The organism is Nocardia sp. CC213A, from assembly GCF_030766805.1.
GTDB classification, from domain to species: Bacteria; Actinomycetota; Actinomycetes; order Mycobacteriales; family Mycobacteriaceae; genus Nocardia; species Nocardia otitidiscaviarum.
The window spans coordinates 1-47,561 of record NZ_JASFXA010000035.1; the positions used below are offsets into that span (position 1 = coordinate 1).

The following is a 47,561-nucleotide window of genomic DNA, read 5'->3' on the forward strand; positions in this document are numbered from 1 at the left end:
TACTGCCGAACAATCACTCCCCAACCCGCACCACAACCTTCCCCACATTCTTCCCGCTCAACAACCCCTGAAACGCCCCCACCACACTCCCCAGCCCTTCGACCACATCCTCGAGATAAGCAACGCGCCCCTCCCGAACCCACCCCGAAACCTCGGAATAGAACTCCCCGAACTGCCCCGAGAACTCCGTCTGAATAAACCCCCGCACCGTCAACGACTTCCGCAACACCAGCGACATCAGCAGCCCCATCCGATCCGGCCCCGGCGGCAGCGACGACGCGTTGTACTGAGCGATCAACCCACACACTGGAATTCGGGCGAACCCGTTGAGACGCGGCAGGACTGCATCGAAGACCGCACCACCGACATTCTCGAAGTAGACGTCGATACCGTCCGGGGTAGCGGCGGCCAACTGCTCCACGAAATCGGGTGCCCGATGATCGATCGCGGCGTCGAAACCGAAATGGTCACGCAGTAGCGCAACCTTCCGCGGCCCGCCCGCGATCCCGACCGCCCGCGCCCCCTTGATCTTGGCGATCTGCCCGACCGTGGCCCCGACCGGCCCGGTGGCGGCGGCGACCACCACCGTCTCACCCGGTTGGGGACGGCCGATGGTGAGCAACCCCGAGTAGGCGGTGAATCCGGGCATGCCCAGGACGCCGAGCGCGGTGGTGAGCGGTGCGGCTTCCGGGTCGAGCTTGCGCAGGTGCTTCACCCGCTCCACCGAATGCGTTTGCCAGCCACCGTATCCGAGCACGTAGTCACCGGATCGCACTGCGGGATCGGCGGATTCGAGCACCCGCGACACCGTCGCGCCGACCATGGTCTCGCCGATACCCACCGGTGGCGCGTACGAGGGTGCATCGCTCATGCGCCCCCGCATGTACGGGTCGAGCGAGAGATACAGCGTCTGAAGCAGGGCTTCGCCCGCCCCGGGCGGATCCAACTCCACCGTCTCGGTGCGGAAGTTCTCTTCGGTGGGCATGCCGGTGGGCCGGGAGGCCAGGACGATCCGAGTGCTCTTCATTCCGCGATACACCTTTCGCCGGGGGAACGATCCCACGGTACGACGGAACACCCGCGATACACAGGCGACGGGCCGCCACCGAGACGGCGGCCCGCCAGAGAGGGTCAGCTCACGTGGACCGGGAAGGACGCCAGATCGTTCTGGGTGAGCACGGGCAGATTGCCGATCTCCTCCACCGGCACCGCCAGCCGCAGCTCGGGGAACCGCTCGAACAGCGCGGGTAGTGCGATGGCGGCCTCCATGCGGGCCAAGGCCGCGCCGGGGCAGATGTGCGGACCGTAACCGAAGGAGATATTGCGGTGGGCGGTCGGCCGGGTGATGTCGAATTCGTCGGCGTCCGCACCGTGCACGGCGGTGTCGCGGCCGATGGCCCGATACGACATGACGACGCCCTCGCCCTTCTCGATCACCGTGTCACCGACGGTGATGTCCTCGGTGGCGAAGCGCATCAGCAGGTGGATGACCGGCCCGTCCCAGCGCAGGGTCTCCTCGATGGCGTTGCGCCATTCGTAGTCACCCGAGCGGATCTTGTCGAGCTGTTCCGGCCGGGTGAGCAGTGCGCGCACGGCGGCGAGAATCAGGCTGACGGTGGTTTCGTGGCCCGCGGCGACCAGGGCCTTGAGATTGCCCACCACCTCTTCCTCGGTGAGCGGTTCACCGCCCTCGTCGGCCTGGATGAAGGCGCTGGTGAGATCGTCGGTCGGGTCGGCCGTCTTGGCCCGCACCATCTTCAGGTAGTAGACGTCCAGCTCTTCGAGCAGCCGTAGTCGCTCCTCGTGCGGTGTCAGCATGGAGAAGAACGCCTTGTACGACTCCAGCAGATACCCGTGGTCTGCCTTGTCGACGCCCATGAGCTCGCTGACCACCCGCATGGGCAGCGGATACGCGAAGACCTGCTTGAGATCCACGACCGCGCCGTCCTTGCCCGCCGCCTCCAGATCGTCGAGCAGTTCGGCGACGAACCGTTCGATCATGGGCCGCAGGGCCTCCAGCCGCCGCGGGCTCAGCGCCTGGGTGGTCTTGATGCGCAGGCGGCGGTGCTCCGCGCCGTCGACGGTGAACATGGAGCGTCCCGCGTCGATCATGCCGATCAGCGGCCACTGCCGGGTGACGACACCGGAATTCCACAGTCCCCAGGCATTGATGTCCTTGACCAGGCGGCTGTCGACCAGCAGCTGGCGGGCGACGCTGTGATCGGTGACCGTCCAGGCGGTGGCGCCCAGCAGGTCGATGCGGGCCAGCGGCCCGGCCGCGCGCAACCGGTCGGTCTCCCCGGCCAGATCACCGATCATGGGGTCGATGGCGATGGGGCATTGACTACTCACGAGAAACCTCCGACAGCACGAACAGGAGTGAAAACCACGGGAAGAGAAGTCATCCCGCGCAGAAACGGCGAGGGTCGCCGCATCAGGTTCTGCGGCGGCACCGCCAAGTCGACATCGGGCAACCGATCGAGCAGTACCTCGATTCCGGTGCGCGCGATGACCTCGGCGATCTGCTGCGCCGGATACGGGCACCGGTATTCGCCGTAACTGAACGCGAAGTGCGCGCTGTTGCCGAGATAGGCCGAGCCCGGTCCATCCGAAATGCCCTGTCGCACATGAGGGTCAGTGTTGGCCGCGCCCAGACCGAGCAGCAGCAGATCCCCGGACCGCACCGTCTTGTCCGCCAGCCGGGTGTCCCGGGCCGCCCAGCGTCCCGCGAGGATCTGCGTCGGGGTGTCCTCCCACAGCGCCTCGTTCATGGCCTGGCCGACACTGCTGCGTCCGCCGCCGAACGCCGCCGCGAACCGGTCGTCGGTGAGCATGAGCCGCAGCGAGTTCACCAGCCAGTCGGCGGTGGTCAGATGTCCGGCGGCCAGGATGGCCTGGAGATCGAGGGTGTACTCCTCGGCGGTGAACGGCTCGGGGTGCGCCAGCATCATCGACACCAGATCACCGGCCGGATGCTGCTGCTTGACCGCCACCAGATTCGCCATGGCCTGGTTGAAGCGCCCGTACGCCGCCTGCGCCTCGGCACCGCTGTCGGCGATGTGCTTCATGATGGTCGCGAGTTCCAGCGCCTCGCTGTCCGGGAAGCCCATGATGCGCGCCAAGGCGAGCACCGGCAGCGGTTCGGCGAAGTCGGCGACCATGTCGGCCTCGCCGCGCCCGCAGAACGAGTCGATCAGCCGATCCGCCAATTCCTCACAGGTGGCGCGCAATTCGAACGGATTGACCGACTCCAGCGCGGGTTCCACCATGGCGACGTGCCGCCGGTGCTCGGCACCGGCGGTGAAGTAGATGGACGGCATGGGCGAGCCGACCATGGGCAGCAGCGGCCAGTCCGGCGGGATATTCGGCCACTGGTTCCACAGCGCGACATTGCGTGGAAACAGCTCCGCGTCGCTGGTCACCTGATGCAGTTCGCGGTAGCCGATCACCAGCCAGGCCGGAATGCCGCCCGGCAGTTCGACAGCCACCACCGGCCCGTGCTCGCGCCGCATCTCCGCGTAGAGCCGGAACGGATCGGTGTGGAAGCGCGGGCCGCTCAGCGGCACGGCGGAATCACGGTGCACCGGGCACCCGCCGGAACGCTCCGGCACGAGGTCGGGCGAGGTCATGAGGCGGTCTCCGGGGTGAGGTCGGGACGCCGAGCGGCCTCGGCGTAGAGGTGCTCGACGAGGGTGATCAGCACCCGCTTGCTGGACTCGCGCGAGCGGGCGTCGCAATTCAGCAGCGGCACAGCGGGATCCAGGTCGAGGGCGTCGCGCACGTCGCCGGGCATGTGCGGATGTCCGCCGAAATCGTTGCACGCCACCACGAACGGGGTGCGCTGATGTTCGAGCCGGTCGATGGCGTACCAGCAGTCGGCGATCCGACGCGGATCCACCAGCACGATGGCGCCCAGCGCGCCGGTGAACAGCCGGTCCCACAGGAACCAGAACCGTTCCTGTCCCGGCGCGCCGAACAGGTACAGCACATGTTCCGCGTCGATGGTGATGCGGCCGAAGTCGAAGGCCACGGTGGTGGTCGACTTCCCCGGCACGCCACCGGGATCGTCCACGCCCACACCGGCATCGGTCATGGTGGCCTCGGTGTCCAGGGGACGGATCTCGCTGACGGAACGCACCAGCGTGGTCTTGCCGACCCCGAAACCGCCGACGATGACGATCTTCAGCCCTTGGCGGGCGGTGCTGTGCAAGGGGGCGTCGGCGCGGGCGGGTCGGGGGTCAAAGCTTGCGGAGTCCAACGAGTACCTTCTCGAGGGTGGTGGCATCCGGCACCGCGGTCCACGGCGAGCCGGGGATGACCGTGCCGGTGTGCGGGTGGCGTACGGTGATCCGGCCCGCGTGCAGCAGGTCCGACAGCAGGATGGTGGCGATTCCGACCGGGATGCGCAGCTCCGCCGCGATTTCCACCACGGCGGTCGGCGCCGTGCACATGCGCAGGATGGCCGCGTGCTCGGATTGCATTCCCGGCGTCGGATCGCATTCGCTCACAACGAGAGTCACGAGATCGAAGGCGTCGGAGTCGGGTCTGCTCCGGCCCCCCGTCAGCGTGTAGAGCCGATCGGGGGAGTCGTCGCGGCCGGGTCTGCTCACGGCAGGCTCGTTCCCCCGCGCGGTGCCGCCGCGAGATGCTCGCCGAGTTGTTCGACCAGCTCGCGCATATTGTGGCCGACCAGCCCGGCATCGGCGTCCTCGGCCGCGATCACCGCGATGTGCGCGCCCATACCGGCTTCCACGATGAACAGGATGCCGCCGTAGAACTCGGTCATGGACTGGCGCACGCCGCTGTGCCCCGCCCCGAATTCCACCGACGCCCCGTGCGAGAGGCTCTGGATGCCCGCCGCGATGGCGGCCAGTTGATCGGCCTTGTCGACGCCGAGTTCCGGGGTGTGACAGATTTTCAGCCCGTCGCTGGACAGCAGCAGCGCGTGCCTGGTGCGCGGGGTGCGGCCGAGTAGCTGTTCGAGCAGCCAGCCGAGTTGTGCGGGCGCGGACGTTGTCATCGATCGGCCTCCAGGGCGGGGGAAGTGGTTGCGGTATCTCCGTTCTCGCGCCCGGTCACGGCGCGCTGGAAGGCCCCCAGCGACGACGGTGACGACGGGGCGGGCGGGACCGCGGCGGATGTCGGAGCGGACAGACCCTCGGGGTGCACCGCGGCCAGGGTGCTGCCCCGGCGGCGCTTGGGGAGTGCCGGTTCGGGGACGGCCGGTGCGATCGCGTGATTCTCACCGGTGCTGTCGGATCGACCGGTGAGTTCCCGCGGTGTCTCGGCGATGGCCGCGGCGATGGTGGACAGTGTGCGGGGCGCCGGTTCCACCCGGGTGGTGAGGTCGCGCGGCACCACGACGACCACCGCGGTGCCGCCGATGGCCGACGGCCGGTACGAGACGGTGAGCCCGTGCTTGCGCGCGAGATGGCCCACCACCGCGAGCCCGAGGCGAGTGCCGGTGAGCGAGGACAGATCCGCGCGCGCGTCGCGCCCGTCGGTTCCCGATACCGCCGCCTCGGCGCGGCGCAGTGCGGATTCGCTCATCACGAGTCCGCTGTCCTCGATGGTGATCACCACGCCCGCGGGCACCTCGGCGGCGTAGACGTGCACCTCCGTGGTGGGCGGGGAGAAGTTGCAGGCGTTGTCGAGCAGTTCGGCGAGTGCGTGCATGACGCCCTCGGCCGCGTGCCCGGCGATGGCGATCTCGGCGATGGCGCGCAGCCGGACCCGCTGATACCCCGCGACACGCCCCATGGCCCCGCGCAGAATCGATTCCATGGCAATGGGTTTGGCCCAGCGACGTCCCGAGCGTGCCCCGCTGAGTACCGCGATGCTGTCGGCCAGCCGCCCGGCCTGGGCGGTGCGATGATCCAGGTGCAGCAGGTCGGCCAGCACGGTGGGGTCCGCGTGCCGATGCTCCATCTCGCGCAGTTCCGCCAGCATGCTGGTGGTCATGGCCTGCATGCGCCCCGCCGCCCCGGCGAACGCGGCCAGCGCCGCGGCCCGGCGCGCCTCGGCGCTTCTGGCCTGCTCCAGGAGTCCGGTCGCGGCCTCGGTGGCCGCGTCGGCGCGCCCCGCGGCCTCGGCGGCGGTGGTCGCGGCGTCCCGCCGGACCTCTGCGGCCTCAGCACGCGCCCGGTCGGCCTCCACCCGGTAGTGGAATGCCGCTGTCACACTGGCGCACACCGTGATCGCCGCCACCAGCACACCGATGGTTATCGGTAGTCGGGCGGCGGTGGGTGCGAAGAACACCGCGGCGGCGCCGAGCACGGTGGTCAGGGTCGCGCAGACCAGTAGCGCCAGATAGGGCTGGCGCGTACCGCGAATGCTGAGTGGGGTCGGTTCGCCGTCCGGGGGACTGGATGATTCTGACAAGTTCCGCACTTCCGCACTCGCGTCGACCACGGGAAACGCATACGGTCTCCGGGCTCTGTACCCCCCTGCCGCAACCACTCAAAAAACATGGCCGACAAGCGGTTTCGAAGGTCGCCAGGATTGTAGCCCCGGATTTCAGCAACCGCTACTCGAGTCTTGCTGGACGGTCGTCCGGGGGTGCGGCGTGCGGATCTACCTGGTCGATCGCGGCACGCGGGCTGGTCGCCAGGTCTCGAGATGACAACTACTCATGAGACAGTTACCTTATGGTTACCTAATTCGACTAGAAGTGATCCACAAGAAATCACTGCGAGTATCGGACGATCGAAGACGCATGACAGACGAGGGAGGTTCCAATGGCAATCAAACAGCTAGCCATCGTTCCGCTGGTGGAGGCCGAAGATCCGGCGTGGCGTGAACTGGCACTGTGCTCCCAGACCGATCCGGACGTCTTCTTCCCGGAGAAGGGCGGCTCCACCCGCGAGGCCAAACTGGTCTGCGGCCGTTGCGAAGTGCAAGGGGAGTGCCTCGAGTACGCGCTCGCCCACGACGAGCGCTTCGGCATCTGGGGTGGCCTGTCCGAGCGGGAGCGCCGCAAGCGCAAGGACGAATTCCGCCGTCGCGGCCATCTGCGCGCCGTCAGTTAGGCGCACGCGCGCGTCACTTGTGCGCGTACTCCCAGTCGATGTCCGCGTCGAGGGCCACGCGGATACGCTGCGCGAGTTCCGGTGTCCACTCCGGTGGCCGGGTGATCGCGGCCCAGCCGTCCAGGACCAGGGTGCCGTACTTGTGGCCGTGCCCGGCCGGAACCTTCTGGGCATTGGCCAGATCGGCGCTGATCTGCCAGAAGGTGACGATGGGCCACCAGCGCACCGACCGTGAGACATCCGAACCGCGCGGTTCGGCGAGCCAATCCGGTCGGGAGAACAGCAGATCCGGCGACCACCAGACAATGGGGTCCGAGGCGTGCTGGAGATACACCACGCGCGGATCCAGCCATTGGGCGTCCGGCCGGTCCAAATCCGCAGCGCTTCCGGCGAATCGAACAACCAGTCCATCGGCGTAGACGGGCAGGATCTCGGGGGTGCCGGGATCGCGTCGCGCCTCCAACGCACTCCAGATGCGATTGGAATTCGGCGGACCCACCCACATCACCCCGTCGACGAGGGTGCGGATGTCATCGAGACCGGTGAACGCCCCTTCGGAACCCTGCGAGCCCAGACTCTCGCCGTAGACGAGCAGTTTCGGCCGCGCCTCCGGCGGCAGCGTGGCCCAGCGCGCGTGCACGGCGTGCACCAGCAGCCGTCCGGCCTCCGTGGCCTTGTCGCGGTCGGACAGAAACGACAGCACGCTCGGCAGATACGAGTACTGCGTCGCCGCGATGGCGGTATCGCCGCCGTACATGTACTCGATGGCCGCGGCCGTGGTCGAGTCCACCCACCCGGTGCCGGTGGTAGTGACCACGACCAGCACCCGCCGGTCGAAAGCGCCGGTGCGGTCGAGTTCGCGGACCACCAGATCGGCCACGGCCTCGGGTGTCGGCGCCGACTCCAGCCCGGCGTAGACCCGAATCGGCTCGCGCGCGGGCTTTCCCGTGACGGCCGTGATGCGCTCGGCCGACGGTGCGTAGGAGACGAACCAGCGCCCCTCGGAACCGAGCGTGTCCCACGGCGCCAGCGACGTCGGACTGCCCGACCGTTCCGGCAGCGCGGGCTGCTGGGCGGCCGCGGAGGTGTGGCCGTTGCGCAGGCTGAAGGCCGAGTTCGCCACCGAGAAGAAGGCTTTCACCAGCACGCCCTGCCACAGCAGTACGCAGAACACCGCGACCAGCACCACCGCGCCGGGCAGGGCGATCGGGCGCGGGACGCGCAGATCGATATTGAGCGCCCGGGTGAGGCGGCGCACCGCCCAGCGCAGCAGCCGGAACACCAGGATGATCAGCGCGACGGTGGCGAAGGCCAGCAGCTCGGTGCGCAGATAGCTCGAGGTGGTGGTCGGCTCCATGCCCATCATCGTCTGGAGGTTGCGCTGCCAGCGGGCCGAGCGCACCAGGATGAGCGCCGCCCCGACGACCACCGCCACCACCGTGCCCGCCTTGAGTAGATCCTGCACGCGCTGCGGCGGATTCATGAGTGTGGCGATCCACGCGCGCTCCGGCAGCCGCGGCCGCACCCAGCGCGTGAACGCCCACTCCAGCACGCAGCCGACGGCATAGCCGATCACGGCGCTCACGCCGCTGACGAGTCCCTGGAACAGCCAGGTGCGCGGGAGCAGCGACGGTGATACCGACCAGGCGAAGAAGATGGCCGCGACCACGACACCGGGGTAGTTCGGCCGGATGGCGCGTTCCGCCGTCAGCAGCGCCGACAGTCCGCGCTCCAGGATCGTCATCCCCAGAGTGTTACCCGCCGATTGCCGTGACCTGGGGCAGCGACACGGATGAGAGGTCGGTCACGCCGGCGCTCCCGCTGTGCGATAGGCCATCGATCATCGCCAAGTTCTGGACGTCTGACTACTTTCGACATGGTTCATGTAGTCCAGTTCAGAGGAACAGCCATGCCCATTATCGATCTCGGTTCCGCCGCCTTGAATCTCGCCAACGTCGTCACCAATATCGCCGCGAACATCACCTACATCCTGCACGCCTGGGGTCTGGCCTGATCCTGATCGGGTGAATCCCGGCGCGCGCGGTTGACGAACAGTGCTATTCGCAAGTCGCCGGAGCGTGTGACAGACTACACACCGCAGGGAACAGTGGGCGGTGTGTGAATGGTGAGTGGCAGGCAGACTTCGGGGCGGGTGATTCCGTTTCCGGGGCGGCACCGCAAGGATGCGGGACCGGCGCCGACGGGGCGATTGCGGCGCGATGCGAAATTGGCGGCCGTACCCGTCGCGTATGCGGGACGGCGCGCGGCCGGCCTGGGTCGGCGCATGCTCGGGCGCACCGCGGCGGAGATCGATCGCGATATTCAGGTGCGCACCGCCGAGCATCTGGTCGACGTCCTCGGCGAATTGCGCGGATGCGCGGCCAAACTCGGCCAGCTGGCGTCGGTGTATCGGTCGGCCGTACCGCTGGTCCCGTTGGAATTCGGGGAGATAGCGGGCACTGCCCTCGCCCGATTACAGGATTCTGCGCCACCGATGCTGCCCGCGCTCGTCCATCAGGTGCTGGCCGAAGATTTCGGCCCCCGGTGGCGGGAGCGATTCCGTGACTTCTCGGATCGACCGGCCGCGGCGGCCTCACTCGGGCAGGTGCACCGCGCCGTCTGGCACGACGGCCGCGAGGTCGCGGTCAAGGTCATGTACCCGGGCGCACAGCAGGCGGTGGCGTCGGATCTGAGCCAATTGCGCAGCGTGACCGGAATCATCGGCGCGGTCATGCCGGGCGCGGATGTGCACGCGGTGGTCGACATGGTGTGCTCCATGGTCGGCGACGAACTGGACTACCACCGGGAGGCGGCGAATCAGCAGCGCTGTGCCGACGCCTTCGCCGGAGACCCCGACTTCCTGGTGCCCGCGGTTGTCGAACACACCGAACACGTGCTGGTCAGCGACTGGGTCGAGGGTATCGCGCTGACCCGACTCATCTCCGGCGGTGTCGCGGTCGACGAGCGCAGCCGGTGGGGACGGCGGGTGTTCCGCTTCCTGGAGATGTCCTATCGGCGCTGCGGTCTGCTCTACAGTGACGTGCATCCCGGGAACTTCCTGATGCTGCCGGACGGCCGACTCGCAGTGGTCGACTTCGGCGCTTGCGCCGGATATCCGCGCGACTTCCGTGCCATCGTCGCCGACATCAGCGAGGTGCTGTTCAACGGTACGCCCGCGGAACTGGACGCCGCCCTGCGCAGGCACGGATTCGTCCGTCCGGGAACCGATTTCGACGCCGAGGAACTGCTGCGCGTGGCCGCGCCGTTCCTCGAGGTGCTGCTGCGCGACGACTTCCGGATGTCGGTCGAGTGGCTGCGCGAGCAGGTGAACGACATCGTGGCCATCCGGCTGTCCAATGTGTTCCGGCAGATGACCCTGCCGCCCGAACTCACCCCGTTGGCGCGCAAGGTCGGCACCACCGTCGGCACCCTGTGCGTGCTGGGTACCGACGGGATGCGCGAGGACTTCCTGACCTGGTGGCCCGAGGTGGCCGCCGCGGTCGCCCGCTACGAGCAGCGTGTCACGGCGGCGCGTTCGGGCGACGGCGACTGAGTTCGGTCATCCCGCCATCATGGCGGCGGTGAACAGCGCGCCGATTATGGCGATCGCCATGAGCGCGACGATCACGCGATTGCCGCGCGTCGGTGGTTCCGCTCCCTGGATCTCGGGGTTCTCGCTCATCGTCCTCATTTCCTCTGCGGTTCGGCGGTGGTACCGGGTGCTCGTACTCCCGTGGCTCCCAACCGGTTTGCAGACCACGGGGTACGGGGTGACCACGCCGATACGGCATGATCTCATCCGCCGCCCGGTCGATGCCGGGGACCCCGAAAATGTTCGCCGTCGTATCCGTGATCAGTAGCGTCCGAACAGTACGGCGGCATTGTGCCCGCCGAAGCCGAACGAATTGTTGAGGGCGAACTCCACATTCATGTGCCGCGGAGTGGAATGAACTACGTCCAGTTCGATTTCGGGATCCTGATTGTCCAGATTGAGCGTGGGCGGCACCACCTGATCGCGCAGCGTGAGCACCGAGATGACGGCCTCCAACGCGCCGACCGCGCCGACCGAATGACCCAGCGCCGATTTCGGCGCGTACACCGACGGATGGCGGCCGATCGACGCCGCGATACCCCGCGCCTCGGCCAGGTCGCCCATGGTGGTGCCGGTGGCGTGGGCATTGACATGGTCGACCTCGCTCGGGCTGACCCCGGCCGTCGCGACCGCGCGGCGCATCGCGCGGGCACAGCCCTGCCCCTCCGGATCGGGGGCCACCAGGTGGTAACCGTCGGCGGTGAGCCCCACCCCGAGCAGCCGGGCCAGCGGGGTGGCGCCGCGCGCCCGCGCGTGGTCCTCCGATTCCACGATCAGCAGCGCCGCCGCCTCTCCGAAGACGAAACCGTCGCGATCGCGGTCGAAGGGGCGCGAGGCCCGCGCCGGATCGTCGACACGGGAGCTGAGCGCCCGCGCCATCGAGAATCCGGCGATGGTCACGGGATTGATATAGCCCTCGACGCCACCGGCGATGACCATGTCCGCCTCGCCGAGCACGATGGAACGCCACGCGTGCACCAGCGCCTCGCAGCCGGAGGCGCACGCCGATACCGGCGTGACGAGACCGGCGCGGGCGCCGACCTCGAGACCCACCACGCCGGATACGCCATTGGGCATGGACATGGGCACCGCGAACGGCGACACCTTCCGGTAGCCGTGTTCCCGCATGGCCGCGTCGGCCGCCACGATGGTGTCCGCGCCGCCGAGGCCGGTGCCGATGCAGACGCCCAGCCGGTCGGCGTCCACCTCGGGTGTTCCGGCGTTCTCCCACAGGCGTTTTCCCATGGCATACGCCATCTGCTGCACGTAGCACATGCGCCGTTTGCGAACCCGGTCCAGACCGGCGGTGGGGTCGTCGACCAGGGTGCCGCCGATGGCATGGGGTAGCTCGTGGCGGGTGATCTCCGGAGAGGTCAGGGTGCTGATTCCGCTCGCCCCGGCCAGCAGGCCCTGCCAGGTGCCCTCGGTATCGGCGGCGATCGAGGTGGTCATCTCCACCGCCGTCACCACGACGTCGCGGAAGCCGCCGTTGCGGGTGGAGAAGCTGTCGAGTGTGTGCATCTGTCCCAGTCCCAACTGTCGATCCCACAGGCTCGAGCACGGCAGGTTCGTCAGGTCGGTGGAGACGTCGTTGTCCGGGATTCCGTGCGGCGTGGGCGACCAATTATTCAGGGCGGCAACGAGATTGCTCGCCGGGGCCAGCGTAGCCGGAAAGCCGGGGAACCGGCAGGGGCGGTGGGTTTCCGGCGGTCAGGCCAGCGCCGCGTCGACGACCACCGCGGCCAGATACGCCTGTCCCGCGACATTGGCGTGCAGCGGCACGGTCGGTGTCTCCGGGCGCGGACCATTGACCCGGCGGACCTCGACCGGTGCGCAGATGTCGTGTCCGGTCGCGGCGTAGTTGTCGGCGAAGCGGGCGCCGTGGGCGCGGGCCAGCTCGCGCAGGGTGTCGGTGAGACGCTGTCCGCCACCGTGGTCGAGCACGCCGAAACACTGTCCGCTCGTGGGCAGATACCGCAGGTAGGTGGTGAGCACGACGGTGGCGTGCGGGGAGCGCCGACGGATCTCGGTGAGTATCGCCCCGATGCGCTCGGTGAGCATGGTGAGCTGGGCGGCGGTGATGACATTGACGTCGAAGACACCGATGTCGTTGCCCCCGATGGTGAGTGTGACCAGGTCGGTGTCGGGCATGAGCGCGTCGAGCTGCGGTGGGTTCACCGCTCCGCCGCGGCCGACCTGCGGCGCAGTCATATTCGCGGTCTTCGCTCCACTGCAGCTGACATCGACGAACTCGCGCACCCGCAGCGTGCGCGCCACGACCGACGGATAGTTGTCGGCGGCGCGGTCGCAGAACCGGGGACTGCCCGGCTGGATTCTGTCGAGCGACCCCACCGCCGCCGCGGAATCCCCGAGTGCGACGTAGGTGTCGAACGGGGGAGCCGCCGGTGTGGCCGCGGCCGCGGTGAACGCCGCCGCGATGCAGATCGACACCGGCGTGATGACTAGGCGACGCAATCGGGCTGCGTGCATATGTCCTCTCTACCGCACCCGCCGGTCGGGTGCGACCACCGTGCGCCCGGGATGTGAACAGCGCGCGGATCATCCCCAACGAACGTTCTCACCCGGCCGGGATCTCGGCCGACTGCTAGATTTCCCGGCAGAAAGGGGATTTCCAATGGGGGAGATGCTGCGAACCGATATCGAGGCCCTGCGCGTCATGGCGGCGGGGGTGCGTGGGGAGGCCGATGCCATCGGTGGCATCGATCCGGTCGGACTGATCGCGACGGTGGGGCGGGCCATGCCGAATTCGGCCATCGGGTCCGCCGCCGTCGAATTGAGTGAACCGCTACGGACGGCGCTGCGCGATATGGCTCGGCAGGTGCGGGGCTTCGCCGATGCGGCCGACCACGGCGCCACCACCTACGAGGCGCTGGATCAGGCGCTCACCGAGCGGCTGGACGGATACCTGCACGGCACCTCGTAGCGGGGGAGTGCCGCCGTGTCGCGAGCGAGCCTGTCCCGGATGCGCGGCTGGGATCCCGCGACCGTGGCCGTCACCGCCGATTCGCTGGCGGCGATGAATCTGCGCATGGCCGAGGCCGTGCGCCGGGTCGGCCGTGATGTCGACGAGGCAGTGGGGCGGTGGCGCGGCGACGCCGCCGCCGCGGCCGCGCTGCGGGCGCTGGAGTCGCAGCTGGCGGCCGGCCATCTGGCGGCGGCCGTACTCGATATCGCCGATGCCTGCGCGGACGCCGGGAATCTCGCGGAGATCCGCGCCACGGTACTCGGCCTCGAGGACGACGCCCACGCTCACGGCTGCGTGGTCGCCGACGACGGTACGGTCACCGCACCCGTGGCGAACACGGGCAATCCCGCGCTTGATCTCGCACTCCAGGCATGTCTCGACACCAAGGCCGCGGCACTCCAGGCGCGGCTGGTGCCGCTGTTGGTGGGCGCCGACGGGCTGGATCGCGAGGTGGCCGCCCGACTCGACGACGCCCGTGCCGAACTGCTCGCGCTGGCGGCGAATCCCCAGGGCGCACGGCCGGATTCGCGCATTATCGATATCCTGGACGGCGCCGCGTTGTTCCCCGACGACCCGTACGCCGTGCACGAGCTGTGGGAATCCCTCACGCCCGCCGATCGCGACGCGCTCGTCGCCTACGACCCGGCCATCGGGAATCGCGACGGCATTCCGGCGGTGGCGCGGGACTTCTACAACCGGCGGTATCTGGCGCGGCTGGAGTCGGCCGCCCACGCCGAACTCGCCTACCTCGACGGGCTGCATCCGGACTGGGCGGCCGGGCGGAATCCGCCCAGTACACCGGCGGAGTGGATACGCCTGCGGGAGTGGGACGCCGCCCGGCAGGAGGCGCACACTCGGCTGGCCGACTATCGGGTGGTTCGCCGGCAGCTCGACGGTGGCGGTGACCCGCCCCGCTATCTGCTGGCGGTCGACGACAGCGGGCGGGGCGCGATCGCCCTCGGCAATCCGGACGCCGCCCGCAACATCGCGACCTTCCTCCCCGGCACCGGCGCGCGGCTGGGCACCATCGGCGCGGGCGTCGACCGCTCCCGTGCGCTGCTGGACGCGGCCACACGCGCGAATCCGGCCGAGCGCAGCGCGGTGATCGCCTGGTACGGCTACCACGCGCCGCCCGACCTGATGGCCGCGCTGCGTCCCGACTACGCCACCGCCGCCGCTCCCGCGCTCGACCGCTTCCTGGACGGCCTGCGCGCCACCCACTCCGGCCCGCCCGCGCACACCACGCTCGTAGGCCACAGTTACGGCAGTACCGTGATCGGTGTCGCGGCCACCGGAGGAGGGTCTCTCGCGGCCGATAGTGTGATTTTCGTCGGCAGTCCGGGGGTACGGACCGACCATGTCACCGAGCTCCGGCTCGACGGCGTGCCGCCCGCGGACAACCCCCGGCACATCTTCGCCACCGCGGCCGCCGCCGATCCGGTCGCCGTCTTCGGTTCCGTGGCGCACGGTATCAGTCCGATCGAACGGGCGTTCGGCGCAACGGTTTTCGAGTCCGCGCCGGGCACCCGGCTGCAATTGCCGTTCCTCACGGTGTTCCCGGGAGAGCCGTGGGCGCACCACGGTTACTGGGATGCGGGCAATCCCGGATTGGTCACCCAGGGCGAGATCGTCGGCGGTGCGTACCCCCGATGACCACGGGTTAAACGTTTACCGACGGATCGCCGCGAGTGTTATTCGTACGATTGACCATGTTATGGTGCGTGTGATCCGGGGCACATCGCCCGTCATGGGCAGAATGTCGCGGGTCGCGATGAGGGAAATTGGAAGGTTCGACGATGTTGGTTACCGCTGGCGAGATTCCGGCGCAAGCGGATTCGTGTGGTGCTGAGCGCGTCGACGTGAACGGTTCGGCGAGGACGTAGATGCGCAGCGACAGCATTCGACGCAAGTTCAAGCTCCACGAGGATCAGCGGCGCGCGAGTGAACTACCCCGGCTCCTGGAGGGGCTGGAGGTGCTCGGTTTCGTACGCGCCGACGAGCTGCCCCAGCAGCTGCTGGACACCCTCGCCGATTTCGGCACCGCCAACCCGGCGCCGAACCAGCGCATCTACGCCGGGACCGCCAAGCCCCGCGTCGACGAGTGGCATGGGGAATTGCTGCGCCGCGCGGGCATCGGTGAGCGGTTCTTCCTGCGCACCGGGCTCGAGTACTTCCCCTGGGCGGACTGCCGGGTAACCGACGGACGCTGGCTCGACGCCGTGCGCTCCGTGCTCGGCCCCGGTCTCGCGTTCATCGCCCACGACCGTCATTCGGCGGCGCTCACCGTTCCGGTGCGGTACGAACTGCTCGGCTATCTGACCGTGCCGCTGGTCGGCCCGACCGACACCAAACCCGCCGAACCGGCCGAGGACAACGAGGCGACCGTCCTCATGTCCCGGATCGAGCCCGCCGAGACCGCGCGGACGGAAGTCGCGGGCGGCTGACACCCGAACCGTGGCGCGCCGGGATACGTTGTTCTCGGTATCCGCGCGACGGAACGGAGGCGCTGCCATGACGACCCTCGACGGACTGCCCGCGCATGTCCTACTGGTCCACGCACTGGTGGTGCTGGTGCCGCTCACCGCGGCGCTGCTCATCCTCTGTGCACTGTGGGTGGCCGCGCGCCGGCGACTCGTCTGGCCGACCGCGGTCCTGGCGGTGGTGGTGGTCGCGCTGACACCGCTCACCATCGACGCGGGCGAGTGGCTGTACACCAGGGTGGGCAGCACGCCCGCCGTCGACGAACACGTCGAACTCGGCCGCGCCAGCCTCTACTACGTGATCCCGCTGCTGGTGGTGGCGCTCCTGCTGCTGCTCTGGCACTGGCGCGAGGAGCGCGGCGCGACCATCGGCCGTCCCGTGGTGAGTGTCCTCATCGTGCTCGCGATCGTCGCCGGGGTCGCGGCGGGTGTGCAGATCTACCGCGTCGGTGAGAGCGGTTCACGCGCGGTGTGGGGCGGCATCACGGCGACGTAGCGGTGAAGGCCGTCGATACGAAAAAACCGCCGTGGCCCGGCGCCCGGTCTGCGGGGCGGGCGCCCGGCCACGGCGGCTCGGCACGGTCAGATCTTGCGGATCACCGTGACAACCTTGCCGAGAATCTGTGCGTCATTGCCCGGGATGGGCTCGAACAGCGGGTTGTGCGGCATCAGCCACACCTGGGAACCGGTGCGCTTGAAGGTCTTGACCGTGGCCTCGCCGTCGATCATGGCGGCCACGATATCGCCGTTGTCGGCCACGTTCTGCTGGCGCACGACCACCCAGTCGCCGTCGCAGATGGCGGCGTCGACCATGGACTGGCCGACCACCTTCAGCAGGAACAGCGACCCCTCGCCGACCAGCTCGCGCGGCAGCGGGAACACGTCCTCCACTGCCTGCTCGGCCAGGATCGGACCACCGGCGGCGATCCGGCCCAGCACGGGCACGTAGGTCGGGATGGGCTGATCGCCGGAATCGGCGGGCTCCGCGCCGACCGGACGCAGCTGGGTCACGCCGGTGGCGCGCACGGCCGTCTCGTCCAGGCCCCGGACATCCACGGCGCGTGGCCGATTGGGGTCGCGCCGCAGGTAGCCCTTGCGCTCCAGGGCGCGCAACTGATGGGCGACCGAGGAGGTGGAGGTGAGGCCGACGGCGTCGCCGATCTCGCGGATGCTCGGCGGATAGCCGCGGTCGCTCACCGAGGTGCGGATGACCTCCAGCACCTTGCGCTGCCGGACGGTGAGATCCGCCCCGGTGCCGGACGCTTCGGTGCTGTCGTCGCCGACCGGTTCGTTGTCACCGTCCACGCCGCCGTGTTCGCTCACCGCCGTCGTCCTCCGTTCCCTGCTGTGTCTCACCGGAATGCTGCTGCACCGGAATTGTGGGTGGCTACCCGGAATTCGTGCTTCGACTGTAGTCCGAGGGCCGCGCTGGATCAAACATCTGTTCGACGCATGTCGCGGAAATGCTGGATTCTGTCGGTGGGGCGTGGTAGAAATTCGAACATCAGTTCTTCGAACACATGAGCGAACATGTTCGGCACATCCACCATAAGCCCACTTCGGAGGTTTGTTCGATGCGCACTGTGGTCAGCGAATTCGACACCCTGGGAAGCGATCTCGGCTTCGACACCATCCCGCGCGCCATCCGCGCCAGCTTCGCGCCCGCGCGTGTCGTGAATGCCGCGTCGCGCCCGGTCGCGGAACGGCGGCCGTGTCGGAATCGGCCGAGCCCCGGTGTCGTGTCCTACGGCCGGGCGCGGATGCGTCGCGACCATGTCGTGATGCGCACCGAACCCGAGGCGATGCGCCGCCGCCCCTCGTTCAGTCGGGTGCGGCGTGCACAGGCCGGGCTCGCGGCGCTGGCCATCGCGGCGCTGGTGAGCGCCATGGCGGTGGCGGGTCTGATCGCGCTGGCGCAGCTGCGTGCCGGTGAGTTCGGCTCGCAGACCGTGCCCGCCGAGATCATGCCCGCCGAGATCATGTCCAGCGAGATCGCGCCCGCCCAGGTGCCGCCCGCCGTTCCGCGCTAGGCGTTCGGCTTCCGCGGCGACTGGGGAAGGTCGCCGCGGGAGTTGGGTCGAATGGGCCACGGGGTGTGGCCGGAATTGTTGATCGCAAACTGAAACGTGTTGCTACGTTCCTCGGGAATGTGACCGCGGCAACAGGGGAATGTGCGATCGATGAGCGGACGTAGCAAGGGAAATCGGCGGACCGGGGCCGTGGTTCGACTGCTGGGCATGGCGACCTGCCTGGCGCTGGGCATGGTCGCGGTACCGGCCACACTCGTCACGGCACCGGCGGCCCACGCCGACTCGGCCTATGCCGCCTACCTGGACCTGCCGCCGGTGAACGGCGACGGGGCCGGCGGTGGCGGGCTGCATCCGGCGCTGCCGCTGGACCCGGAGTCGCTGCGCCTGGCGCTCGACGAGGTCCGCGCGGCGGGTGTGGCACCGCGCCGCTATGCCACGCTGCTGCATCAGTACTGGCTCACGGTCGCCACCCGCCATGCCGATATCGACCTGGCGGCCTGGGACCCCACCCTCGGCGTCGACGCCAATACCCGCACCTTCACCCAGGTGTATGTGAACTATCTGCGGCTCAACAACGAGCATCCGGACTTCTACTGGGTGGGCCTGGCCGGGCTGGCGGGCGGCTCGTTCGCCTCCGGCTTCTTCGATATGAGCGATATGGGTGCGATCGTGAGCGTGCCCGGCGTGCATCAGCTCGGCAATGCCGTGGCCGACCTGCTGCGCACCACACCGCCGGAGCTGCTCGACATCCTGCCCTCGGATATCCGGCTGCTCGCCAGCGCGGGCGCACGGCTCACCGCCGCGGATCTGACCTGGTACCAGACCCGGCTGATGATCATGCAGAAGCACATCTTCATCGACCAGGTGCCCATGCACGAGGCGTACGTGGCCGGGGGCCTGGCCGCGGTGGAGGAGATGTACCGGGCCGGGGTCCTGGACGAGAACGCCATCCTGGCCTGGCGCGGAATCGCGGTCGGCACCCCGGCCGGCCTGGCGGACGCGGCGGTGCGGATGACCGACCGGGAACAGAATCAGATCATCGCCGACCAGTGGGATGTGACCTCCCGGGGGTGGGGTGCCATGGGCCGGGTCATGACCTACGTGAGCACCGTCGCCGGGAAGGCGGCCGTACCCGGCGTGCGCGCCCCCGGCGTCTTCGCGCCCACCACCCTCACCGCCGAGGCGGGCGGGCGCACCATCTCACTGCGCACGCCGCTGCCCGATTTCAACTGGGCCGATCGGGACACGCGCTGGCACTACATCGTCAACGATCTGCTGCCCAGCTACCTGGCCATGGTCGCCGATCCCGCGGTCGCGAGACCGGTTCTGGCCGAGCCTTTCCCGGCCAAGCTGGCGAACGGCCGCCTCCTGGTCAGATTGCCGGATCTGCTCGCCGACGTGACCTCGCAGTGGCAGCTGACGGCCTGATGTCAAGACCGGGCGCACGGTAATTGCGTCCCGCCGGGTATCCTCGGATTGCTGAGGACCCCAGGCATCGACGAAGGATCCGGAATGCATTGCCCGTACTGTCGTCACCCGGATTCCCGGGTGGTCGACTCGCGTGAGGCCGAGGAAGGCACCGCCATCAGGAGGCGACGTGCCTGCCCGCAGTGTGGGCGGCGGTTCAGCACGGTCGAGACCGCGATTCTCTCGGTGGTGAAGCGCAGCGGCGTGAGCGAGGCGTTCAGCCGCGAAAAGGTGATCCGCGGCGTGCGACGCGCTTGCCAAGGCCGCGAGGTCGACGACGACGCCCTCAACCTGCTCGCCCAGCAGGTGGAGGATGCGGTGCGCGCCAAGGGCGCTCCGGAGGTGCCCAGCCACGAGGTCGGCCTCGCCATCCTCGGCCCGCTGCGCGACCTCGACGAGGTCGCCTACCTCCGCTTCGCCTCCGTCTACCGATCCTTCAGCTCCGCAGAGGATTTCGAACGCGAGATCGCCGAACTACGCAAACACCGCGAGGAACAGTCCGTCGGCGCGACCGCTGACTGAACGACCCCGCGTGCCGCTGACTGAACGACCCCGCGTGCCGCCGACAGAGCGACCCGCGTGCCGCTGACTGAACGACCCGCGCGCGGCCGACAGAGCGACCCGCGTGCCGCTGACTGAACGACCCGCGCGCGGCCGACAGAGCGACCCGCGTGCCGCCGACAGAGCGGTCCGGACGCGCGCGGGCTGTCCGTGCTGGGGCGTGGAGTGGGCGAGCGCGGCATATTCCGAACGGCCGCGTCCGCCCGCGCCGCCGCGCCGAACCCCTACCGCCGACCCGCCGGGGCCTTCCGCACCGCCTCGATCGCCTTCTCGATCCGCTTGGCCGACACCGGATACGGCGTTCCCAGCTGCTGCGCGAACAGGCTCACCCGCAATTCCTCGATCATCCACCAGATCTCGACCACATCGCGCCCGCCGCGCCGCCCCTCGGGCAGCGCGTCGACCAGCCGGTCGTAGGCCGCATGCACCCGGTCGAGTTCGACCATCCCCTGCCGATCCCGTGCGGCGGCCGCGGGTAGCGCCTCCAGCCGCAGCCGCGCGGCCGCCAGGTAGCGGGGCAGCTCCCGCAGCCGCGCCCTGCCCCATTCCGAGATGAAACCGGGGAACACCAGGTCATCGAGTTGGTGGCGCACATCCTCGGCGGCTTCGCGATCACGGGTGTCGACCAGGGCCGAGCGCACCCGGTGCGCCTCGGCCAGTACCGGCACGACCAGGCGCACGATCCGCGCCACGGCGGTGCCGAACTCCGGACGCACCCGCTCCACGAGTGCCCGGAACTGCTCGGGACCGCGCACCGGACCGCCCGCGGCGGCAATGAGCTCATCGGCGGCGCAGGCGCGGCAGTCCTCCAGCAGCGCATCCAGCGAACCGTACGGATTCTGGCTCAGCGCAAGCCGATCCGCGGGCGGCAGCCCCGCGGTGACCGCACGCGGCGACGTCGGCAGCGCACCGAGCAGCAGAGTGCGCGTACCGACCCGCATGGCCGCGGCCTGTTCGCCCGGTGAGCTGAGCACACGGACCGCCACACCCTCCGGTTCGGCCACCAGGGCCGGATAGCCGGTGATGGTCTGACCCCCCACCTGGCGCTTGACCGAGGTCGGCAGCTCACCGAGCGATTCCGAGGTCCACACCGTGGCGGGTGCGCGTTCGGCGGCGTTATTGGCCCGCGCCACCGACTTCGACACCTGTTCGGCCAGCCCGCGCTTCAGCTCCGCCAGGTTCTTGCCGCGCGCCACGATCGCCCCGGACTGGTCGACCGCGGCGAAGGTCATGCGCAGATGATCGGGCAGGCCCGCCGGATCCAGCTGTCCGGGCGCGATGGTGACCGATCCGAGCCGCGACAGCTCCCGCGCCAGCCCGGTGCGCAGTGGTTCGGCGCGCGGCGTGAGCGTTTCCAGCGCCGCGCGCGCGTAGTCCGGTGCCGGAACCACCATGCGCCGCAACTGCTTCGGCAGCGTCTTGATGAGCGCGGTGACCAGTTCCTCGCGCATGCCCGGCACCAGCCAGTCGAAGCCCACCGCGCGCACGTGCGCCAGCTGGGCCACCGGAATGTGCACGGTGACACCGTCATCGGCCTGGCCGGGTTCGAACTGATAGGTGAGCGGGAAGGTCAGCTCGCCCTGCCGCCAACTGTCCGGGTAGGCGGTCGGATCCAGCAGTGCCGCATCGTCGTTGACGATGGTGGAGGCGGTGAAGTCCAGCAGGTCCGGATTCTTGCGCTGCTCCTTCTTCCACCAGCTGTCGAAATGCCGCACCGACACCACGTCGGCGGGAATCCGCTGGTCGTAGAAGTCGAACAGCACCTGGTCGTCGACCAGGATGTCGCGTCGCCGGGCCCGGTGCTCCAGATCGGCGACATCCTCGAGCAGATCCCGATTGCGTTGGAAGAAGGCGTGTCTGGTTTGCCACTCACCCTGCACCAGGGCATGCCGGATGAACAGCTCGCGGGACAGCTGCTGGTCGATGCGTCCGAAGTCCACCCGCCGCTGCGTCACCAGCGGCACCCCGTAGAGCGTGACGCGCTCATAGGCCATGGCCGCGCCGCGCTTGGACGACCAATGCGGTTCGGAGTAGGTGCGTTTGACCAGGTCCCCGGCCAGGCGCTCGGCCCATTCCGGTTCGATCCGCGCGGCCATGCGGCCCCACAGCCGGGAGGTCTCCACCAGTTCGGCGGCCATCACCCAGCGCGGCGGCTTCTTGGCCAGCGACGAGCCCGGAAAGATCATGAACTTGGCATTGCGGGCACCCAGGAACTCCCGCGACTCCGCTTCGCGCACACCGAGATGCGAGAGCATGCCGGAGAGCAGTGCCTGATGGATCGAGGTGGTGTCCCAGGGCAGCGCGTCGTCGCCGAGCACCGATCGCTCGCTGCGTTCCTCGACCGTCCAGCCGAGCCCGCGGGTGATGGTGCGCAGCTGCCCGTGTAGGTCCTGCCACTCCCGAATGCGCAGGTAATGCAGGAACTCGTCGCGGCACAGCCGCCGGAACTGGTTGGACGACAGTGCTTTCCGCTGATCCGCGAGGTAATCCCAGAGGCGTAGGTAGGCCAGGAAGTCCGAACCCTCCACGGTGAACCGCGCATGTTTGGTGTCGGCCGCCTGCTGATGCTCCACCGGCCGTTCGCGCACATCCTGAATCGACAGCGCCGCGACGATGCGCAGCACTTCGGGCAGGGTGCCGTTGCGGTGCGCCTCCACCAGCATGCGAGCCATGCGCGGATCCACCGGTAGCTGGGACATATCGCGGCCGACCGGGGTCAGCACCAGTCCGGCGTCCGGAATGCCGGGCCGCGCGGCCGATTCGGATTCGGAGCGGCGGCCGAGCGCGCCCAACTCCTCGAGCAGCGCGATGCCGTCGCGGATGGCGCGGCTGTCGGGTGCCTCCACGAACGGGAAGCTCTCGATATCGCCGAGTCCCAGCGCCGTCATCTGGAGAATGACCGCGGCCAGATTGGTGCGCAGGATCTCCGGTTCGGTGAAGGTGGGGCGCGAGCCGAAATCGTCCTCGGAGTACAGGCGGATCGCGATGCCGTCCGCCACGCGGCCGCAGCGGCCGGAGCGCTGCCGCGCCGATGCCTGGGAGATCGGCTCGATGGGCAGTCGCTGCACCTTGGTGCGCATGGAGTACCGCGAGATACGTGCGGTGCCCGGGTCGATGACGTAGCGGATACCGGGCACGGTGAGCGAGGTCTCGGCCACATTGGTGGCCAGCACCACGCGGCGGCCGGTATGCGGCGCGAACACCTTGTGCTGTTCGGCCGCCGAGAGCCGCGCGTACAGCGGCAGGATCTCGGTGCGCGGCAGCTTCAGATCGCGCAACGAGTCGGCGGTATCCCGGATTTCGCGTTCGCCGGACAGGAAGACCAGGATGTCGCCGTCACCCTCGCGCTGGAGTTCGCGCACCGCGTCGGCGATGGCGTCGGTGGGATCGCGGTCCACGATCTCGGTGTCCTCGTCGTCGGGATCGTCCGAGGTGAGCGGAATCTCCAGCGACAGTGGGCGATAGCGGATCTCGACCGGATACGAGCGCCCCGACACCTCGACGATCGGTGCGGGCGTACCCTTCTCGTCCGCGAAATGTCTCGCGAACAGCTCCGGGTCGATGGTGGCCGAGGTGATGACGATCTTGAGGTCGGGCCGCTTGGGCAGCAGCTGCTTCAGATAGCCGAGCAGGAAATCGATATTGAGGCTGCGTTCGTGCGCCTCGTCGATGATGATGGTGTCGTAGCGGCGCAGCAGCCGGTCGCGTTGGATCTCGGCCAGCAGAATGCCGTCGGTCATGAGTTTGACCAGCGTGCGATCCGACGCCTGATCGGTGAAGCGGACCGTGTAGCCCACCGCGTCGCCCAGCTCGGTGTCGAGTTCGGACGCGATGCGCTCGGCCACCGTCCGCGCGGCCAGTCGCCGCGGCTGGGTGTGGCCGATGGTGCCGCGAATGCCGCGGCCCAGCTCCAGGCAGATCTTCGGCAGCTGGGTGGTCTTACCCGAGCCGGTCTCACCGGCCACGATCACGACCTGGTTCTCGGCGATGGCCTTCGCGATATCGTCGCGTCGCGCCGAGACCGGCAGCTGCTCCGGATAGCGGATGGTCGGCACCGCGGCGCGGCGGGCGGCGACGCGCTGGGCGGCGGCGTCGATATCGGCTTCGAGTTGGCTGAGATCGCCGCCGCGGACCTTGTCGAGCCGCCGACGCAAACGGTGTTCGTCGCGGATCGAGAGATCGGCCAGGCGGGAACGAAGCTCGCGGAAGGTGGCGGCGGTCCTGGTCATTGCGTCAACCAGCGTAGCGAAGCCTGTGCCCGGTTTGCGCGGCGGCGGTGGGCGAGCGCCCGGTCAGGGCTAGCCAGGAGATTGCCGTATGAGCGATTCGTCGTCGTTGGCAGGGTCCACTGTGGGACCATTCACCCATGGTGACCAGTTCAGTGACACCAGTGTGGATTCGTCTGGCGCGGATTGCGTTCGGTCTGCTCGGTCTGTTCGGGCTGATCTGGATACCGGCGCAGAATCTGGGTGTGGCCGACTGGTCGATCGCGAACTACTTCAGCTACTTCACCATCCAGTCCAATGTGATCGGCGTGCTCGCCCTGCTGGTCGGCGGCTTCCTCGATCCGCGATCGCACCGCTGGCAGCTGTTCCGCGGCGCGGCCACGCTCTACCTGGTGATCACCGGCGTGGTCTACGCGGTGCTGCTGGCGAATATCGACGTGATGCTCCAGGACAAGTGGCTCAACGACCTGATGCATCGCCTGCTGCCCATCGTCATACTGGTGGATTGGCTGCTGGTGCCCTCCCGGCTGTCCGTCGGTGCGCGCCTGGTGGGGGTGTGGCTGGTGTATCCGGTGCTGTACGGCGTGTACACGCTGGTACGCGGGCCGATCGTGGACTGGTATCCGTATCCGTTCATCGACCCGCGCGGCCAGGGCTACTGGTCGATGGCGTTCGGGCTGGTGATCCTGGTGGTGGTGTTCGCACTGTTGGCCGTGGCGGTGGCGGCGCTGGGCGGCATCCTCGGCGGCTGGATCGGATTGTCGCGCAACCAGGACGGGAAGGCGGTCAGCTCCGACAGCACCGCGTCCGCGCCGTAGTCGCGCAGCGCCTCGGCGCTGTATCCGCCGGTCGCCACGGTGAGGCTGACAGCCCCGGCGGCCCGTGCCGCGTCGACGTCCCCCGGATGGTCGCCGACATACAGCCAGGCCCCGTGCTCCCGCAGCGCGCTCCCCTTCTCCGCGGCCCACAGCCCACCCCGCACCACATCGACCGGCAGCCCCAGGAACTCCACCGTCGCCACGGTGTCCCGGTGATTCTTGGCCGACACCACCATGGTCCGACCACCGCTGGCACGCACTGCCTCGATGGCATCCCGCGCCCCCGGCATGGTCACACTCGCCGGAACCGCGATCCCCGGATACAACTCCCGATACCGCGCCACCATGGCATCGAGTTCCCCGTCCGGAAACCAGTTCGCCAACTCGACCTCCAGCGGCGGCCCCAACCGCGAGGTCACCAACTCGACATCGATGAACACCCCGCTCTCCGCCGCCAACCGCGCATACACGGCCCCGATCCCCGCCCGCGTGTCCGCCAGCGTCATATCCAGATCGAACCCAACCATCATGGTCATGAGGCTAGTAGTTGCAGATTTGTGCCCGAAATCGGGCAGGAAATTGCACCGGAGGGTCGTGGGGTGGCTATGGTGGTCGCCGTGCCCGCTACCGAAGCTCCGCCGCGTGATCTGGTGCGGCATGTCGCCGGGTCCACCGGGTTGCCGCTGGCGGTGGCGGCCCGGGTGGTCGCCGATGTGATCGCTTATTTCGGTGAGACGACCGAGGAGTATGTGCGGCGGCGGCATGCGGAGTTGCGTGGGCGCGGGCGCAAGAACGCGGAGATCTGGGCGGAGTTGGCCGAGGAGCTGGCCAACCGGCCCGTGCGGGCGGGAGAGCTGACCGAACGGCAGCTGCGTCGCATCGTGTACGGCTGAGCGTCCGCGTCCCTGCGAGCTGATATCCCTGTCCGAGATCCGAAGGAAAGAGCGAGCGTATGTGTGGAATCGTCGGCTACGTCGGCCACAAGGCGGCGACACCGATCCTGTTGGAGGGGCTGCGGCGGCTGGAGTACCGCGGCTACGACTCCGCGGGGATCGCGGTGCTGCACCGGGGCCGGATGAAGGTCACCAAGGCCGCCGTGCGCGTCGACGAACTGCGGGACCTGGTCGGGGACGGCGGGCCGGGCACCATCGGCATCGGGCACACCCGCTGGGCCACCCACGGTGAGCCCTCCGAGGCCAACGCCCACCCGCATTTCGACACCGCCAAGCGGATCGCGGTGGTGCACAACGGCATCATCGAGAACGCCGACGTGCTGCGCGCCAAGCTCACCAGCGCCGGGGTGAACTTCGTCTCCGACACCGACACCGAATGCATCGCGCACCTGGTCGCCGCGCGCCTGGACGCCGGTGCGGCGTCCCTGGAGGATGCGGTGCGCGCCGCGCTCACCGAGGTCGACGGCGCGTACGGTCTGGTCGTGCTCGACCTGCGCAGCCCCACCGAACTGGTGGTGGCCCGCAACGGCAGCCCCATCGTGCTCGGCATCGGCGAGGGTGAGATGTACGTGGCCTCCGATGTGGCCGCCCTGGTCCGGCACACCCAGCGCGTGGTGTTCCTCGACGACGGCGAACTGGCCACCGTCACCGCCGACGACTTCCACACCAGCACCCTGCAGGCGGTGCGCACCGCCAAGACGGCCACCACCGTGGCGGTCGATGACGCCGACTACCGCCTGGGCGGGCACGACGACTTCATGCACAAGGAGATGAGCGAGCAGCCCGACGCCATCCGCCGCGCCCTGCTGGGCCGCCTCGACGAGCGCTTCGCCACCTCCCGCCTCGACGGCCTGCGCCTGGACGCCCGCGAGCTGCGGGCGATCCGGCGGGTGAAGTTCCTCGGCTGCGGTTCGGCCTACTACGCCGGTCAGCTGGGCGCGAGCCTGGTGGAGGAGCTGTCGCGGCTGCCCGCGGACGCCGAACCCGCCTCGGAGTTCCGCTACCGCAATCCGGTGGTCGAACACGACACCCTGTACGTCGCGGTCAGCCAGTCCGGGGAAACCGCCGACACCCTCGCCGCGGTGCAGGAACTCAAGCGCAAGGGCGGCCAGGTGATCGGCGTGGTCAACGGTGTCGGCAGCGCCATCGCCCGCGAATGCGGCCGCGGTGTCTTCCTGCACGCCGGTCCGGAGGTCTCGGTGGCCTCCACCAAGGCCGTCACCAATATGAGCGTCTGCTTCGCCCTGCTGGCCACCCTGCTCGGCCGGGTGCGCGACCTCGGTGTCGCCGACGGCTCCCGCATCGTCTCGGCGCTGAGCGAACTGCCCGACCGGGTGTCCGAGGTGCTGGCCATGGACGCCGAGATCGCCAGTGTCGCAGAGCAGTTCAAGGACGCCACCCGCATGTTCTTCATCGGCCGGGTGCGCTGCTGGCCGGTGGCCCGCGAGGGCGCGCAGAAGCTCAAGGAGATCTCCTACGTCCACGCCGAGGCATATCAGGCCTCCGAGCTCAAGCACGGCCCGCTGGCCCTGATCGACCCGGATATGCCGTCGGTGGTGCTGGTTCCGGACGACGAACTGCTCACCAAGAACATCGCCACCATCGAGCAGATCAAGGCCCGCGGCGGCCCGGTCATCGCCGTCACCAACGCCGATCTCCCGGATGGCTTGGCGGACGCGGTGATTCGCGCCCCGCGCACCACCCGTGAACTCGACCCCATCCTGCTCACGGTGCCGTTGCAGCTGTTCGCCTACCACCTGGCCCGCGCCCTGGGCCGCGATATCGACAAGCCGCGCAACCTCGCCAAGAGCGTGACCGTGGAATAGCCGGGTCAGCGCAGGGCCAGCGCCAGGAAGAAGTCGACGCGGTCCTCGAGCCGGGACAGATCGCGCTGGGTGAGTTCCTCGATGCGCTGGATGCGGTAGCGCAGCGTATTCACGTGCACGTGCAGCACCTCCGAACAGCGGGCCCACGAACCCGACAGCTCGAGGAAGGTCTCCAGCGTGTTCACCAGATCGGCGCGATTGTCCTTGTCGTAGTTGATGAGCGGGTCCAGCAGCCGGACGCGGAACATGCGGCGCACCTCGTCCGGCACGCTGGCCAGCAGCAGCATGTGGGTAGCCAGTTCGTCGTGGCGCACCACGCTGGTCGGCTGCGGGCGTTCGGCGGCCATGCGGCGGGCGTAGCGCGCCTCCTCGATCGCGCCGCGCAGGCCCTCGCCCTCCACCGCGCCGCTGATGCCGACCGACAGCCGACTGCCCTGGAGTCCGGGGCCGAGCGCTTCCACGGCGCGGTGGATGCGGTCGTCGAGCGAGGTGTCGCCGCCGAGGGCCACCAGCACGATCGCCTCGCCGTCGACCACCCCGGCGGCGGGGCTGCGGTCGTGCAGGATCTCCCGCAGCAGCGCGCGCAGTTCGCGCGGGCGCACCGCCCCGGAGTCGGCGGTGGCGGCCACCGCGAGGTACCGGTCGGAGAGTGCGAGCCCGGTGAGTTCCAGCCGCGACACGATGTCGGCCGTCTTGGCGTCGGAGACGATGAGTTCGATGAGCTCCTGCGCGAGGCGCCCCTCGGAGCTCTGCCGGTCGTCCAGCCGCGCCCGTTCCAGCGACACCACGGCGGCCAGTTCCCCGATCAGGGTGCGGCGCTCCTCGTGCCAGTCCTTGTAGTCGCCCGCGAAGACCAGGAACCAGTCGGCGACCCGCGAGGTGCCGTCGGGGTCCACGGCGAACAGTGAATAGCGGCTGCCGTCGACGGTCGACACGTGCGGCAGTCGCCGGGCGGCCAGGAAGGCGGTGCGCAGCGCGGCGGGCGGTGGTGCGGCGGGTCCGGCGATCACCCGCCCGGTGGACGACACCACCCAGCACGGCATGCCCAGATTGCGTTCCACGAGTTCCAGCACCGAATCCAGGCCCTCGCCCGAGACCAGGCGGCGGTGCCGGTCCAGGATGGCCGACAGGTCGGCGGCGCGGCCGGTGGACAGATGCCGGTTGACCTGTTCGGTGACCGTGGCGAAGGCGATGTGTTCGGGCACCCGGAACAGCGGGATGCGGTGCTGTTCGCAGGCCGCGACCAGATCGGCGGGCACCTCGCCGTAGAGCGCGTCCCCGGCGGCCAGTCCCGCCACCTTGGCACGCGCCAGCGCCGAGACGAACGCCTCGCTGTCGGCGGGTTCGCGCCACCACTGCAGGCCGGTGAGCACCAGTTCGCCGCCGGAGAGATATCGGCTCGGGTCGAGCATGTCGGTGGTGACGACCCAGCGCACGAACCGTTCCAACTCGCCCTCGCCGGTGACGAGTCGCAGGCCGAGATCCGTCATGGCCAGCAGGGAATGCAACCGCATGATTGCCGAGGCTAACAGCCAGTGACATCGAGGTTACGGAACTTGGATGTATCTACAAACCGACCGCTGTGAAGCAGGCCACATCTTCGGAGATCTCGTCCCTGCCGCTGGTCACGGCCGCCCTGTGTACTTACCGGCGTAGCTGGTCAAGGGATGGAGGTCGGATGTCGAGTCGCCTGGAATGGCTCGGTTCACTGCCCCTCGAGGAGGCCGAAGCACAGCTGCTCAGCTGCTGTGCCTCCCGGCAGTGGGTGCGCAAGATGGTGGCCAACCGGCCCTACGCCGACGAGGCGAGTCTGCTCGCCGCCGCGGTGGACGGGGTGCGGGAACTCGCGTGGTCCGATGTGGAGGAGGCGCTGTCGGCGCATCCGCGCATCGGGGAGCGGGCCGAGGCCGCCCATCGCGACGGCATGTCCGCCGAGGACGCGCGGCGCGAGGCGCAATGGTCGCGGCAGGAGCAGTCCGACGCCGCCACCGCCGACGACGCCGTCAAGGCCGAACTGGTCGCCCGCAATCTGGCCTACGAGCAGCGTTTCGGCCACGTCTTCCTGATCCGCGCCACCGGCCGCGGCGTGACCGAGATCCTGACCGCCCTGCACCGACGGCTGCACAACTCGGTCGAGGAGGAGCGCGTCGAGGTGCGCGCCGAACTCGCCGACATCACCGTCCTGCGTATCCGAAAACTGTTGGGGCTGCTGTGAGTCTGTCCACCCACGTACTCGACGCGGCCACCGGCCGCCCGGCGGCGGGACTGCCGGTGCGACTGGAAGCCGCCGACGGGACGGTGCTCGCCGAGCACCGCACCGACGCCGACGGCCGGATCAAGGATCTGCCCGCGCCCGGTGCCGGGACGCATCGGCTGGTCTTCGACACCGGCGATATCAGTCCGTTCTATCCGTCGGTGACCATCGCTTTCACGGTCACCGACCCGGCGGAGCACTATCACGTGCCCCTGCTGCTCAGTCCGTACTCCTTCTCCACCTATCGAGGTAGCTGAACAATGTCGATCACGCTCGGTCCCAACCGATACGGCAAGGCGGAAACGCGCGTCGTCCGGGTCACCAAGAACGGCAACAAGCACGATCTGCGCGATCTGAACGTCAGCGTGGCGCTGTCCGGCGACATGGAGGACGTGCACCTGACCGGCGACAACGGCGCGGTGCTGCCGACCGACACCCAGAAGAACACCGTCTTCGCCTTCGCCAAGCAGTACGGCATCGCCTCGCCGGAGGAGTTCGGCCTGCGTCTGGCCCGGCATTTCGTGGACTCCCAGCCCACCATCGACCACGCCCGGGTGGAGATCGAGGAGTACGCCTGGGAGCGGAATGTGGTGGGGCTCAACGCCCATCCGCACTCGTTCGTGCGCTCGGGCCGCGAAACCCGCACCGCCCGTATTCATTACGACGGCAACAAGGCGTGGGTGGTGTCGGGCCTGAAGGATCTGACCGTGCTGAACTCCACCGGCTCGGAGTTCCACGGCTACATCCGCGACCAGTACACCACCCTGCGCGAGACCCGCGACCGCGTGCTGGCCACCGAGGTGGAAGCGCAATGGCGGCACTCCGGTGACACCGCCGAGTGGGACAAGTCCTACGAGATCGTGCGCCGCTGCCTGCTGCAGGCGTTCGCCGACACCCACAGCCTGTCGTTGCAGCAGACGCTGTACGCCATGGGGGAGCGGGTGCTGGAAACCGTCTCCGACATCGTGGAAGTCAAGCTGGCACTGCCCAACAAGCATCACTTCGAGGTGGATCTGACCCCGTTCGGCCAGGTCAACGACAATGAGGTGTTCTGGGCCGCGGATCGTCCGTACGGTCTCATCGAGGGCACGGTGGTGCGCTCGGTCCCTACCGCCGGTCCCGCCTGGGATTGAGGGTAATAGCGGCGCAATGGATCTCCTACGTCCTGAGGATCGGTACGCGACACCATGAGCACACTGATCATCGAAAACGCTTACATCGCACCGGTCGTGGGCGATGAGATCCCGAACGGCCACCTGATCGTCGACGGTGGCCGCATCCGAAGCCTCGGCGCCGGACCGGCGCCGACGGTGGTGGGCGCGCAACGCCTCTCCGCCACCGGCTGCCTGGTGACCCCGGGCCTGGTGAACACCCACCACCATCTCTACCAATGGGCCACCCAGGGCCTGTTCCAGGACGCGACGCTGTTCGAATGGCTGACCGGCCTGTACCGCACCTGGGCGCGGATGGACGCCGACGTCGTGTACGGCGCGGCCACCGCGGCGCTGAGCTGGCTGGCGCTGACCGGCTGCACCACCTCCAGCGATCACCACTACCTGTTCCCGAAGGGGCGCGGCGATCTCTTCGCCGCGGAGGTGCGCGCCGCGCAGGAGGTGGGGCTGCGCTTCCACCCGTGTCGCGGTTCCATGGATCGCGGGCGGTCCGACGGCGGCCTGCCGCCCGACGAGGTGGTCGAGAGTCGTGACGACATCCTGGCCAGCACGGCCGAAATCATCGACACGTACCACGATCCGTCCTTCGACTCCATGCTGCGGGTGGCCGTGGCCCCGTGCTCACCGTTCTCGGTGACCGAGGGCCTCATGCTCGACGCCGCCGCGCTGGCCCGCACCAAGGGTGTGCGGCTGCACACCCATCTCGCCGAGACCCTCGACGAGGAGCAGCACTGCCGCGAGCAGATGGGTTGCTCCCCGGTCGAATACATGGCGAAGCTGGGCTGGCTCGGCGACGACGTGTGGTTCGCCCACGCCGTGCACCTGCACGACGCCGATATCCGCCGCTTCGCCGAGACGGGCACCGGCACGGCGCACTGCCCGAGCTCCAATGCCCGGCTCGGCGCGGGTATCGCGCGGGTGAGCGAACTGCTCGCCGCCGGCGCGCCGGTCGGACTCGGCGTGGACGGCGCCGCCTCCAGCGAACTCACCTCCCTGGCCGGAGAGATGCGCCAGGCCATGCTGTTCCAGCGCGCCGTGCACGGTCCCACCGCGCTCACCGCCCGCCAGGCTCTCGAGCTCGGCACCCTCGGCGGTGCGCGCAATCTGGGCCGCCAGCGCGAGATCGGTTCACTGGAGCCCGGCAAGCTCGCCGATATCGCCGTCTGGCGGGTGGACGGCTTCCGGGCCGCGGTCGAGGATCCGGTGTGCGCGCTGGTGTTCGGCCCCACCCCGCCGCTGGCGCGGCTGCTGGTCGGCGGCCGCACCGTGGTCGAGAACGACGAATTGCGCACGCTGCCACACGACATGGTCGGCCACGCCGGGGTCCTGGCCCGGCAACGGCTGCTGCGACAGCAGTCCCGATGAACCCCCACACCCGACGACCCCACCCGAGCGCACGGAAGGAAACACAGGCCACCGGAGCCTTACTCCGGAGCAGTTGATCAACAGGGGCAGACCGCATTCCACGCGGTAGAGACCCCACAACAGCAACGACCGCATCCTCGGTCCGACGCATTCGGGTCGGACCGCAGGTCGGCTATGCCCTGAGGAGGGCAGCCATGACCCAGATCCAGTCCCCGTCCGGCCGATCACAGCCGGATACCGTCGCCGTCCGGTCCCCACTCGACCGGTTCTTCAAACTGAGCGAACGGCGGACCACCGTTTCCCGCGAAATCCGCGGCGGCATCACCACATTCGTGGCGATGGCCTATGTCATCCTGCTGGTTCCGCTGATTCTCGGCGGCGTCACCGATATCAACGGCGACAAGCTCAGCATCCCCCAGCTGACCACCGCCACGGCGCTCGCCGCCGGGCTCTCCACCGTGCTCATGGGACTGGTCGGCAATGTGCCGCTCGCCCTGGCCGCGGGCCTGGGCCTGGTGCCGGTGGTGGCCTACCAGGCTGCCCCGCACATGACCTGGCCGCAGGCCATGGGACTGGTGGTGCTCATGGGTGCGGTGATCGTGGTGCTGGCCGCCACCGGCCTGCGCACTATGATCATCAACGCGATTCCGCTGGCGCTCAAGAACGCCATCGGCGTGGGCATCGGCATGTTCATCGCCATGATCGGCCTGGTGTCCTCCGGGGTGGTGGGCAATGGCGCGGCGGGCGGACCGCCGGTCACGCTCGGCGTGGACGGACATCTCGAGGGCTGGCCGGTGGTGGTGTTCGCGGTCGGACTGCTGCTCATGCTGGCGCTGTTCGCCCGCAAGGTGCCCGGCGCCATGCTGATCAGCATCGCCGTGGCGACGGTACTCGCGATCATCATCAACTCGGTGGCCACCATCGACCCGCTGGCCTGGGGCACCGTCGTTCCGGAAGCGCCCGAATCCTTGTTCGCCGCACCGGATTTCGGCCTCATGTTCAATGTCGACCTGTTCGGCGGCTTCGCCGAGGCGGGTGCGCTGGTCGCCAGCGTGGTGCTGTTCACCCTGGTGCTGACCGGCTTCTTCGACGCCATGGGCACCGTCTTCGGCGTCTGCGACGAGGCCGGACTGCTGGACGAGAAGGGCAGCATGCCCGGCTTCGGCAAGATCCTGACCACCGACGGCGTCGCGCAGATCATCGGCGGGGCCACCGGCGGCGCGGGCAGCACGGTGTACGTGGAATCCGCTACGGGCGTCGGTGAGGGGGCCCGTACCGGACTCACGAGTGTGGTCACCGGTGGACTGTTCTGCGCGGCCATCTTCTTCACGCCGCTGGCGGCGGTGGTGCCGATTCAGGCCGCCGCGCCCGCCCTGGTGCTGGTGGGCGCGCTCATGATGACCCAGGCCCGCAAGATCGACTGGTCGGACCTGGAAGTGGCCATCCCGGCCTTCGTGACCATCGTGCTCATGCCGTTCACCTACTCCATCACCAATGGCGTCGGTGCCGGCCTGATCGCCTACGTGGTGATCAAGGCGGCGCGCGGCAAGTTCGGGGAGATCCACGGGCTGGTGTGGATCGTGAGCGCGGTCTTCGCCGCCTACTTCGCCATCTCCGGTATCGAACTCGTCCTGGGTGGTTAGTGTTTCACCGCAGGTCGGCCGCCAACGCGCGGCCGACCTGCGCGAGCAGTGGCACCGCCCGCGCCACCAGCTCATCGCTCATCCGCCCGGCCGGTCCGGAGATCGAGATGGCCAGTCGTGCGGGGGCTTCGGGCACCGCGACGGCGACGCAGCGCACTCCCACCTCCTGCTCTCCGTCGTCCATGGCATAACCGTTCTCGGCGGCGCGCTGCAACTGCCGCGTGAATTCCCTGGCATCGGTGACGGTGTGGTCGGTGTAGCGCGGCATGCCGGTGCGCTGCAACAGCTCTCGCACCCGCTCCGGCGGCATTCCGGCCAGAATGGCCTTGCCCACCGCGGTGCAGTGCGGCAGCACCCGGCGGCCCACCTCGGTGAACATGCGCACCGAATGCCGCGAGGGCACCTGGGCGACGTAGACGATCCGATCCCCGTCCAGCATGGCCATATTGGCCGATTCCCCGAGTTCGTCAACCAGCCGCGCCAGATGCGGTCGCGCCTGCGAGCTGAGCATGCGTGCCGAACTCTCGCCCAGTTTGATCAGCTTCGGCCCCAGCACGTACTGCCGCGACGGATCCTGGTGCAGATACCCCAGATCGACGAGGGTGCGCACCAGCCGGTGGATCGTGGGTAGCGGCAGGCCGGAAGCCTCGGCCAACTGCGACAGTCCCATCATGCCGCCCTGGTCGGCCATGGTCTCCAGCAGGCCGAACGCCCGCTCCACCGACTGCACGCCGCCGGAGCGCCCGCTGGTTGAATTCGCCACTGAACCGCCTCGTCGAAGTTTCCGGATGGCGGAAGTTTACCGGGGGAGTGGTGGCGGTAGCCTGAGGGCCATGCGGCTGCGCGCGGAGTTCACCACCGAACCCTTCCACGGCGAAGGGCAGCCGCCGCCGCATGCCACCGAAACCCTCGATGTCCTGCAAAGTGCCGGTCTGGCTTGTGAATTCGGCCCCCTGGGCACGTCGGTATCGGGTTCCGACGAGGCCCTGCTGCCCGCGCTGCGCGATATGCTCGCCGCCGCCTTCGCACATGGTGCGACCCGGGTGACCCTGCAGGTCGAGCGTGTCGATGAGTGAGCGCGCGGCGCTGGACACGAGCCATCCGGTGCTGGTGACGGTGGCCCCACTGCTGGAACGGGTCGGGGGCAGGTTGGTGCCGCCGGAGGAGTGCGCCCCCGATGACGTCCCGCTGGTGTGGGAGGGCGCGACCCTCGCCGGGGTGCGACTGGCCGCACCGGGCGCGGAGACCGATCAGGGCATCAACCGTCTGCTCAGCGATGTTGCGGCCGAATTCGGTGGGCGGCTGGACGATCTGCCGCGCGATGAGAAGCAGCGGGCGGTGCGGTTGCTCGAGGAGCGGGGCGCGTTCAGCTATCGCAAATCCGCCGAGAAGGTCGCCGAGGCGCTGGGCGTCACCCGGTTCACCGTCTACAACTATCTCAACCGCACCCGGTCCTGACCTGGTCGGAGTGTCCTGAATCCCGCTGCACAGCAGCGGGATTCGTCGTTCTCCGGGTAATTGCGCCGGGCCTGGGCGCAGACTGTCACCACCGAACTTCAACAAACTGTTGACGGCAGAGCGTGACCCGTGCCACTATTTCGTTAGTCGGAATTAAACTTCCGCAATACGAGAAAGTGCAGCTCATGGTCGTGCTCGACGAGTTCAACAGTATGGAGGCCGCCTGGCTGCGCCCGGCCCTGCTCGACTGCTGCGATGTGCCCGAATGGGCCGACGCGCTGCTCGACGCCCGGCCCTACCCGGACCTCGACAGCCTGCTGGGTACCGCCGAACAACTGGCCGGAGCGCTGCGCCCCGAGGCGGTGGAGCGCGCGCTCGCCGCCCACCCGCGCATCGGCGAGCGCGCTCCCGGCTCCGGCCGCGGCGCCTCCTGGTCCCGCGAGGAGCAGTCCCGCATCGATGCCGACGTGGAGACCGCCGCCGCCCTGCATTCGGCGAACCGCCTGTACGAGAAGCGCTTCGGCCGCGTCTTCCTCATCTGCGCCACCGGTCTGACCAGCTCCGAGGTACTCGCGGCCCTGCTGTTGCGGCTGGGCAACGACCCGGAGACCGAGGCCGCGGTGGTGGCGGTGGAGTTGCGCAAGATCGCGCTGCTGCGCCTGCGCCGGGTGGTGGTGCCCGCATGAGCGCCGTCACCACCCATGTCCTCGACACCGCCCTGGGGCGGCCCGCCGTCGGCGTGCCCGTGCGGCTGGAACGTGTCGACGGCGATACCCCCGAAGTGCTCGCCATCGCGGTCACCGACGCCGACGGCCGCATTCGCGATTTCGGGCTCGACCGGCTGGACCCCGGCGGCTACCGGCTGGTCTTCGGGGTCGCCTACTACGCCGCGACCACCGGGCAGGACTACTTCCTCTCCGCCGTCGACATCACCTTCACCCCCGCCGACAGCGGCCACCACCATGTGCCGCTGCTGCTGAGCCCCTTCGCCTGTTCCGTCTACAGAGGGAGTTGATCACCGTGGCCATTCAGCTGGGCCCCAACCAATACGGGAAGGCCGAGAACCGGATCGTGCGCGTCTACCGCGACACCGACCGGCACCGGATCCGCGACCTCAACGTCTCCACCTCCCTGCGGGGCAGGTTCGACGACGCGCACATCACCGGCGACCAGAAGGATGTGCTGCCGACCGACACTCAGAAGAACACCGCCTTCGCCTTCGCCAAGGAGAAGGGGGTGGAGGCGGTCGAGGACTTCGCGCTGGTACTGGCCGACCACTTCATCTCCCGCACCCCCGGTGCGGACGGGGCGCGCATCGAGATCGAGGAGTACGCCTGGAACCGCATACCGGTGGACGGCGCGGAGCACGATCACGCTTTCGTGCGCGGCAGCTCCGAGGTGCGCACCACCGTGGTCAATATGGACGGCTACGGCCCGGACCGGTGCACCCACGTGGTGTCCGGGCTGCGGGATCTGGTGCTGTTCAAGTCCACGGGGTCGGAATTCCACGGCTTCTTCGAGGACAAGTACACCACCCTGCGGCCCACCAAGGACCGCGTCATGGCCACCTCGCTGGTGGCCCGGTGGCGCTACGACCACCTGGACGTGAACTGGGACAAATCCTTCGACGCCATCCGTTCGATTCTGCTGCGGCAGTTCGCGGCGGTGCACTCGCTCGCTCTGCAGCAGACGCTCTACAGCATGGGACGCGCTGTGCTGGAACAGCTTCCGGAGGTCGCCGAGATCAAGTTCTCCGCGCCCAACAAGCACCACTTCCTGGTGGACCTGAGCCCGTTCCACGTGGAGAACCCGGGTGAGGTGTTCATCGCCGCCGATCGCCCCTACGGGCTGATCGAGGCGAGCGTGCACCGCGACGACGCCTCCGATCCCGGGGCCGCCTGGTTCGCCGTACCCGGATTCTGTTGAGGAAGTGATGCTTTCGTGAAACTCTTCAACAAGAACCGTACTGCGGGTCCCGAGGACGAGACCTATCCGCCGCTGGCAACTCTCGCCTACGGCACCCAGCACATCCTGACCATGTACGGCGGGGTGATCGCGCCGCCGCTCATCGTGGGCGGTGCTGCCGGGCTGTCGCCGGGGGAGATGGCGCTGCTGGTCACCGCGGGCCTGTTCGTGTCCGGACTGGCCACCATGCTCCAGGCGCTGGGCATCGGTCCGGTCGGCAGCCGATTGCCCATCGTGCAGGGCGTGTCGTTCGTGAGCGTCTCCACCATGGTGGCCATCTCCGAGAGCGGCGGTCTGAGCGCGGTCTACGGATCCATCATCGTGGCCGGTGTGATCGGCCTGGTGCTGTCGTCGGTGTTCGCGCATCTGGTGCGCCTCTTCCCGGCGGTGGTGACCGGCACCATCATCACGGTGATCGGGCTGTCGCTGCTGCCGGTCGCACTGCGCTGGGCGATGGGCGGTGATCCGGGACAACCCGACTACGGGTCTATGTCCAATATCGGTTTCGCGGGCCTGACCCTGCTGGTGATCCTGGTGATCAGCCGGGTCTTCCAGGGCGCGATATCGCGGCTGTCGATCCTCATCGGCCTGGTGCTGGGCACCGTGGTGGCCGTGGTCCTCGGTCGCGCCGACTTCTCCGACGTCGGCGACAGCCCGCTGGTGGCCCTGCCGCCGCTGTTCCCGTTCGGCCCGCCGACCTTCGAGGTCGGGGCCATCGTGGCCATGACCATCGTGATCCTGGTGATCATGACCGAGGCGACCGCGGACATCCTCGCCATCGGCGAGATCCTCGACACCGAGGTCGACACCAAACGGGTGGCGGCCGGATTGCGCGCCGATATGGCCTCCTCGGCCTTCGCGCCGCTGTTCGGCAGCTTCCCGTGCAGCGCCTTCGCTCAGAATGTGGGGCTGGTGGCGCTGACCGGCATCAAGAGCCGGTTCGTGGTCGCCACCGGCGGCTTGGTGCTCATGCTGTTGGGCCTGGTGCCCGTCATCGGCGCGGTGGTGGCCGCCATCCCGGACGCGGTGCTGGGCGGTGCCGCCGTGGTGCTGTTCGGTTCCGTTGCGGCCAGCGGCATTCGGATGCTGGCGCGGGTGCGCTACGAGGACAACCTGAACATGGTGATCGTGGCCGTATCGCTCGCCTTCGGCGTGATACCCATTGCGGCCCCGACATTCTGGGACTCATTCCCGGAATGGATCGGTGTGGTGATGCACTCCGGCATCAGCGCCACCGCCATCGTCGCCGTCCTGCTCAATCTCCTGTTCAACGAGATCACCATCGGCAATCGCTCGGGCGCGTCCGTATTCGCCGCCGCGGCGGATGAACGCGACGGATTCGGCGAGCGAATCGACGACGACATCCGGGACTGAACGCCCGGCTGGACGAATCTACGAAAACAGCCCCGAATCGATTCGGATGTTTGGTGCTCATCGGCCTATCGCGGGCGGTGTGACTCCGGACATACTTTCGGTCATCGGGGGAGGAAGGAATCACGATGCCTCTCATTTTCCTGAATGGCGGAGCCATGCGTGGTGGGCCGCTGAATCATCTGCTCGCGGGCGCACCGTTCGCGGGTGAGGTGAAAACCGCGCCGCACTACCGGTTCTATTCGGTCGGCGACCGGTTCCCGGGCCTGCACCCCGTGTCCGACGGGGGCGCTCCGATTGTCGGGGAATTGTTCGACGCGCCGATGGAGGTGCTGCGTACCAGCCTGCTTCCGGCGGAACCGCCGGAACTGGAGCTCGGCGTGATCGAACTCGAGGACGGCCGTTCGGTGCTGTCCATGGTGCTGCGCCGTCCGCCCGTTTCCTATCCGCAGCTGATCGACATCACCGAATTCGGCAGCTGGACGACTTATCGCGAGGGAAAGAAATGAAATACGGACCCGGAGGCTCGCCCCGGAAATTCGACGTCAACTGTTCGATTCTCTTCACCGACCTGCCGCTGTTGGAACGGCCCGCCGCGGCCAAGGCGGCCGGATTCGACGGCGTCGAATTCTGGTGGCCGTTCGGAGAGAATCCGACCCCGGGCGACAAGGAGATCGACGCCTTCGTGCGCGCCATCGGCGACGCCGGGGTGGAATTGGTCGGCCTGAACTTCATCGATCTCATTCCCGCGGGCCGCGGTCTGGTCTCGGTGCCGGGGGAGGAGACCCGATTCCGCGACAATATCGACGTGGCGGTCGGCATCGCCGAGCGCACCGGCTGCACGGCGCTGAACGCCCTGTACGGCAATCGGATTCCCGGCGAGGACGCGGAGAAGCAGGACGAACTGGCCCTGGAGAACCTCGGCCTGGCCGCCCGCGCCGCCCAGCGCATCGGGGCGACCGTGCTGCTCGAGGCACTCAACTCCTATGAGTCGCAGTCGTATCCGATCGTCTCCGCGGCCCAGGCGGTGCGGGTCATCGAACAGGTCGGCGAGCCCAATGTGCGCTTCCTCTGCGACCTCTACCACCTGGCTCGCATGGGCGAGAACCTGACCTCCGTCATCGACACCTGGGGCCGCTACATCGGCCACGTGCAGATCGCCGACTCGCCGGGGCGCGGCCGGCCGGGCAGCGGTGTCCTCGACTTCGACGGACTGTTCGCCGCCCTGGACGCCAGCGGCTACGACGGCTGGATCGGCCTGGAATACAAAGACCCCGAACTGGATTGGGAGTGGATCAAGTGACCAAGATTGGATTCGTCGGACTGGGCATCATGGGCGGCCCGATGGCCGGGCATCTGGTGCAGGCCGGTCACGATGTCACCGTCTACGATGTCAACCCCACCGCCATCGACAAGCTGACCACCGTCGGCGCGACCGGTGGCGGCGATATCGCGGAGACGGTGCGCGACAAGGACATCGTCATCACCATGCTGCCGCAGGACGAGCACGTGGAGGCGGTGTTCGCCGAGGTCCTGGCGCACGCCGCCGAGGGCACCCTCTACATCGACTTCTCCACCATCACCCCGCGCACCGCCGAGTGGACCTACACCGAGGGCGCCAAGCGTGGTCTGCGGGTGCTCGACGCCCCGGTCTCCGGCGGTGAGCCCGGCGCGGTGAACGCCACGCTGTCCATCATGGTCGGCGGTAGCGAGGACGACTTCGCCACCGCCACACCGATCTTCGAGACCGTGGGCAAGACCTTCGAGCTGGTCGGCCCGAACGGGTCCGGTCAGGTCGTGAAGGCGGCCAACCAGCTGGTGGTCGGCGGCACCTACGCCCTGATCGCCGAGGCCATCCTGCTCATGGAGTCGCTGGGCGCGAATGCCGAGAAGGGCCTCGACGTGCTCGCGGGTGGGCTGGCGGGCAGCCGCATCCTCGAACTCAAGCGCAAGACCATGCTGGAGCGCAGCTTCGCGCCGGGCTTCCGGATCGACCTGCACCACAAGGATATGGGCATCATCCTGGCCGCCGCCCGCCAGGCCGAGGTGCCGATCCCGATGGGCGCGCAGACCGCGCAGCTCATCGCCGCCGCCCGCGCCATGGGCCACGGCTCGCTGGACCACTCGGCCCTGCTGCTGGTTGCCGAGGCGCTGGCCGGGAAGGGGCGGGCGTGACACGGATGCGCACCGTGGACGCGGCCGTCCTGATCCTGGAGAAGGAAGGCGCGACACAGGCTTTCGGGCTGCCCGGCGCGGCCATCAACCCCTTCTACAGCGCCATGCGGGCGCACGGCGGCATCCGCCACGTGCTCGCCCGGCACGTGGAGGCGGCCTCACATATGGCCGAGGGCTACACCCGCGCCCGGGCCGGGAACATCGGCATCTGCGTCGGCACCTCGGGCCCGGCCGGAACCGATATGATCACCGGACTGTATTCCGCCAGTGCGGATTCCATTCCGATCCTGTGCATCACCGGCCAGGCACCGGTGGCGAAGCTGCACAAGGAGGACTTCCAGGCCGTCGATATCGCCTCGATCGCCGCCCCGGTGTGCAAGTGGGCGGTGACGGTGCTGGAGCCCGCGCAGGTGCCCGGGTCCTTCCAGAAGGCGTTCCAGCTGATGCGCTCCGGACGGCCCGGCCCGGTGCTCATCGACCTGCCCCTGGACGTGCAGCTGGCCGAGATCGAGTTCGATATCGACACCTACGAACCACTCGCGGTGCACCATCCCGCCGCCACCCGGGCGCAGGCGGAGAAGGCGCTCACCATGCTGGCCGCCGCCGAGAAGCCGCTGCTGGTGGCGGGCGGCGGCGTGGTGAACGCCGATTCCGCCGAACTGCTGGTCGAATTCGCCGAACTGACCGGCGTTCCCGTGGTGCCGACGCTCATGGGCTGGGGCACCATCCCGGATGATCACCCGCTGCACGCGGGCATGGTGGGTTTGCAGACCTCGCACCGCTACGCCAATGCCACGCTGCTGGAATCGGATTTCGTGCTGGGTATCGGCAATCGATGGGCCAACCGGCACACCGGCGGCGTCGACACCTACACGCGCGGACGCACCTTCGTGCACGTCGATATCGAGCCGACGCAGATCGGGCGGGTGTTCGCGCCCGATTACGGCATCGTCTCCGACGCCGGTGCGGCGCTGACGGTGTTCCTGGAGGTGGCGCGGGAGATGGCCGCCGACGGGCGGCTGCCGGACCGGTCGAACTGGGCGGCGCAGTGCCGCGAGCGCAAGCGCACCCTGCTGCGCAAGACCCACTTCGACGCGGTGCCGATCAAACCGCAGCGGGTGTATCAGGAGATGAACCGGGCCTTCGGCTCGGACGTCCGCTACGTCACCACCATCGGCCTGTCGCAGATTCAGGCGGCGCAGCTGCTGCACGTGTACAAGCCGCGGCACTGGATCAACGCGGGCCAGGCCGGACCGCTGGGTTGGACCCTGCCCGCCGCGCTCGGCGTGGCGACCGCCGATCCGGACACTCCCGTGGTGGCGCTGTCAGGTGACTACGACTTCCAGTTCCTCATCGAGGAATTGGCGGTCGGCGCGCAGTTCAACATCCCGTACATCCACGTGGTGGTGAACAACTCCTACCTCGGTCTGATCCGGCAGGCGCAGCGCCAGTTCGACATGGACTACTACGTGCAGCTGTCCTTCGACAACATCAACAGCCCCGAGGTGGGCGGCTACGGCGTCGATCACCTGAAGGTGGCGGAGGGGCTGGGCTGCAAGGCCATTCGCGTCTCCGAGCCCGACCGCATCAGGCAGGCGCTCGAGGACGCCAAGAAGTTGATGGCCGAGCATCGGGTGCCGGTGCTGGTGGAGGTCATCCTCGAACGGATCACCAATGTGTCCATGGGCCTCGAGATCGACAGCATCAACGAATTCGAGGAACTGGCCGGCTCGGTGGACGACGCGCCCACCTCCATCGCCGCTCTGGAGTACGAAGCGAGCGGGAGCACGGTGTGATCCAACCGCGCGGTGGGGTGAGGAAGGGATGGCAGGAGGGCCACGTGCTGCTGGCCCCCGACAAGTTCAAGGGATCGTTGACCGCCCCGCAGGTCGCCGCGCACCTCGCGGCCGGACTCCGGGCCCTACGCCCGGACGTCCCGGTCGTGAGCGCGCCGGTGGCCGACGGCGGCGACGGCACCGTGGACGCCATGGTGGCCGCGGGTTTCGCTCGTCTGCAGACGGGCGTCACCGGGCCGGTCGGAGATCAGGTGGCCGCCTCGTTCGCGATGAGGGGCGAGACGGCCGTGGTGGAGCTCGCCGAGGCGTCCGGGCTGCGGCGGCTCCCCGACCGGCCCACGGCCGCCACCAGCCTCACCGCCACCAGCGCGGGCACCGGTGAGCTCATGCGCATCGCCGCCGAACGCGGCGCGCGGCGCATCGTGCTCGGCCTCGGCGGCAGCGCCTGCACCGATGGCGGTGCGGGCATGCTCACCGCGCTCGGGGCACGGCTGCTCGACGAGGACGGGCAGCCGGTGCCGCCGGGCGGCGCGGGCCTGCTGCGGCTGGCGCGCATCGACATCACGGACATGATCCGGGTGCCGGTGGTGGTCGCCTCCGACGTGGACAATCCACTGCTCGGCCCGCGTGGCGCCGCCGAGGTGTACGGGCCGCAGAAGGGTGCGAGCCCGGCGGAAGTATCCCAGCTGGCAGCCGGTTTGGCGCGGCTGGCCGAAATCGTCCGTCGCGATGTTGGCGTCAACGCGGCGGAGCGCCCGGGAGCGGGCGCAGCGGGCGGCGTGGGTTTCACGGCCCTCGCCGTCCTCGGCGCCACCCTGCGCCCCGGGATCGAGATCATGTTGGAGCAGCTGGATTTCGACGCCCTGCTCGCCGGTGCGCGGCTGGTGATCACCGGCGAGGGCTCGCTGGACGAACAGACCCTGCACGGCAAGGCCCCCATGGGCGTGGCGCGGGCGGCCGCGCGCGCCGAAGTGCCGGTGCTGGCGGTGTCCGGTCAACGGCTGGTGTCCCGGGAACAGTTGCGCCGCCACGGATTCGATGACGCGTTCGCACTCACCGATATCGAATCCGATCCGCGGGTCTGCATGACGCAGGCGGGCGCACTGCTGGAGCGGCTGGCCACCCGGATCGCCGAAGCCCGTCTGGAGCGCCCCCTGACCCGAAACCCCCTGTAGGAGAACCATGTCGGATTTCACCACCCTGCCGGATCTGGCTCTGCGCAGCTACCGCGCCGGTGTCGTCGCGGCCAGCGACGAATCCTTCGAGGAGCGTGAGAATCTCATCAACCCGTGGGAGCCTCGCTTCTCCGCGGAAACCTTCGGTCCCAAGGGCCAGGAGTACGACGGCTGGGAAACTCGCCGCCGTCGCAGCCCCGGCCACGACTGGGCGATCATCCGCCTCGGCATGCCCGGCATCATTCGCGGCGTCGTCGTCGACACCGCCTGGTTCAAGGGCAACTACCCGCCCTTCGCCTCCGTCGAAGCCTGCCGGGTGTCGGGCTATCCTTCGGCGGCACAGTTGAATTCCACCGCCGACTGGGTGGAGATCGTTCCCCGCACCGCGCTGGGTGGTGATGCCAAACACGAGATCCCGGTCTCCGACGACCGCATCTTCACCCACGTCCGCCTGAACATCCACCCCGATGGCGGCGTGGCCCGACTGCGCGTGCACGGCGAGGTCGTCCCCGACCCCGACCTGCTCGCGGGCCTCACCGTCGACCTGGCCGCGTTGGAGAACGGCGCTCGCGCCCTGTCCTGCTCCAACCTGTTCTATTCGGCGGCCGACAATATGCTGGCCCCCGGCCTGGCCCGCAACCAGGCCGAAGGCTGGGAAACCGCTCGCCGCCGCGATGACGGCAACGACTGGGCCGTCATTCGTCTGGCCGCCCAGGGCACGCCCGAGCTCATCGAGTTGGACACCACCAACCTGATGTTCAACGCTCCCGGCGAGGTGCGGCTGCTCGGCATCGACCACGCCGGCGACGACCCGCTGCCCCCCGCCGACTCCGCCGACTGGTTCGAATTGCTGCCCCGAACAGCCGTGCAGCCCGACACCCCGCACCGTTTCCGGGTGGCAGCCGAGGCCAAACGGCCCGCCACGCATGCCAGGCTGGACATCTATCCGGACGGCGGCGTCGCTCGCCTGCGCATTCTCGGTTCGCTCACGCAATCCGGAACGGATGCCCTGGCCGCCCGCTGGTCCGGCACTCCCGCGTGAGAACCACGGTCGGCCCACAGCGGTCGACCGCACCATCGTGCCGCCCGCCATCGCCTACCCGGCGGGTCCCGGCGATCCGAACAGCCACAGTGCACCCCTGAACGGATCGCGGTACGGCCGCCCGGCCCCCTTCGTACCGGTTACTTCGAGCAGGACCGATGAGGAGGGGGCCGGTGCGTGCGCACGTCATCGGACGGGCAGTGCGGCGGGTGCGGCGTGCCGCTTCGCCCATTCCCGCCACGTGGTGAGTTCGTCCCCGCTCCGGGCGGACATCGCGACGGTGCCTTCCACGGCCCGAATCAGATCGGCCGCCGCCAGCGGGCGGCGGCCGGAGTAGGCATCGAAAAGCCCAGTGACGACGCACTGTTCGATCTGTTGGCCGGAGAAGCCCTCGGATGCTTCGGATAGGTCGCGGAGCAGGGGAGGGGAGAGCGACAGCCCTGCGGCGGGGCCGATGAGACGACGCTCGAGATGAATGCGCCAGATGGATGTGCGTGCGGCCGAATTCGGGAGGTCGACGAAGAACGTCTGGTCGAAGCGGCTCCCGCAGAGGAGATCCTGGGGTAGACCGTCGATGTTGTCCGCAGTGGCGATCACGAACACCGGGCGGGTCTTCTCGCTCAACCATGCGAGGAAGGCGTCGAAAACCGCCGCGCGAGCACCGTTCTCGCCGGATATCATCCGATCGATACCGCTCACCCAGAGTACGCAGGGCGCGGTGCCCTCGACCGTGGAGAGGGACGCGCGCACAGCGCGGTCACCCACTGATCCATCGCACGCGCGGCCGAAGTCCCAGCGGATGAGTGGCAGCCCCCACTCGCCGGCCGTCGCCTTGGCGATCGAGGACTTCCCGCACCCGGGCACACCGGCGAGGAACACCCCCTTGGGCGCGGGCAGCCCGTAATCGGCGGCCTCGGCGCGCCAACAGTCGCGACGACTCAGCAGCCACGCCTCGAGGTTCGCGAGCCCACCCACGTGCTCGAACCGCATATCGGTCCGAACCAGCTCCAGCCCACCGGATCTGCGCACAGCCTGTGCTTTCCCCTCGAGCACGATGTCCACCGCCGACTCCGCGATACCACCGTCCACCATGGCCAGCGTGAACGCCCGTTCGGCCTCGATGAGCGTCATCCCGACCGCCGCCGTGGCGAGCCTGTCGCGCACTGCCTCATCGAGAACGGCGGTTCCGTCTGCCCCCATGCTGTCCAGCAACTCACCGATCTCCGCCGCCGTCGGCAGCGGGAAATCCACCACGGTGACATCCCGCTGCAACTCCGCCGGTATCCGCAGCATCGGGGCGACCACGATCACTGTTCGTGCCGCTTCACCGGATCGGAAGTCCCGCACCAGATCTCGTAGCGCCCGCACCACCTGAGGATCGGCCGGACGCTCATCATCGCCGAGAAAGGCATGCAGATCGGTACAGACGAACACGGCAGACTCCACCACCCGCCGAATCCCTTGCAACATCTGCGCTGGTTCCCGGGTATTGCGCTCGGTCAGCCCACCCGACCGCCGCATTCCCTCCGTAGTCGTCCAGTGCCACAGCGCCCGAGACGGCTCCAATTCCTCCACGGCGGAGCGAATCTCGCCGAGAACCCGCTGTTCCTCGTACGTTTCGATATAGAGCAGCGGGAAACGAGCCTCGAGAAGACGCGTCAGGGTGCGGCGAAACGGGTGCACACCCGCCGATGGTAGTGCCGCCGGGAAACGCTGGCCGGGTATTCGCGACGGGAGTCGCAAAAGCGGTCGGCACCGAACCCTAAACGGGCAATTCGTATGTGAAGACGTGCAGGTCAGATGCTGGTTTCGCTTCTGCTGCAATGGATTTAGCGGTAGAATTGGTGCATGATTCCGGAGGGGGAAACGCGAGGCGGTGATACCGCGGCCGATCTGTCGGCCGCGATGGACACCCTGCTCGCGACCGATCTCACCGGACTGTCCGACACAGCTCTCGTGGAGGTGATGCGGGAGGTGGAATCCGTCCGTTGTCGGATGGCGGCACTGTCGCACCGCATGATCGCCGAAGTCGAGTCCAGGCATCTGTGGGAACGCGCCGGAGCCAAGGGCATGCGCGGCTATCTGATCGACGTGTTGCGGTTGTCGGCCGCCGAGGCCGGGGCGCGGGTACGGGCCTCGGTCCCGTTGCGGCCGCGGTCGTTCTGCGGGGAACCGACC

The 47,561-nt window shown here is 68.7% G+C and carries 46 protein-coding genes and 1 pseudogene; 30 read left to right on the top strand and 17 right to left on the bottom strand.

Translation table 11 applies throughout. From position 1 onward, the window contains the following. Window positions 1-13 precede the first annotated feature (13 nt). The 7 genes from QJS31_RS36255 to QJS31_RS36285 all read right to left on the bottom strand — a co-directional run bounded on the left by QJS31_RS36255 (window position 14) and on the right by QJS31_RS36285 (window position 6,381). Complete coding sequence (locus QJS31_RS36255; protein ID WP_306358915.1) at window positions 14-1,027, bottom strand: NADP-dependent oxidoreductase; 1,014 nt, start codon at window positions 1,025-1,027, stop codon at window positions 14-16. A gap of 104 nt (window positions 1,028-1,131) precedes the next feature. Then, a complete protein-coding gene (locus QJS31_RS36260) occupies window positions 1,132-2,352 on the bottom strand; it encodes a cytochrome P450 (RefSeq protein ID WP_039817822.1) in 1,221 nt (406 codons plus the stop codon). Then, window positions 2,349-3,629: a cytochrome P450 gene (locus tag QJS31_RS36265; protein ID WP_282785896.1), complete on the bottom strand. Its 1,281-nt coding sequence runs from the start codon at window positions 3,627-3,629 to the stop codon at window positions 2,349-2,351. Before QJS31_RS36265 ends, QJS31_RS36260 begins: the two co-directional genes overlap by 4 nt. After that, complete coding sequence (locus QJS31_RS36270; protein ID WP_372341778.1) at window positions 3,626-4,258, bottom strand: ATP/GTP-binding protein; 633 nt, start codon at window positions 4,256-4,258, stop codon at window positions 3,626-3,628. Before QJS31_RS36270 ends, QJS31_RS36265 begins: the two co-directional genes overlap by 4 nt. Then, a complete protein-coding gene (locus QJS31_RS36275) occupies window positions 4,239-4,610 on the bottom strand; it encodes a DUF742 domain-containing protein (RefSeq protein WP_306358916.1) in 372 nt (123 codons plus the stop codon). Before QJS31_RS36275 ends, QJS31_RS36270 begins: the two co-directional genes overlap by 20 nt. Beyond that, window positions 4,607-5,020 (bottom strand): roadblock/LC7 domain-containing protein, encoded by a 414-nt coding sequence (locus QJS31_RS36280; RefSeq protein WP_282785894.1) that lies wholly within the window; start codon window positions 5,018-5,020, stop codon window positions 4,607-4,609. Before QJS31_RS36280 ends, QJS31_RS36275 begins: the two co-directional genes overlap by 4 nt. Beyond that, window positions 5,017-6,381 (bottom strand): ATP-binding protein, encoded by a 1,365-nt coding sequence (locus QJS31_RS36285; protein ID WP_306358917.1) that lies wholly within the window; start codon window positions 6,379-6,381, stop codon window positions 5,017-5,019. Before QJS31_RS36285 ends, QJS31_RS36280 begins: the two co-directional genes overlap by 4 nt. A gap of 356 nt (window positions 6,382-6,737) precedes the next feature. On the opposite strand from QJS31_RS36285, the gene QJS31_RS36290 reads away from it, so the two are divergent. Beyond that, window positions 6,738-7,028, top strand: coding sequence for a WhiB family transcriptional regulator (locus QJS31_RS36290; protein WP_029932929.1), 291 nt, complete (start codon window positions 6,738-6,740; stop codon window positions 7,026-7,028). A 13-nt stretch (window positions 7,029-7,041) separates the two neighbouring features. Here QJS31_RS36290 and QJS31_RS36295 read toward each other — a convergent pair whose 3' ends face one another. Then, a complete protein-coding gene (locus QJS31_RS36295) occupies window positions 7,042-8,772 on the bottom strand; it encodes an alpha/beta-hydrolase family protein (RefSeq protein WP_306358918.1) in 1,731 nt (576 codons plus the stop codon). A gap of 408 nt (window positions 8,773-9,180) precedes the next feature. Between QJS31_RS36295 and QJS31_RS36300 the strand changes: the two genes are divergently transcribed. Then, the gene (locus QJS31_RS36300) at window positions 9,181-10,581 is read left to right on the top strand and encodes an AarF/ABC1/UbiB kinase family protein (RefSeq protein WP_306358919.1); all 1,401 of its coding nucleotides are present in this window, start codon (window positions 9,181-9,183) and stop codon (window positions 10,579-10,581) included. A 6-nt stretch (window positions 10,582-10,587) separates the two neighbouring features. Here QJS31_RS36300 and QJS31_RS36305 read toward each other — a convergent pair whose 3' ends face one another. The 3 genes from QJS31_RS36305 to QJS31_RS36315 form a co-directional block, all read right to left on the bottom strand. Beyond that, window positions 10,588-10,710, bottom strand: coding sequence for a hypothetical protein (locus QJS31_RS36305; protein ID WP_255056468.1), 123 nt, complete (start codon window positions 10,708-10,710; stop codon window positions 10,588-10,590). 171 nt (window positions 10,711-10,881) lie between these two features. After that, window positions 10,882-12,141 (bottom strand): KasA/KasB family beta-ketoacyl-ACP synthase, encoded by a 1,260-nt coding sequence (locus tag QJS31_RS36310; RefSeq protein WP_282785273.1) that lies wholly within the window; start codon window positions 12,139-12,141, stop codon window positions 10,882-10,884. Window positions 12,142-12,330: 189 nt separating this feature from the next. Then, window positions 12,331-13,110, bottom strand: coding sequence for an SGNH/GDSL hydrolase family protein (locus QJS31_RS36315; protein WP_282785274.1), 780 nt, complete (start codon window positions 13,108-13,110; stop codon window positions 12,331-12,333). 154 nt (window positions 13,111-13,264) lie between these two features. On the opposite strand from QJS31_RS36315, the gene QJS31_RS36320 reads away from it, so the two are divergent. From QJS31_RS36320 to QJS31_RS36335, 4 genes are all read left to right on the top strand, one after another. Next, entirely contained in the window at window positions 13,265-13,564 is a 300-nt protein-coding gene (locus QJS31_RS36320) for a hypothetical protein (RefSeq protein ID WP_282785275.1), read from the top strand. Window positions 13,565-13,579: 15 nt separating this feature from the next. After that, window positions 13,580-15,259, top strand: a complete 1,680-nt coding sequence (locus QJS31_RS36325) for an alpha/beta hydrolase (RefSeq protein ID WP_306358920.1) — start codon at window positions 13,580-13,582, stop codon at window positions 15,257-15,259. A 230-nt stretch (window positions 15,260-15,489) separates the two neighbouring features. Continuing rightward, window positions 15,490-16,050: a hypothetical protein gene (locus QJS31_RS36330; protein ID WP_282786287.1), complete on the top strand. Its 561-nt coding sequence runs from the start codon at window positions 15,490-15,492 to the stop codon at window positions 16,048-16,050. 67 nt (window positions 16,051-16,117) lie between these two features. After that, complete coding sequence (locus QJS31_RS36335; protein ID WP_282786286.1) at window positions 16,118-16,582, top strand: DUF2231 domain-containing protein; 465 nt, start codon at window positions 16,118-16,120, stop codon at window positions 16,580-16,582. A gap of 86 nt (window positions 16,583-16,668) precedes the next feature. Here the strand turns inward: QJS31_RS36335 and lexA are convergent, their stop codons facing one another. Continuing rightward, on the bottom strand, window positions 16,669-17,391 hold the full coding sequence (gene lexA, locus QJS31_RS36340; RefSeq protein ID WP_029932920.1) for a transcriptional repressor LexA: 723 nt from the start codon (window positions 17,389-17,391) through the stop codon (window positions 16,669-16,671). Window positions 17,392-17,660: 269 nt separating this feature from the next. Between lexA and QJS31_RS36345 the strand changes: the two genes are divergently transcribed. From QJS31_RS36345 to nrdR, 3 genes are all read left to right on the top strand, one after another. Further along, a complete protein-coding gene (locus tag QJS31_RS36345) occupies window positions 17,661-18,116 on the top strand; it encodes a hypothetical protein (RefSeq protein ID WP_306358921.1) in 456 nt (151 codons plus the stop codon). 150 nt (window positions 18,117-18,266) lie between these two features. Then, window positions 18,267-19,544, top strand: coding sequence for a hypothetical protein (locus QJS31_RS36350; protein ID WP_306358922.1), 1,278 nt, complete (start codon window positions 18,267-18,269; stop codon window positions 19,542-19,544). 84 nt (window positions 19,545-19,628) lie between these two features. Then, window positions 19,629-20,105 carry a transcriptional regulator NrdR gene (gene nrdR / locus QJS31_RS36355; protein ID WP_282780169.1) on the top strand — a complete coding sequence of 159 codons (477 nt, stop codon included), beginning with the start codon at window positions 19,629-19,631 and terminating at the stop codon, window positions 20,103-20,105. A 263-nt stretch (window positions 20,106-20,368) separates the two neighbouring features. Here the strand turns inward: nrdR and hrpA are convergent, their stop codons facing one another. Then, on the bottom strand, window positions 20,369-24,373 hold the full coding sequence (gene hrpA, locus QJS31_RS36360) for an ATP-dependent RNA helicase HrpA (RefSeq protein ID WP_282780171.1): 4,005 nt from the start codon (window positions 24,371-24,373) through the stop codon (window positions 20,369-20,371). Window positions 24,374-24,510: 137 nt separating this feature from the next. Between hrpA and QJS31_RS36365 the strand changes: the two genes are divergently transcribed. Beyond that, complete coding sequence (locus tag QJS31_RS36365; RefSeq protein ID WP_282780174.1) at window positions 24,511-25,188, top strand: Pr6Pr family membrane protein; 678 nt, start codon at window positions 24,511-24,513, stop codon at window positions 25,186-25,188. A 26-nt stretch (window positions 25,189-25,214) separates the two neighbouring features. Here QJS31_RS36365 and QJS31_RS36370 read toward each other — a convergent pair. After that, window positions 25,215-25,847, bottom strand: a pseudogene (locus QJS31_RS36370) (HAD family hydrolase); the annotation flags it as partial. Between QJS31_RS36370 and QJS31_RS36375 the strand changes: the two are divergent. After that, on the top strand, window positions 25,806-26,081 hold the full coding sequence (locus QJS31_RS36375) for a hypothetical protein (RefSeq protein ID WP_282780176.1): 276 nt from the start codon (window positions 25,806-25,808) through the stop codon (window positions 26,079-26,081). The pseudogene QJS31_RS36370 and the gene QJS31_RS36375 overlap by 42 nt on opposite strands. Window positions 26,082-26,140: 59 nt before the next feature. Then, complete coding sequence (gene glmS / locus QJS31_RS36380; protein ID WP_306358923.1) at window positions 26,141-27,967, top strand: glutamine--fructose-6-phosphate transaminase (isomerizing); 1,827 nt, start codon at window positions 26,141-26,143, stop codon at window positions 27,965-27,967. A gap of 5 nt (window positions 27,968-27,972) precedes the next feature. Here glmS and QJS31_RS36385 read toward each other — a convergent pair whose 3' ends face one another. Next, window positions 27,973-29,481 (bottom strand): PucR family transcriptional regulator, encoded by a 1,509-nt coding sequence (locus tag QJS31_RS36385; RefSeq protein WP_282780180.1) that lies wholly within the window; start codon window positions 29,479-29,481, stop codon window positions 27,973-27,975. Window positions 29,482-29,645: 164 nt separating this feature from the next. Between QJS31_RS36385 and uraD (QJS31_RS36390) the strand changes: the two genes are divergently transcribed. From uraD (QJS31_RS36390) to QJS31_RS36410, 5 genes are all read left to right on the top strand, one after another. After that, entirely contained in the window at window positions 29,646-30,182 is a 537-nt protein-coding gene (uraD, locus tag QJS31_RS36390; RefSeq protein WP_282780182.1) for a 2-oxo-4-hydroxy-4-carboxy-5-ureidoimidazoline decarboxylase, read from the top strand. Then, window positions 30,179-30,478 carry a hydroxyisourate hydrolase gene (uraH, locus tag QJS31_RS36395; RefSeq protein WP_029932908.1) on the top strand — a complete coding sequence of 100 codons (300 nt, stop codon included), beginning with the start codon at window positions 30,179-30,181 and terminating at the stop codon, window positions 30,476-30,478. The genes uraD (QJS31_RS36390) and uraH (QJS31_RS36395) overlap by 4 nt, the downstream gene beginning before the upstream one ends. A 3-nt stretch (window positions 30,479-30,481) precedes the next feature. Then, on the top strand, window positions 30,482-31,354 hold the full coding sequence (gene pucL, locus QJS31_RS36400; RefSeq protein WP_029932907.1) for a factor-independent urate hydroxylase: 873 nt from the start codon (window positions 30,482-30,484) through the stop codon (window positions 31,352-31,354). Between the two features lie 54 nt (window positions 31,355-31,408). Then, on the top strand, window positions 31,409-32,758 hold the full coding sequence (locus QJS31_RS36405) for an 8-oxoguanine deaminase (RefSeq protein ID WP_306358924.1): 1,350 nt from the start codon (window positions 31,409-31,411) through the stop codon (window positions 32,756-32,758). Window positions 32,759-32,952: 194 nt separating this feature from the next. Then, window positions 32,953-34,401: an NCS2 family permease gene (locus tag QJS31_RS36410; RefSeq protein ID WP_306358925.1), complete on the top strand. Its 1,449-nt coding sequence runs from the start codon at window positions 32,953-32,955 to the stop codon at window positions 34,399-34,401. A 4-nt stretch (window positions 34,402-34,405) separates the two neighbouring features. Here QJS31_RS36410 and QJS31_RS36415 read toward each other — a convergent pair whose 3' ends face one another. Further along, entirely contained in the window at window positions 34,406-35,164 is a 759-nt protein-coding gene (locus tag QJS31_RS36415) for an IclR family transcriptional regulator (RefSeq protein WP_282780188.1), read from the bottom strand. 70 nt (window positions 35,165-35,234) lie between these two features. Here QJS31_RS36415 and QJS31_RS36420 point away from each other — a divergent pair, with 70 nt between their 5' ends. The 12 genes from QJS31_RS36420 to alc all read left to right on the top strand — a co-directional run bounded on the left by QJS31_RS36420 (window position 35,235) and on the right by alc (window position 45,383). Next, window positions 35,235-35,477 carry a thiamine-binding protein gene (locus QJS31_RS36420; protein WP_282780190.1) on the top strand — a complete coding sequence of 81 codons (243 nt, stop codon included), beginning with the start codon at window positions 35,235-35,237 and terminating at the stop codon, window positions 35,475-35,477. After that, window positions 35,470-35,859, top strand: a complete 390-nt coding sequence (locus tag QJS31_RS36425) for a helix-turn-helix domain-containing protein (RefSeq protein ID WP_306358926.1) — start codon at window positions 35,470-35,472, stop codon at window positions 35,857-35,859. Before QJS31_RS36420 ends, QJS31_RS36425 begins: the two co-directional genes overlap by 8 nt. 185 nt (window positions 35,860-36,044) lie before the next feature. Continuing rightward, entirely contained in the window at window positions 36,045-36,545 is a 501-nt protein-coding gene (gene uraD / locus QJS31_RS36430; protein WP_143981825.1) for a 2-oxo-4-hydroxy-4-carboxy-5-ureidoimidazoline decarboxylase, read from the top strand. Continuing rightward, window positions 36,542-36,874, top strand: a complete 333-nt coding sequence (gene uraH / locus QJS31_RS36435; protein WP_306358927.1) for a hydroxyisourate hydrolase — start codon at window positions 36,542-36,544, stop codon at window positions 36,872-36,874. The genes uraD (QJS31_RS36430) and uraH (QJS31_RS36435) overlap by 4 nt, the downstream gene beginning before the upstream one ends. Window positions 36,875-36,879: 5 nt before the next feature. Further along, window positions 36,880-37,785, top strand: coding sequence for a factor-independent urate hydroxylase (gene pucL, locus QJS31_RS36440; protein ID WP_306358928.1), 906 nt, complete (start codon window positions 36,880-36,882; stop codon window positions 37,783-37,785). A 15-nt stretch (window positions 37,786-37,800) separates the two neighbouring features. Then, window positions 37,801-39,198, top strand: coding sequence for a nucleobase:cation symporter-2 family protein (locus QJS31_RS36445; protein WP_306358929.1), 1,398 nt, complete (start codon window positions 37,801-37,803; stop codon window positions 39,196-39,198). A gap of 125 nt (window positions 39,199-39,323) precedes the next feature. Further along, on the top strand, window positions 39,324-39,704 hold the full coding sequence (locus QJS31_RS36450) for a hypothetical protein (protein ID WP_029932897.1): 381 nt from the start codon (window positions 39,324-39,326) through the stop codon (window positions 39,702-39,704). Continuing rightward, entirely contained in the window at window positions 39,701-40,498 is a 798-nt protein-coding gene (locus QJS31_RS36455; protein WP_195115083.1) for a hydroxypyruvate isomerase family protein, read from the top strand. Before QJS31_RS36450 ends, QJS31_RS36455 begins: the two co-directional genes overlap by 4 nt. Beyond that, window positions 40,495-41,370: an NAD(P)-dependent oxidoreductase gene (locus QJS31_RS36460; RefSeq protein WP_306358930.1), complete on the top strand. Its 876-nt coding sequence runs from the start codon at window positions 40,495-40,497 to the stop codon at window positions 41,368-41,370. The genes QJS31_RS36455 and QJS31_RS36460 overlap by 4 nt, the downstream gene beginning before the upstream one ends. Before the next feature lie 5 nt (window positions 41,371-41,375). Next, on the top strand, window positions 41,376-43,166 hold the full coding sequence (gene gcl / locus QJS31_RS36465; RefSeq protein ID WP_372341779.1) for a glyoxylate carboligase: 1,791 nt from the start codon (window positions 41,376-41,378) through the stop codon (window positions 43,164-43,166). A 17-nt stretch (window positions 43,167-43,183) separates the two neighbouring features. Then, window positions 43,184-44,341, top strand: a complete 1,158-nt coding sequence (locus QJS31_RS36470; RefSeq protein WP_306358932.1) for a glycerate kinase — start codon at window positions 43,184-43,186, stop codon at window positions 44,339-44,341. Window positions 44,342-44,348: 7 nt separating this feature from the next. Beyond that, window positions 44,349-45,383: an allantoicase gene (gene alc / locus QJS31_RS36475; protein WP_306358933.1), complete on the top strand. Its 1,035-nt coding sequence runs from the start codon at window positions 44,349-44,351 to the stop codon at window positions 45,381-45,383. A 186-nt stretch (window positions 45,384-45,569) separates the two neighbouring features. Here alc and QJS31_RS36480 read toward each other — a convergent pair whose 3' ends face one another. Further along, window positions 45,570-47,207 (bottom strand): AAA family ATPase, encoded by a 1,638-nt coding sequence (locus QJS31_RS36480; protein ID WP_306358934.1) that lies wholly within the window; start codon window positions 47,205-47,207, stop codon window positions 45,570-45,572. Window positions 47,208-47,231: 24 nt separating this feature from the next. Between QJS31_RS36480 and QJS31_RS36485 the strand changes: the two genes are divergently transcribed. Then, window positions 47,232-47,561 (top strand): DUF222 domain-containing protein (locus QJS31_RS36485; protein WP_306358935.1); only part of this gene is annotated, 330 nt, incomplete at its 3' end.

Coding starts and splice junctions, on each gene's coding strand:
- QJS31_RS36310 (WP_282785273.1), bottom strand. CDS start 12,141: ATGCACACACTCGACAGCTTCTCCACCCGCAACGGCGGCTTCCGCGAC.
- uraD (WP_143981825.1), top strand. CDS start 36,045: ATGGTCGTGCTCGACGAGTTCAACAGTATGGAGGCCGCCTGGCTGCGC.
- uraD (WP_282780182.1), top strand. CDS start 29,646: ATGTCGAGTCGCCTGGAATGGCTCGGTTCACTGCCCCTCGAGGAGGCC.
- QJS31_RS36280 (WP_282785894.1), bottom strand. CDS start 5,020: ATGACAACGTCCGCGCCCGCACAACTCGGCTGGCTGCTCGAACAGCTA.
- QJS31_RS36345 (WP_306358921.1), top strand. CDS start 17,661: ATGCGCACTGTGGTCAGCGAATTCGACACCCTGGGAAGCGATCTCGGC.
- QJS31_RS36420 (WP_282780190.1), top strand. CDS start 35,235: ATGCGGCTGCGCGCGGAGTTCACCACCGAACCCTTCCACGGCGAAGGG.
- QJS31_RS36290 (WP_029932929.1), top strand. CDS start 6,738: ATGGCAATCAAACAGCTAGCCATCGTTCCGCTGGTGGAGGCCGAAGAT.
- QJS31_RS36450 (WP_029932897.1), top strand. CDS start 39,324: ATGCCTCTCATTTTCCTGAATGGCGGAGCCATGCGTGGTGGGCCGCTG.
- hrpA (WP_282780171.1), bottom strand. CDS start 24,373: ATGACCAGGACCGCCGCCACCTTCCGCGAGCTTCGTTCCCGCCTGGCC.
- QJS31_RS36410 (WP_306358925.1), top strand. CDS start 32,953: ATGACCCAGATCCAGTCCCCGTCCGGCCGATCACAGCCGGATACCGTC.
- QJS31_RS36330 (WP_282786287.1), top strand. CDS start 15,490: ATGCGCAGCGACAGCATTCGACGCAAGTTCAAGCTCCACGAGGATCAG.
- glmS (WP_306358923.1), top strand. CDS start 26,141: ATGTGTGGAATCGTCGGCTACGTCGGCCACAAGGCGGCGACACCGATC.
- QJS31_RS36265 (WP_282785896.1), bottom strand. CDS start 3,629: ATGACCTCGCCCGACCTCGTGCCGGAGCGTTCCGGCGGGTGCCCGGTG.
- QJS31_RS36315 (WP_282785274.1), bottom strand. CDS start 13,110: ATGCACGCAGCCCGATTGCGTCGCCTAGTCATCACGCCGGTGTCGATC.
- QJS31_RS36385 (WP_282780180.1), bottom strand. CDS start 29,481: ATGCGGTTGCATTCCCTGCTGGCCATGACGGATCTCGGCCTGCGACTC.
- gcl (WP_372341779.1), top strand. CDS start 41,376: ATGCGCACCGTGGACGCGGCCGTCCTGATCCTGGAGAAGGAAGGCGCG.
- QJS31_RS36320 (WP_282785275.1), top strand. CDS start 13,265: ATGCTGCGAACCGATATCGAGGCCCTGCGCGTCATGGCGGCGGGGGTG.
- QJS31_RS36350 (WP_306358922.1), top strand. CDS start 18,267: ATGAGCGGACGTAGCAAGGGAAATCGGCGGACCGGGGCCGTGGTTCGA.
- QJS31_RS36295 (WP_306358918.1), bottom strand. CDS start 8,772: ATGACGATCCTGGAGCGCGGACTGTCGGCGCTGCTGACGGCGGAACGC.
- QJS31_RS36405 (WP_306358924.1), top strand. CDS start 31,409: ATGAGCACACTGATCATCGAAAACGCTTACATCGCACCGGTCGTGGGC.
- QJS31_RS36255 (WP_306358915.1), bottom strand. CDS start 1,027: ATGAAGAGCACTCGGATCGTCCTGGCCTCCCGGCCCACCGGCATGCCC.
- QJS31_RS36425 (WP_306358926.1), top strand. CDS start 35,470: ATGAGTGAGCGCGCGGCGCTGGACACGAGCCATCCGGTGCTGGTGACG.
- QJS31_RS36365 (WP_282780174.1), top strand. CDS start 24,511: ATGGTGACCAGTTCAGTGACACCAGTGTGGATTCGTCTGGCGCGGATT.
- nrdR (WP_282780169.1), top strand. CDS start 19,629: ATGCATTGCCCGTACTGTCGTCACCCGGATTCCCGGGTGGTCGACTCG.
- QJS31_RS36455 (WP_195115083.1), top strand. CDS start 39,701: ATGAAATACGGACCCGGAGGCTCGCCCCGGAAATTCGACGTCAACTGT.
- uraH (WP_306358927.1), top strand. CDS start 36,542: ATGAGCGCCGTCACCACCCATGTCCTCGACACCGCCCTGGGGCGGCCC.
- QJS31_RS36335 (WP_282786286.1), top strand. CDS start 16,118: ATGACGACCCTCGACGGACTGCCCGCGCATGTCCTACTGGTCCACGCA.
- pucL (WP_029932907.1), top strand. CDS start 30,482: ATGTCGATCACGCTCGGTCCCAACCGATACGGCAAGGCGGAAACGCGC.
- QJS31_RS36305 (WP_255056468.1), bottom strand. CDS start 10,710: ATGAGCGAGAACCCCGAGATCCAGGGAGCGGAACCACCGACGCGCGGC.
- alc (WP_306358933.1), top strand. CDS start 44,349: ATGTCGGATTTCACCACCCTGCCGGATCTGGCTCTGCGCAGCTACCGC.